Origin of the sequence: Pseudomonas sp. TE3-3-F2023 (assembly GCF_036784815.1) — a bacterium.
Lineage (GTDB): Bacteria > Pseudomonadota > Gammaproteobacteria > Pseudomonadales > Pseudomonadaceae > Aquipseudomonas > Aquipseudomonas pudica.
Map to the genome: position 1 here is coordinate 3,765,350 of NZ_CP145113.1, position 56,405 is coordinate 3,821,754.

The following is a 56,405-nucleotide window of genomic DNA, read 5'->3' on the forward strand; positions in this document are numbered from 1 at the left end:
GCCACAAGCCTTCTATGAACAGGTGTTGGCGGGGGCGCCGAACCCTGCCACCGGCAAACCAGACCCTGGCAGACTGCAGGCGTTCTTCGCCGCCCACCCGGAAAGCGCGGCGTTTCGCCAATGGGCGGCGGGCTACAAACCCAGCAACAGCTTTGCCAGCACCCAGTACCACAGCATCAACGCGTTCCGTCTGATCGACGCAAGCGGCGCAGCCCACCCCGTGCGTTGGCAACTGGAGCCGCAAACGGCGTTTGCCGCCCTGCCTGCCCAAGTCGATGACAAACAGTTCCTGCAGCATGACCTGCAGCAACGGCTGGCCCAAGGCCCGCTGCGCTGGACCCTGCGCCTGGTGCTGGCGGAACCTGGGGACGCGGTGGACGACCCAGCCAGCCCCTGGCCTGCCGAACGGCGCAGCGTAGACGCCGGCACGCTGGTACTGGAGCAGGTCGACGGCCCCGAGCAAGGTGCCTGCCGCGACCTCAACTTCGACCCGCTGATCCTGCCCCGGGGCATCCAGGCTTCCGCCGACCCGATCCTCGCCGCCCGTTCGGCCGCCTACTCGGAATCCTTCAATCGCCGCAGCCGCGAATCGCTCGGCACCGGAGCCCACCCATGAAAACCGACGCCTTCCACCCCTTCGCCCGCCTGTTGCACTGGCTGATGGCCGTACTGATCCTGGCCATGTTGTTCATCGGTGTGAGCATGGTCGCCGACCTTTCGCCGCGCCACCCCGTGCTGATCGGGTTGCACAAGGCCACCGGCCTGGCCCTGCTTGTGCTGGTACTGCTGCGCATCGGCGTACGCCTGGCCCTGCCCCACCCAGCCCTGCCACGCGACCTGCCTGCACTGCAACGCTGGGCCGCCGGGGCGTCGCACCTGCTGCTCTATGGTCTGATGCTGGCCATGCCACTACTGGGTTGGGCCATGCTGTCGGCCGGTGGCTACCCGCGCCCGCTGGCCTTGCCGGCAATTGCCCCGCATGACTTGCAGTTGTACGCCGTGCTGCGCCAGGCCCATGGCTGGGCTGGCTACCTGTTGTTCGCCACTGTGCTGGTGCATGTCGGTGCGGCCTTGATGCATGCATGGGTGCGTCGCGATGGCGTGTTGCGTAGCATGTGGCCTGGCCCACTGCGCCGCGGCGAATGACGCTCGGCAACCCAGGGGCGCTCGACAATCGATAATAATTCCCAACAAGATCGGCTTTTATTTGCCGTGCCGCCCTGGACTGCCCTATGAACGTCGCAAAGGATCCTGCCACACTCGCACCCGCCAGCACCCTGGACCTGCGCCCCCTGCTGCTGGCGAACATGGCCTGCACCATGTCGATGATGGCCTTCGTCGCCCTGATCGGCCCGATCGCCCGCCTGCTCGGCATGGCCACCTGGCAAGCCGGTGCCGCCGTGACCGTAGCGGGCGTGGTCTGGGTGCTGCTGGCACGGCCCTGGGGGCGCGCCGCAGACCGCCTGGGCCGTCGGCGCATCCTGCTGCTGGGTAGCGCCGGTTTCACCCTGGCCTACTGGCTGCTGTGCCTGTTCGTAGAAAGTGCACTACGCTGGCTGCCGGGGGCGACTTTGGCCTTCATCGGCCTGATGGTCGCGCGCGGCTGTATCGGCGCCTTCTATGCTGCCATCCCGGTGGGCTGCAATGCGCTGATCGCCGACCATGTCGAACCGCAACGCCGGGCCCGGGCCATGGCCTCGCTGGGGGCGGCCAACGCCGTCGGCCTGGTGGTGGGGCCGGCACTAGCGGCGCTGCTGGCGCGGCATAGCCTGAGCCTGCCGTTCCATATCATGTCGCTGCTGCCGGCCAGTGCCTTTCTGGTCCTGCTGTTCACACTCAAGCCGCAGGCGCTGCCGCACAGCCATGCCCCCAGCCCGGTGCGGCTGAACGACCCCCGCCTGCGCCGGCCTTTGCTGGTGGCGTTCAGCGCCATGCTCAGTGTCACGGTATCGCAGATCATCGTCGGTTTCTTCGCCCTCGACCGCCTGCACCTGGGCCCTGCCGAGGCTGCCCAGGCCGCTGGCATCGCCCTGACCACGGTGGGCGTGGCGCTGATCCTGGCGCAGGTGCTGCTGCGCCAGTTGGAATGGCCGCCGTTGAAGATGATCCGGGTCGGCGCCACGGTTTCGGCCCTGGGCTTTGCCTGCGGCTCGCTGGCCACCACGGCGCCCTGGCTGTGGGCTTGCTACTTTGTCGCGGCAGCGGGCATGGGCTTTGTCTTCCCGGCATTTTCAGCGCTGGCGGCCAATGCCATGCATGCGTCCGAGCAGGGTGCCACGGCCGGCTCCATCGGTGCTGCCCAGGGCATGGGCGCGGTGATCGGGCCGCTGGCCGGCACCCTGGTTTATGCGGTCGATCCACGCTTGCCATTCCTGGCGGTGGCGGCGCTGCTACTGCTGGTCGGGTTATGGCCGATGCCGCGCGATCAGCGGGCCTGACAAGCACAGCGCGCGAGCGCGCAGAGTGTGTTTTAATGCGCATCGCTCATTATTATTGACACCTCTGATTACAAGGCGGCTATGGACACGGGGACGCGACTCAAACTGGTGCGTGAACGCAACAACCTCTCCCAACGGGAATTGGCCCGCCGCAGCGGGCTGACCAATTCGACGATCTCGCAGATCGAGCAGAATCGCGTCAGCCCTTCGGTCAGTTCCCTTAAAAAACTGCTCGAAGGCATTCCGATGAGTCTGGCGGAGTTCTTCAGTTTCGACGAGCCGGTGCGCGAAGAGCGCTACGTGTTCCGTGGCAGCGAGCAGCCAGACCTGGGCCGCAACGGCCTGCGCATGCTGCTGGTCGGCGCCAGCGTCGAAGGCCGACAAATGCGCATGCTGCGTGAACTGTATGCACCGGGCGCCGATTCGGGCGAACCGATCGTGCATGCCGAGGGTGAAGAGTGCGGCCTGGTCACCCGCGGCACCGTCGAGTTGTGGGTCGATGGCCAGGTGAGTGTGCTCAACTCGGGCGACGGGTATTACATCCCCACTACCTTGCCCCACAGCTTCAAGAACATCGGCCCGGACGAGGCCGAGATCATCAGCGCCAACACCCCGGCGAACTTCTGACTGCTTTATGCAAGGGGATGGCACCGGCTTTGCCGGTGTTCGCGGCTGAAGCCGCTCCCACAGGGAACGCGCAAACCCTGTGGGAGGGGCGCCTTCAGGCAAGGCTGTCGACACCCTGACGCAGCGCCTCTTCGACAAAGTCCAGGCGGTCCTGCCCGAAGAACATCTCATCACCGACAAAACAGGTCGGCGCACCGAACACCCCGCGCTCCACTGCCTCTTCGGTCGCGAGCCTGAGCGCGGCCTTCACCTCGTCATCAGCCGCCAGCGCGCGAAACGTCTGCGGGTCGAAGCCGCCCTGCCTGAGCGTGTCGTCAAGGATGGCGCTATCGCCCAGGTTGCGGCGCTGCGCAAACAGCCCATTGAACAGCACCGCCAGCAACGCCTCGAACCGCTCCGGCGAACGCAACTGGGTGCCCACTGCCCCGCGCATCAGGGTCAAGGTATTGATCGGGAACCCCGGCGGCCACTCCAACGGTACCCCATAGCGCGCAGCGAAGCGCGCCAGGTCGGTGAACATGTAACGGCCCTTGGCCGGGATCATCACCGGCGAGGCGTTGCCGGTGGCCTGGAAAACCCCGCCCAGCAGCATCGGCCGGTAGCGCAGTGTGGCGCCCTGGCGGGCACACAGGTCGGGCAGTTGGGTCCAGGCCAGATAGCTGGCCGGGCTGCCCAGGTCAAAGAAGAAATCGACAGTGTTGCGCATGGTTACGGTCCTTGCTCTGTGAAAGGGGCTTACCAGCGTTCCATCCAGGGGCGCAGGTCCAACTCGAAGGTCCAGGCATCACGTGGTTGCGCATGCAGGAACCAGTAGCTGTCGGCGATATGGGCCGGGTCGAGGATGCCATCCTGGTCCTTGAGGGCATAGCGCTCGGGGAAAGTGTCACGGATGAAGGCGGTGTCGATGGCCCCGTCAACCACCACGTGGGCGACATGGATGTTCCGCGGCCCCAGTTCGCGCGCCATGCTCTGGGCCAGGGCGCGCAAGGCATGCTTGGCCCCGGCGAATGCCGCAAAGCCCGCCGCGCCACGGGTGCCAGCAGTGGCGCCGGTAAACAGGATGGTGCCACGCTCGCGTTGGACCATGCGCCGGGCTACCGCCTGGGCGGTGAGGAAACCGGCAAAACAGGCCATCTCCCAGACCTTGAAGTATTTGCGCGGGGTCTCCTCGAGAATGCTACAGGGCACATTGGCACCGATATTGAAAACAAACGCTTCGATCGGGCCGATATCACGCTCGATGGTTTCGACCAGCACCGCCACCTCCTCCTCCTTGCGCGCATCGGAGCCAAAGCCGTGGGCCTGGCCGCCCGCAGCGCGGATTTCGTCCAGCAGCGGCTGCAACTTGTCCGCCTGGCGCCGGGTAACACAGGCAATGTAGCCCTCGCGCGCAAAGCGCTTGGCGATCTCGCCGCCGGTAGCATCCCCCGCGCCAATCACGAGCACCACTTTTTGTTGTTCTGCCATGCCTGCCTCCATTGGTGAATGATCGTTTAGTAAACGAACGCTATGTTATGATCGCCGCCACCGTCAAGCCCGCCTGCAGAGGCAATTGAATGCGCTACACCAATGAACACAAGCAGCAAACCCGCGAGCGGCTGCTGGCCAGCAGCGGCGCGCTGGCCAAACGCGGGGGCTTTTCCAGCACCGGCGTGGCCGGGCTGATGAAGGCGATCGGCCTGACCGGCGGCGCCTTCTACAACCACTTCCCGTCCAAGGACGACCTGTTCACCGAGGTGGTGCGGCAGGAACTGTGCAACAGCCCGCTGGCGCGCCTGGCCAACCAGGAGGCCAGCCGCGAACGCCTGGGCCGTTGCCTGCAGCAGTACCTGAGCCTGGCTCACCTGCACAATGCCGAAGGTGGCTGCCCGCTGCCGCCATTGGGGGTGGAGATCGCCCGGGCCGAAACACCGGTGCGCGCCGTGGCCGAGCATTGGCTGGTGGAACTGCACCAGGCCTGGAGCGCGACCCTGGAGGACGACGAGTTGGCCTGGGTGCTGATCAGCCAATGCGTCGGCGCCTTGCTGGTCGGGCGCATGCTGGCCACGGAAAGCGTGCAATCGCAGGTACTGGACGCCAGCCGCCACTTTGTCGAGAAGGCCCTGCATGAAGCGGATTAGCCTACTGCTGGGGCTACTGTTGAGCCTGCCCGCACTTGCCGAACAGGCCTGCCCGCCAGGGCAGTACCAGGTGTGCCTGATGGGATGTTTCTGTGCCCCCATCGACCCTGGGCAGGCCGGGCAGATTTTCAAGGATGTGGAAGTGTTGGCTTCGTCCAGCCTGACCTACGCCCTGCAACAGGCTCGCGACGAAGCCACCGCCGCCGGCGTCGAGCCGATCCCGTTGCATATCCGTGCGCAACTCGAACCCTGGTACGACTTTGCCGTGCTCGACGCGGCGCGCTTCCGGGTAGGTGATGAACAGCAGATGAGCGCAGCCAATGCGCTGCTGCAGAACCCCGACGTGAACGCCGTGACGCTTATCGACACGATCATCTTCCGCCGCCCCGCCGATGCCGAGGACAACATCGCGTTGTGGGCGCACGAACTCAAGCATGTGCAGCAGTATCAGCAGCTGGGTGTGGAAGAGTTCGCCCGGCGCTATACGCGCAACTACGACGACCTGGAAGCGCCGGCTTACAAGATCGAGGGCGAGGTAAGAAAGGCGCTGCGCGAGCGCACTTCAGGACAGGCCAGATAAGCCAGGGGCTGCTGTGCAGCTCATCGCCGGCAAGCCAGCTCCCACAGGGATAGCACATGACTTGAGATCGATGCGGTCGAGGTGGGAGCCGGCGATAGGGCCCTGTCAGGATGCCGAAGCCTCCTCAGCCACCTGCCCACGGCTGGCATAACGCTGCGCCAGCACCGCACAGACCATCAGCTGGATCTGGTGGAACAGCATCAGCGGCAGGATCATCGCGCCTATGCCACTGCCGACGAACAGCACCTGCGCCATTGGCACGCCGGTAGCCAGGCTCTTCTTCGAACCGGCGAACAGGATGGTAATGCGGTCCTCCAGGTCAAAGCCCAACAGCTTGCCCAGCAACCGGGTACCGTACAGCACCACCGCCAGCAAAATCCCGCACACGGCAAACAAGCCGGCCAGGTGCTGCGGCGATACCGTGTGCCACAGCCCGGTCACCACCGCCTCGCTGAAAGCGGTGTAGACCACCAACAGGATCGAGCCCTGGTCCACCACCTTGAGCCAGCGCGCATTGCGCTTGACCCAGGCACCGATCCAACGCCTGGCAAACTGTCCGGCCACGAACGGCACCAGCAACTGTAGGGTGATCTTCAGCACCGCATCCAGGCCGGAACCGGTATCGCCGCTGGCCCCCAGCAACATCATCACCAGCAACGGCGTGAGGAAGATGCCCAACAGGCTGGATGCCGCCGCGCTGCAAATGGCCGCCGGCACGTTGCCACGCGCCAGCGAGGTGAAGGCGATGGCCGACTGCACGGTGGCCGGCAAGGCACACAGGTAGAGCACGCCTAGGTACAGCTCGTTGCCCACCAGTGGCACGAACAGTGGCTTGAACGCCAGGCCCAGCAGCGGAAACAGCACGAAGGTGCAGGAGAACACCAGCAAGTGCAGGCGCCAGTGCCCGGCACCGGCGATGATCGCCTCGCGCGACAGCTTGGCGCCGTGCAGGAAAAACAGCAGGCCGATGGCCAGGTTGGTCAGCCAGCCAAAGTACACCGCGCCGTCGCCCGAGCAAGGCAGTACGGTGGCAATCAGTACCACCCCGAGCAAGGCCAGGGTGAAATTGTCGAATAACATGCGCAAATACTTCATCACAGTTTCCGTCTTGTCATTGTGCAAGGGCAGACGATAAGGTCTTCGGTTTTTCGCCGCTAACGCCGGAACCCCCACCGGTGTCGCTCAACGGACACGCTCCAGCACAGGACCCGCTCATGCCCCTCTCCCGCCTGGCTGCACTTGCAGCCGCCATCACTCTCACCCTGGGCCACAGTGCCGCCCAGGCCGACGACCAGTTGCAGGCCAAGGTCGACCAGATCATCCGCCCGCTGATGCAGGAGCAAGGCATCACCGGCATGGCCGTGGCCATCTATGCTCGCGACCATGCGCACTACTTCAGCTATGGCGTGGCCAGCAAGGCCGACAATGTGCCGGTCAGCCGCGACACGCTGTTCGAGATCGGTTCGCTGAGCAAGACCTACACCGCCACGTTGGCCGCACTGGCCAGTGCTGAAGACAAGCTGAACCTTGATGCCCCGGCCAAGCGCTATCACCCGGCCCTTGCCGGTGCCCCCATCGGCGACGCAAGCGTGCTGGAGCTGGGCGCCTACAGTGCCGACTGCCTGCCATTGCAGTTCCCGGATGCGGTGCAGACGCCGCAGCAGGTGGTCGATTTCTTCCGTCACTGGCAACCCCGCGCCAAACCTGGCACCCAGCGCTGCTACTCGAACCCCAGCCTGGGTCTGTTCGGTGACTTGGCGGCCCGCGCGCAGCATCAGCCGTTTTCCACGTTGATGAGCGAAGGCCTGCTGAAACAGATGGGCCTGGAAAACACCTATCTGCAGGTACCGGCCAGCGCCCAGGGGCTGTATGCCCAAGGCTACGACAGTGCCGACAAGCCAGTGCGGGTCGGCCCCGGCCCTTACGCCGACGAAGCCTACGGCATAAAGACCAGCGCCAGCGACCTGCTGCGCTATGTGCGCCTGCACATGCAGCCGGAGGAATTGCCACCGGCGCTGGCGCAAGCCACTGCCATTACCCAGCGGGGCTACTTCCAGGTCGGCACCATGACCCAGGGCCTGGGCTGGGAGCGCTATCCCTACCCGGTCACGTTGGCCACACTGGTAGACGGCAATGGCCCGCAGCTTGTCCGTGAACCGCAGGCAACCAAGCGCTTGCAACCAGCGCTGCCGCCGCTGCCGGCAGCCTGGTACAACAAGACCGGCTCGACCAATGGTTTCGGCGCCTACGCCGCGTTCGTGCCCGCCGAACAGCTGGCCGTAGTGTTGCTGGCCAATCGAAATTACCCGAACGAAGCCCGGGTGCGCGCGGCCTTCGACATTCTGTCCGGGCTGTAGTACGGGCAGCGATTGTCGAACAAAACGACACGATGTAGTGAATAAAAATATTCACTACAAAATGGTTGACGCCGTTCATCGCCCTTGGGCATGATGAAGCCGTCTCCCCGATCGGGAGCGGTGGCAAGGGTGTTCCAGACGGCCTGCGCGGTAACGCAGGCCGTCCGTGGAGAGGGAAACTGTCCAAAAGGCAGCGTGAGAAAGCCCCTGTTGCGATGCTGCTGTAGCAGCCTTGGTAGTGCGCTACACCGTGGTAGCGCCAACTGTGAAAAATCACCTACGAATGGGTAATGGGGGCTTTATGATGAACTTGAACAACAATCCGACTATCGACCAATTGGCCCAGCTGTTCGCCGTACGCAAGGACAGCCTTGACGACCATCTGCTGTGGGTCAGCCAGACCGGTGAAGTGCGCCTCGATCGCCTGCCACCGAACACCGTCGAAGATGAATTCGAAGAGCACCTGCCCAGCATGCGTGCCCGCTTCAAGGTCTACCGCCGTGGCCAGGGCTACGTCGGCAAGAAGGCCGCCGCCGACACCGAGTTCGTTGGCCGCGTCCTGCAGACCCTGCAACAAGAATGGCCCGCTGCCCGTGAGCAGCAGGCAGTCAAGGTGATCGAACCGCTCAATTGAGGGTTCCCACCTTTACCTGAGCCCGGCCCGCATAGGCCGGGCTTTTTCATGCCTGGCGCCGCTGGCTGCGCGGCTCTGGCAGCGGCAAGGCGCCGGTTGCCATCGCCCGGGCGCGGTCGACACCCCATACCAGGGCGCGGGTCATGGTCTCGCCTGGCCGTGCGGGGTAATACTCCTCCAGCAATGCTCGCCCATCCCCGGCATACAGCCCCAGGAACAACTGAGTCGCCCCCAGGCGCGACAAGCGCACCTGCACGTCCAGCGTGGTGCCGTCACTGAGCGCTTCGTCGTGGCACCGGCTGTGCAGCTGGGCGTCAGCCCATTGCCAATAGGTCTCTTCCCTGACTCGCATGAGCATTCAATCCTCCGTTGCTGGAATGCCGCGCAAGAAAACCACAGCCTTGGCCATCCTGCGAGCGCTACCCGGCAATGCCATGAGGCGGATCAAGAAATGGCAATAAAAACCCCGCCATTCGGCGGGGTTGTCCTGGAGCGGGATCACTTCTTCAGCGGAACCCGCGGCATGAAGCGGCCTTTTTTGCTGCGCTGCAGGTGTGCAGGCTGGAGCTGTTCGGAATCATCCAGCGTCATGTGGGCGAAGCCCAGGCGGAATGCCGCCTGGCCGCAACGCACCTGGCTGTTGATCGGGAACGCGTCGTTCAGGTCTTCGAAAAAGGATTCGCTCATGCCCTGTCTCCCTCCAGTGGCGGACGCGCCGGCAACCAGAACAGTTGCTCAACCAAACGCGACCTGTGAAAGTGAGACTAGCTGGTCATTTGCGGACCGCCCGGGCCGAAGCCCTGGACCCGACCAGCGGCAGACGCTCTACTTCAGGCGCACCGCTGTACCAGTAGCAAATACCACGACCATGCCACCCTGTACCGACGGCATGCTGATCTCGAAATCCACCCCCACTACCGCATCGGCTTGCAACTGGCGTGCCCGCGCCTTCAATTCTTCGGTGGCTTGTTCCCGGGCTTCTCGCAGTGCGCTTTCCAGCGTTTGCGAACGGCCGCCGAAGAAGTCGCGAAAACGTGCAAAGAAATCGCGCACGAAGTTGATGCCCTGCACCGATTCGGAACTGACCACGCCCAGGTATTCGGCAATCGGGCGGCCTTCGAGTTGGCTGGTGGTGGAAATGATCATGGGGTGCACTCCATTGGCCTGGCAAAAGAGGCCGATTCTAACAGAGGGCAATTCCACTCGCAGATATGCCGCCCCCACAGCGGTAGGAGGATCGCTTGCAAATTCAGTTATCTGTGCGACTGCGCAGCCCAAAGGGCTGGGCAATCTCCCACAGGAATTGCGCTGGCTTGCGATTTTCAGTCGGGCAGTGGTTGAAGGGTCGACTACACGCTGACCGCGCGTAGCCGTTGGCCAATGCGGGCACCGAACACGTTCACCAACAACCCTGCCATCACCAGCAATGCGCCCCACCCCTGGGTCGCAGTCAAACGCTCACCCAGCAACAACGCCGACGAACTCAGGCCAATCACAGGCACCAGCAGCGAGAACGGCGCCACCTTGCCGGCCGGGTGGCGCGAGAGCAGCTTGCTCCACAGGCTGTAGCCGAGCATGGTGGCGACAAACGCCAGGTAAGCCAGGGCCAATACCGAACTCCATCCGATATTGGCAAGGGCATGGCCAATACGCTCCGGCCCCTCCAGCCACCAGGACAGCGCCAGAAACGGCAGTGGCGGAATCAACCCGCCCCAGATCACCAGCGCCACCAGGTCAACCGAGCCAAAGCGCCGGGTAATGATGTTGCCCATGCCCCACATGGCGCCGGCACACAGGGTCAGCACCAGCGCCAGCACTGGTACATGGCCGCCGTCTTCGCTGCCGATAAGCGCCAGGCCGCTGGCAGCCACCAGCAGCCCCAGCACGCTGGCCAGGCGCAGCCGCTCGCCGAGGAACAGCGCGGCAAAGCCGAGGGTGAAGAACGCCTGCGACTGCAGGATCAGCGAGGCCAGCCCTGGCGGCATGCCGCTGTACATGGCCTGGAACAGGAACGCGAACTGGCCCAACGAAATGGTTGCGCCGTAGGCGATCAGCCAGCGCCACGGCAGCTTGGGCCGCTTCACCAGCAGAATCGCAGGGAACGCCACCAACAAGAAGCGCAATGCCCCCAGCAACATCGGCGGCAAGCCATCGAGGCCAACCTTGATGACCACGAAGTTGACTCCCCAGGCGACAATCACCACCAGGGCGATGAGCAGGTCCTTGAGCGGCATTGCGACATCCTTCTTCAGGCTTTCTAGACATATTTCGTTACAGCATAAGGCTATTCCTTTGGCAGGGACCAGCACAGTTGCGGTCAAGAGCTGCGCAACAGTGACTGTTATCGTGGCAAGGTCGACACGACGTTGCAGGAACGCGTCAGTTCCGATAACCAGGCGCCACCCTTTCCAGCATCCGCAGCAGTGCCGCCCACGCCAGCTGCAATGCATCCGGATCCGCCAGCTCGCCCTGCTTCAACCCCCGCCCAGGTTCATTGAACTGCCGCTCGGTATGCGCGCACACTTGAGGCGACGGCAGAATCACCTGCCCGGCACTCTGTGCCGCCAACTGGATCTCGCAGGCCTTCTCCAGGTAGTACATGCGCAGGAATGCTTCGGCCACGCTGCGCCCGGTGGTCAGCAGGCCATGGTTACGCAGGATCATCACCGGCTTGTCGCCAAGGTCGGCTACCAGCCGCCGCTGCTCATCCATGTCCAGCGCAATCCCTTCATAGGCGTGGTACGCCACCTTGCCGTAAAACTCCATGGACATCTGGTTGAGCGGCAGCAGCCCGCATTCCAGCGCCGCCACCGCACAACCTGCCCGGGTGTGGGTATGCAGCACGCAACGGGCATCTTCGCGGGCAGCATGGATGGCGCTGTGGATGACGAAACCGGCCGGGTTGACCGGGTGCGGCGTCGGTTCGATCGGCCGGCCTTGCAGGTCGATCTTCACCAGGCTGGAGGCCGTGACCTCATCGAAGAGCAGGCCGTACGGGTTGATCAGGAAGTGGTGCTCCGGCCCCGGCAGGCGCAGGGAAATATGGGTGAAGATCAGGTCGCTCATGCGGAAATGGGCGATCAGCCGATAGCAGGCGGCCAGCTCGTGGCGCAGGCTTTGTTCCGTTGCGATCATCATCGTTATTCCTTTGCAGAACGCTATTTGCTGGCCCACGCATTGAAGCGCTGTTCCAGCTCTTCGCCATGGTCCACCCAGAATTCCACATTCATCGCCAACGCCCCCTGCAGGTTCTGCGGCGAAGTCGGTACCCAACTGGCCAGCGCCGGGTCGAGCTTAGCTGCCGCCTGGATGTTGGTAGGCCCGTAGGGAATCTGCTGCACATAACGCACCTGGGTATCCGGCTGGTTGGCGTAGGCGATCAGCCGCTTGGCCTGGTCGACATGCCGCGAGCCCTTGATGATCGCCCAGTAATCCATGCCATACAGGCTGCCAGGCCACACCACCGCCAGCGGGCTGCCCTGCTGGGCCGCAACGGCGATGCGCCCGCTGTAGGTCGAAGTCATCACCACGTCACCCGCCGCCAGCCACTGGGCGGGCTGGGCGCCGGCGTCCCACCACTGGATATGCGGCTTGAGTTCGCTGAGTTTGGCAAAGGCACGCTCGACCCCGGCCGGAGTGGCCAGCACCTGGTACACATCCTCGACCTTGACGCCGTCGGCCATCAGGGCGAACTCCAGGTTGTACACCGCACGCTTGCGCAGGCCGCGCTTGCCCGGGTACTTGCTCACATCCCAGAAGTCAGCCCACGATGCAGGCGCCTGGGCCAGTTTGCTGCGGTCATAGGCAATGGCCACGCTCCATACCAGCGCGGCCGAGCCGCAGGCTTGTGCGGCGTCGGCAATCAGTTCATCCGCATGGCCCATGCGCTGCCAGTCCAACTGCTCGTAGATGCCCTCGTCGCAGCCACGCATCAGGTCAGGCCCTTCGATCTGCACCACATCCCAGTCGACATTGCCGGTGTCGGCCATGACCTGGATCCGTGCCATTTCGCCGTTGTACTCACTCTGGATCAGCTTGCTGCCATCCTGGGCACTGAACGGTTTGAAGATCGCCTCGTCCTGGGCTTTCTGGCCGGCCCCACCATAGCCGACCACGACCATCTGTGGTGCCGCTTGGGCACTGCCCAAGCCCATGGCCAGCAACGCTGCGCAAAAGCTGCTTACACGTGGGAATACCTGCATCGTAGTTGCCTCCTGCCGGTGCCCGAGGGGCCCGTTTTCTTGTTGTTGTGAGGTCACGCCCTCGCCATGAGGGTGAGAAAAACCTAGTCGCCGACCAGTAAAAAAACAAGTTGATTTTTTACTGACGCTACACTTTCATAACAAAACAAGAACAACACCGCACCGGAGCCGCCTGTATGCAGACCGCCTTCCCTCACCTGTTCGAAGCCTTGCAGATACGCGGCAAACGCCTGAAGAACCGCATCATGTTCACCGGCCACGACACCTGCCTGCCGACCGACAACCTGGTCAACGACAAGCTCATCGCCTACCAGCGCGCCCGCGCCGCCGGTGGCGTCGGCCTGATCGTGCTGCAAGTGGCAGGGGTGCATGACAGCGCCCGCTATACCTCCCATGTGCTTATGGCCACCGACGACGCCTGCATCGACGGCTACCGCCAGCTTGCCGAGGCCTGCCATGAACATGGCACGGTGGTACTGTCGCAACTGTTCCACCCCGGGCGGGAGATCATGGAGTCGGCGGACGGCTTGCTGGCGGTGGCCTACTCGGCGTCCGCTGTGCCCAATGAACGCTTCCGTGTGATGCCGCGTGCGCTGGACCAGGCGATGATCGACGAGATCGTCCAGGGCTATGCCAGCGCTGCCCGCCGCCTGCACCAGGCCGGGCTGGATGGCGTTGAAGTGGTGGCCAGCCATGGCTACCTGCCTGCGCAGTTCCTCAACCCCCGGGTGAACCAGCGCACGGATGGCTACAACGGTGAGCTCGAACAGCGCCTGCGGTTCCTGCGCGAAGTGCTGGCCGCCGTACGCGCGGCCACCGACGAGCAGTTCATCATCGGCCTGCGCATCAGTGCCGACGAGCGCGACAGCCAGGGGTTGAGCGAGGACGAATCGCTGGCTGCAGCGGTTGCCTTGCAGGGCCAGCTCGATTACCTGCACATCGTTGCCGGCACGTCGGCATCGCTGGGCGGTGCCGTGCATATCGTGCCGCCCATGGCCATTCAACCGGCCTACCTGGCCCGGGAGGCCGGCACCTTCAAGCAGCACCTGGGCATCCCGCTGTTCGTCACCGGGCGTATCAACCAGCCCCAGGAAGCTGAACTGATCCTGGCCCGTGGCCAGGCCGATGTCTGCGGCATGACCCGCGCGCTGATCTGCGACCCACAAATGCCGAACAAGACCGAGCATGGCCAGGTCGAGGAGGTAAGAGCCTGTATCGCCTGCAACCAGGCATGCATCGGCCATTTCCACCGAGGCCTGCCCATTTCCTGCATCCAGCGGCCGGAAACCGGCCGCGAGTTGCAGTACGGGCAGTTGACCCCCGCCGCCCGCCCCAAGCGCATACTCGTGGCCGGTGGCGGGCCCGCCGGCATGAAAGCCGCCGCAGTAGCCGCTGCGCGCGGGCATCAGGTCACGCTGTACGAGGCTGGCCCGCAGCTCGGCGGCCAGGTGCTGCTGGCCCAGTTGCTGCCACGGCGCAGCGAGTTCGGTGGCGCCAGCACCAACCTGCAGCGGGAAATGGCCCTGGCGGGCGTGGAAGTGGTACGCAACACCCGGGTCGACCGCGCACTGGTCGAACGAGAACGCCCCGACCTGGTGATAGCGGCCACCGGTGCCACCCCCTACTGGCCCGCCTTCGAGCGTACCGGTGAGCTTCAGGTGGTGGATGCCTGGCAAGTACTGCGCAATGAAGCAAAACCGGGGCGCTCGGTGCTGGTGATCGACTGGCGCTGCGACTGGATCGGCCCAGGCATCGCCGAACGCCTGGTACGCGAAGGCCATCAGGTTCAGCTGGCCGTCAATGGCACCCATTGCGGCGAAAGCCTGCCGCTGTACGTGCGCGACCAGCTGGCCGGCGAGCTGCATCGCCTGGGTATTCCCGTCACACCTTATGCCCGCCTGTATGGCAGCGACGACAACACGGTGTACCTGCAGCACACCGCCAGCGGCGAACCAATGATCTTCGAAGGCATCGATACCCTGGTACTGTGCCTGGGCCATCAACCGGAAGACCGCCTGGCCACGGAGCTGGCCGGCCTGGTGGAGGTTCACCGCATTGGCGACTGCCTGGCGCCGCGTACCGCCGAAGAAGCGATTCACGATGGCCTGACGGTTGCCTGGGCGCTCTGAGGCTGTACATACTGCGGCTTTTCACGATGGACCGACATGCATGAGCCAACTCCCCCAGCCCCCCGCCAGCGCAGCCGGGGGCGCCGCGCCGCAGTTTCTCGGCAGCCGCATTCGCGGCCTGCGCAAGCGCCGCGGCATGACCCTGGCGGAGCTTGCCACGCACAGTGAACTGACCGCTGGCTACATCAGCCAGCTGGAGCGCAACCTCTCCTATCCATCGATTCCGGCGCTGTTCAACATCGCCCGCAGCCTGGGGGTGACCATCCAGTGGTTCTTCGCCAGCGAAGCCACCACTGCGCCCGAGGACCAGGGCTATGTGGTAAGGCGCAACAGCCGCCTGAGCGTGCATTACGAAGATGGTATCGTCGATCAACTGCTCACGCCCCAGCCCAACCGCCAGCTCGAGATCCTGCATTCGCGCTTTCCTCCGGGCAGCTACAGCCAGCAGAGCTACAGCCACGACGGTGAAGAGGCCGGCTACATCCTCAGCGGCAGCTTCGAGCTATGGGTAGGCGAGCGGCATTTCCAGCTGGGTGAAGGGGACAGCTTCAGCTTCTCGAGCCAGGAACCGCACCGCTATGGCAACCCCGGTGAGGTGGATGCCGTGGTGATCTGGGTGATCACCCCGCCAACATTCTGAAGCCTGCTCGCTCCCCAGCATCCTCCAACAGGGCCTACCTTGTTAACCGAACTTCAGAGGAGCACAACCATGAAGCAGATCCTTATCATTGGCGCGGGCTTTGCCGGCCTGTGGAGCGCGCTCAGCGCCGCCCGCCAGCTTGACCTCCATGGCCGCAAGGATGTCGAGATCACCTTGCTAGCCCCCCAGGCCGAGCTGCATGTGCGCCCACGCTTCTACGAACCCGACGTTCATGCCATGGCCGCGCCATTGCAAGAGCTGTTCGATGCCGTCAACGTCCGCTTCGTGCAGGGCACGGCCTTCCACATCGATGAAGCGGCCCACCGCGTCAGCTACCGCACCCGCAGCGGCACCCAGTGCGCCCTGCCCTACGACCGCCTGATCATGGCCTGCGGCAGCGTGCTCAACCGGCCCGACATGGTCGGCATCGAGCATGTGTTCGATGTCGACAAGCTCGACAGCGCCGCGCGCCTGGAAACCCACCTGAAGTCACTGGCCAACCTGCCCGACACGCCGGCGCGCAATACCGTGGTGGTGGCCGGTGGGGGCTTTACCGGCATCGAGACCGCCACCGAGCTGCCGGCCCGTCTGCGAGAAATCCTCGGCGAGGACGCGGCGTTGCGCGTGGTGGTGGTCGACCGTGGGGTGAGAATTGGCGCGGCCCTGGGTGAAGGCATCCGCCCCGCCATCGAGGAGGCCTCCAAGGCCTTGGGCGTGGAATGGATCTGTGGCGCCACGGTAGCCTCGGTCGACCCTGCCGGCGTGCTGCTGGACAACGGCCAGCGCATCGACGCCAGCACAGTGATCTGGACCGTGGGCTTCAAGGCCAACCCGCTCACCGAACAGATCAGTGGCGAGCGCGACCGCCAGGGCCGTTTGCATGTCGATGGCAATCTCAAGGTGACAGGCAATGATGCCGTGTACGCAGCGGGTGATGTGGCCTATGCGGCCTGCGACGAGGTTGGCAATTACGCGGTGATGTCCTGCCAGCATGCGATTCCGCTGGGGCGTCATGCGGGCAACAATGCGGCAGCCGAGCTGATTGGTGTGGCACCAAAGACCTACAGCCAGCCCAAGTACGTGACCTGTCTGGACCTTGGGGCCTGGGGGGCAGTGTATACCGAAGGGTGGGAGCGCACGGTGTCGCCGCCGGAAGACAAGGCCGAGGCCAAGGCGTTGAAGGCGCAGATCAATACGGTGTGGATCTATCCGCCGGCGGCCGAACGTGCTGCGGCGCTGGCAGCGGCTGACCCGGCTATTCCAGTGGCCTGACACCAGGCCGATGCGATCATTGCAGGGGCGGCCCATCGCGACACAAGGCCGCCCCTGCATTCGATCGAGTACCTTCGATCAGGCAGCAGCAAACAGCTCGTTGGCAATCTGCGCCTGGGCAGCATCGATCGCCTGGCTGCGCTGCTCGGGGCCATAGGCCAGGCCATGGGCACGGACGATTTCCAGGTCGGTGACACCGATGAAGCCCAGGAACACCTTGAGGAAGTCTTCATGCCCGGCGCCAGTCGGCTGGCCAGCGTGCAGGCCACCGGCGGTGGACACCAGCACTACCTTCTTGTTGCCGCACAGGCCTTCCGGGCCGGCTTCGGTGTAGCGGAACGTCTTGCCGGCGACGGCAACGCGGTCGATCCAGGCCTTGAGCTGGGTCGGCACGGTGAAGTTGTACATCGGCGCACCAATCACCACGGCATCGGCAGCCAGGAACTCTTCCAGGGTTTCCGCGCTCAGCTTGGCTTCGAAGGCCTGGGCTGCGTCGCGCATGTCTTCCGGGGTGCCAGCTGCTACCAGGGTCGCCGCGGAGAAGTGGGCGATGGCGTCAGCGGCCAGGTCGCGGTACACCACTTCCACGCTCGGGTCTGCGGCTTTCCAGGCTTCGACCACTTCGCGGCTCAGTTGGCGGGAGGCGGAATTGTCGCCCAGGATGCTCGAATCGATATGCAACAGTTTCATGGGACTCTCCTGTGAATGAAGACCGCGGCGTTGGGCGATCACGATGGGGAGAATCCTACCGACATCAACAATGGCTGATAAGGCAGCAAAAATGCGTTAGTTTGTCCTACAGGTGGAACAATGAGACATTCCCATGCAAGACCTCAACGACCTTTTCTACTTCGCCCGCGTGGTCGAAGCCGGGGGTTTCGCCGCAGCCGGCCGCCAGTTGGGCATTCCCAAGTCGCGCCTGTCGCGGCGTATCGCCGAGCTTGAAGAACGCCTGGGCACGCGCCTGCTGCAACGTACTACACGGCAACTGAAGCTCACCGCAGTGGGCGAGCGCTACCTGCACCACTGCCAGGCCATGCTGCTTGAAGCCGAAGCCGCCGACGAGGCCGTGGCCAGCATGAGCAGCGAACCACGCGGGCGCTTGCGGGTTTCCTGCCCGGTGGCATTGGCCCATGCGTTCCTGCCGGATGTGATCAGCCGCTTTCTCGCGCAGTACCCCCAGGTGCAACTGGACATGGTACTGCTCAACCGCCGGGTCGACCTGATTTCCGAAGGTATCGACGTAGCCCTGCGCGTACGTGACCTGGGCGACGAAGACCCGGCGCTGGTCACCCGCCGCCTGCGCCAGGCGCAGATGCAGCTGGTTGCAGCGCCAGGCTTCGCCGATCACATCCGCGAACCAGGCCAACTGGCGTCATTGCCGGTGCTGGGCGCTGCCGAGGCGGACCGGTTGGTACACTTCCGCCTGTTCGGCCCCCACGGCAAACAGCAGGAAATCGCCCTGGAACCGCGCCTTGCCATCGATGATTTCGTAGTACGTAATGCCGCTGTACGGGCAGGCCTTGGCTTTACCGCGCTGCCCAGCATGTTCTGTGAAGAAGAACTGGCGCGCGGCGAACTGGTGCGCCTGCTGCCGGACTGGTCGCTGCCGGGTGGATACCTGCAGGCGGTATACCCGCACCGCCGCGGCTTGCTGCCTGCGGTACGGGTATGGATCGACCACCTGGCGGCGTCGTTCGAGGCCTGTGGAGAAAAATATGTCTGAGCGGAACATGAGCGAAGCCCAGGTGGCAGCGTTCTGCCTGAGCCTGCCGGGCGCACGGGAAGACTACAAATGGGGCGGCATCCGGGTGTTCTCGGTGGCGGGCAACAAGATGTTCGCGGTGCTCGACCTGGCGGGGGCGGGGTTGTCGTTCAAGGTGGCCGACGAGCTGTTTCTCGGCTACTGCGACCGCCCGGGGGTGCGGCCTGCGCCGTACCTGGCGCGGGCGCGGTGGATCAGCATGGCTTCGCCCTACCCCATGGGGCGTGAGGAGCTGTGTGACCTGTTGCAGCGCTCGCACCAGCTGGTGGTGCGGCGGTTGCCAAAGCGGTTGCAGGTGGGGTTGGTAACCTAGCTAGCCTGTGCCGGCCTCTTCGCGGGCCCGCCCGCTCCCACAGGGTTTTCACTGCCCTCAAGACCAGTGGAATACCTGTGGGAGCGGGCAAGCCCGCGAAGAGGCCGGCACAGTCACATATCAACTGAAGGGCAGATACCGCCCGCCAAGAAACAGCCAGTCCGCCCAGAACACCTGATGCACCAACACAATCCCCCAGAACACCAGCTGGTACGACAGCTTGCGCGTCTTGTGCCGATACAGCTGCTGCGCCAACAGCGCCCCCGGCCAGCCGCCGAGCAGCTCACTGGCATGCAGCACCTTCTCGGGCGTACGCCAGGCCTGGGTACGCGCCTGCTGTTTGTCCTGCCAGTACAGCAACAGGCTGATCAGGCTCATTGCCGGGTACAGTGCCAGCGGCCACCAGGCCTGGTCGACCCAGGCCATGCGCGCCGCGCCCAGGCCCGGCAGCAGGCACAGCAGGCCCAACAGCACCAGTTTCAGGCGCACATTGCGTACGCCCTCCCCCCTTTGCCTACGTGCCACCTCAGCCATGAGCCGTCGCCCAGTCAACCCAGCCGAACTGCCAGGTCGCCAGAATCAGCAGACCAAAGGCAATGCGATACCAGGCGAACACCGCGTAGCTGTGGTTGGCAATGAACTTGAGCAGCCCGCGCACGGCAATCATGGCAAAGATGAACGAGGTCACGAAGCCGATGGCAAATACCGGCAGGTCGCCGGGCTGGAACAGGTCGCGGTACTTGTAGCCCGAATACACCGCCGCGCCGACCATGGTCGGCATCGCCAGGAAGAACGAGAACTCGGTCGCCGCCTTGCGCGACAGGCCGAACAGCAGGCCACCGATAATGGTCGAGCCGGAGCGCGAAGTGCCCGGGATCATCGCCAGGCACTGGATGAAGCCGATCTTCAGCGCGTGGCTCCAGCGCATGTCGTCCACATGGTCCACCTCCACACGGTGCTCGCGGTGCTCGGCCCAGAGCATGATCACCCCGCCCACCACCAGCGCAGCCGCCACGGTGACCGGGTTGAACAGGTATTCGTGAATCAGGTCGGCGAACAGCACGCCCAGCACCACTGCCGGCAGGAAGGCCAGCAACAGGTTACCGGTGAATCGCCGCGCCGTGGGCTGGCTGGTCAGGCCGAAGACCACGTCGAAGATCTTGCCGCGAAACTCCCACACCACCGCCAGGATCGCCGCCAGCTGAATGATGATGTTGAAAGCCATGGCCCGTTCGCCACCAAACCCGATCAGGTCGGCGACGATGATCTGGTGGCCGGTGCTGGAGATCGGCAGAAACTCCGTCAGCCCTTCGACCACACCTAAGATGATTGCCTGGAAGGCAGTCCAAAAATCCATCGTTCCCCCGATGAAGCGCTGCTCTTTGCAGGCCCCTTGTTCTTGATTTGCTTGAAGTTGCCGCACGCGGCCCGGCTGTTTTACAGCGACTGTTGGGCGCAATGCCAGTAGAAAAGTTCACGCCGCCTAAAGGTTTCATCTTGCGCGGCCGAAATCCTGACAGAGCGCCTTTGCAATCGCCTAGTACAACCTGCTGCAGACTATTGAATGAATAGCACTTAGCCATTAGTCGAGTGGGGACCTGGCGCAAAGCATGCTTGGATGGGCCTGAATAAAAAGAACAATACGGGAGCTGTGGTATGAAAACCCTGAGATCGATGTCTATCAGCCGCCGCCTGTGGCTGATCCTTCTGGTGGCGGTGGCCATGCTGGTGGTATTGGGCCTGCTGATGCTGCGTCAGATCCACGGTGACCTGTACCAGGCCAAAGCGGAAAAGACCCGCCACGTGGTGCAGACCGCAGCCGGTGTACTGGCCTATTACCAAGGCCTGGAGGCAGCCGGCACGCTCAGCCGAGAAGCGGCCCAGCAACAGGCACTGCAAGTGGTACGCGCGCTGCGCTACGACCAGAACGACTACTTCTGGATCAACGACCTGGGGCCGAAGATGATCATGCATCCGGCCAACCCCAAGCTCGACGGCCAGGACTTGTCAGCCATCCGCGACCCCGACGGCTTTGCCGTGTTCAACGAGATGGTCGCCCTGGCCCGGCAGCAGGAGGCCGGGCCGGTCAATTACCGCTGGCCCAAGCCTGGTGCCAGCGAGCCGGTGGCCAAGACCTCCTACATTCAACTGTTCAAGCCCTGGGGCTGGATCATTGGTTCAGGCGTGTATGTCGACGATGTGCAGGCCGAATTCACCCGCCAGTTGCGCGACGCCTCGCTGGTAGGCGTGGCCATTGCCCTGCTGATGGCGCTGGTGGTCATGCTGATTGCCCGCAGCATCGCCCGCCCGTTGCAGGAAGCGGTGCAGGCCATGGGCAACATCGCCAGCGGCGAAAGCGACCTGACCCGCCGCCTGGACACTCACGGCCGTGACGAAATCACCCACCTGGGCGAACACTTCAACCGCTTCAACGGCAAGCTGCAAGGCGTGGTCGGCCAGTTGCAAGGGGCGGCCCATGCCCTGGCTCGGTCCGCCGGGCATGTCGGCGACAATGCCGGTGCCGCGCAACAGCACAGCGCCCAGCAATCGCTGCAGATGGACCAGGTGGCCACCGCGGTCAACGAAGTGACCTACGCCGTGCAGGACGTGGCCAAGACTGCCGAACAGGCCGCTGGTGAAATGCGCACTGCGCAACAACAGGTGGCCCAAGGCCAGGAGGCCATTCACGGCAGCCTGGCACAGATCGACCGGCTGTCGCTGACCATCGACCAGGCCGTGCAGGTGATACGCGACCTGGCCGGGCACAGCACGCGCATCGGTGGTGTGCTGGACGTGATCCGCTCCATCGCCGAACAGACCAACCTGCTGGCGCTGAACGCAGCCATCGAGGCAGCGAGGGCCGGCGAGCAAGGCCGTGGCTTTGCCGTGGTCGCCGACGAGGTGCGCCTGCTGGCCCAGCGCACGGCGCAGTCGACGGCCGAGATCCATACCATGATCGAGCACCTGCAAAGTCAGTCGGACGCTGCGGTCAGGGCCATCGACACCAGCAGCGAGGCCTCGCGCCAGACTGTCGAGCAGGCCCGCGAGGCCGGTGCAAGCCTGGATGCCATCAACCAATCGCTGAACAACCTCACGGCGTTGAATGCCTCCATCGCCAGCGCCACCTTGCAGCAGTCGCACGTGGTAGAGGAGATCAACCGCAACGTGCTGGATACTGCCGGGTTGTCGCAGCAGACTGCCGATGCGGCGCGGCAGTCCAGCGATGCCGGGATGGCGCTGGGGCAGCTGAGCGAAGAGCTGGAGCAGTTGTTGCGGCAGTTCCGGGTATAAGTTTGAGAATACCGGGGGCGCTTCGCGCCCCTTTCGCGACACAAGGCCGCTCCTACAGACGATCGCGTCCCCCTGTAGGAGCGGCCTTGTGTCGCGATGGGCTGCAAAGCAGCCCCAAAGGCCCCACAGTCCTACACCTTCCCCGGCCGACCCGCTACAATCGCGCCCCTCCCCGTAGCCTCCAAGGATCGCCGATGTCCGGCCTTGAACTTATCGCCGCCGTACTCGGCGTCACCGCTGTCTGGCTCACGGTCAAGCAGAATGCCTGGTGCTGGCCCATCGGCCTGGTCATGGTGCTGATCTATGGCTGGCTGTTCTACGAGGTGAAGCTGTACTCGGGCATGCTGCTGCAACTGGCCTACGCCATCTTGCAGGTCTACGGCTGGTGGCAATGGAAGCGCCCGGGCCATGCTGAAGACGCCCGCCAGGTCTCTCGTCTGCAGCCCCCGGCATTGCTCGTCGGCCTGGCCGGTGGGGTACTGCTGAGCGCCACCCTTGGCGCAGCCATGGCCACCTGGACCGACGCCGCCCTGCCCTGGCTGGACGCGACCCTGACCGGCTTCAGCCTGGTGGCACAACTGTGGATGGCGCAGAAGCGCCTGCAGTGCTGGCCGCTGTGGGTAGTGGTCGATATCGTCTACGTGGGCCAGTACCTGCACCAGCAGCTGTACTTCACCGCAGGGTTCTTCGCCGTGCTTACCCTGATTGCCGTGCGCGGCTGGCTGGAATGGCGCCGTGACCCAGCGTTGGTGCAGCCATGAGCGCGGCGCAATCCATGAAAGTACTGGTGCTGTGCGGCCCGGAGTCCAGCGGCAAGAGCTGGCTCAGCGGCGTGATCCAGGCATATTTTGGCGGCGTGGTGGTTGGCGAATACGTGCGCCACTTCATCGACCAGGAATGCCGCGACACTTGCTATGCCGATATCCCCACCATCGCCCGCGGCCAGTTGGCGTGGGAGGACCGCGCACGCGAGCAGGCACCGTCGCTGCTGATTCTCGACACCAACCTGCTCAGCAACATGCTCTGGAGCCACGCTCTGTTCGGCGACTGCCCGGCCTGGCTGGAACAGGCGCTGCTGGCACGGCATTACCACTTGCACCTGCTGCTGAGCCCGCAAGGCGTGGATTGGGTCGCCGATGGCCAGCGCAGCCAGCCCGAACTGCGCGACCGCCAGCGCTTTTTCGACGACAGCCTGCACTGGCTGCAACGGCATGATCAGGCGTACAAGATAATTGAAGGCAATTGGCCGCAACGCCAGTTGCTGGCACTACAAACAGTGGCTAAGCTCGTTGGTGGCGATACGCCATCCTGCCCCACCGAGTGTTAACCCACTGACACACCCCCAAGGGGCGAAGCCCCTGAAAACATGGGCCCTCGCGGGGCCTTGAAAGTAGTGTCAAGGCGCTGAAACACTCCTGCAAAAACCCTTCCAATCAAGGCCGACACTGGCTTTGCCCGCACCGCCAGCGGCTGCCTGTTTCAACCCTGAGACAGAATACGCCGCAGCTTGTCATGGTACTCACCTTAACCTTTTGATCTGCAAACGCTTCTCAAAAGCGGCACACCTTCTGCTCCCTCGTTCACATCGCTGATCAAGGCCAGCGCTCATTGAAGGAGTTGCCGTCGTGAGGAAAACTGACAAACGCCTCTATTACCTGTTGCTGATGGGCTCTGTGCTGGGCTCGTTGAGCCTTACGGCCCAGGCCGACAACGGCATCATCGTGATAACCCGTGACGTGCAGACACGCAACGCCGTTGTCCCGCCGTTACGACCCGACCCCAACCCCACCACCGTCAATGCCAACCCTTCCGCGCACATCCTCAAGCAAACCAACGAACTGAGTGATGGCGACTTCGCCAACATCAGCAGCGGTGCTGGTATCAGCACCTTGATTACCCAGCAGACCAACAACCTGGGCGGCAACCTCAACAACCAGTCCCAACTGCCCAACCTGGCCGGTGGCCGCGGCACGGGCTCGGGCAATGGCATCTCGAACATGGTCAATTCGAGCGTACAGCGCGGCCTGGCACCGCTGCAGATCCTGACCGGAGGCAAGTGAGATGAAGCACACGCTGCTGATCCTGGTCACGCTGTGCAGTACATCGACCTTCGCGCAATCCCCGGTCCCCGTGATCAACAACGCCGACATCGACAGCTCGGGCAGCCGTTACCAGGGCAACCTGTCGGTCAACCAGGCGGCCGGTGACCAACAGCAACAGGCCAACGCGCGCGCCTTCGCGGTCGGGCCCGAGGCCAGCGCCACCACGCAGATTCGCCAGCGCCTGAACACCCCTGCAGCCCCCACAATGAACGCACGCTCGACCATACAGGGCGACGCCTTCAGCAACGGTAGCGGCGCACTGGGGGTCAACCAGAGCGCCGGCGCCAACACCCAGCAAGCCAACGCACTGAGCATCAGTATCGGTGCCCAGCCGCAAACCATCGACGACAGCGTCCTCATGCAACAGAACGTGGCGCTGCACAACAACTCCGGTCCGATTGACACTTCAACTGGCCATCGCCAAGTCACCACCAGTGACCAGGCCTTCACCGGTAGCCGTGGAGTGATTCAGTTGAACCAGAGTGCCGGGGTGGGAAACCGCATGGCCAACACCCTGAGCATCCGGGTCGCGGATTGACCCTTCCAGTCAAGAACGACACTTAACCTAATCGTACGGAGAATCACCATGAAACCCTCGATGGCAATCAAGCCTCTGGTTTTCGCAATTGCTGCGGTCATGGCTGTTGCTGTACAAGCTGATCAGAACGACCGGCGTGGCGGGCACCACAATGGTCACCACAATAATGGGCATCACACCCCTCCTCCCACCAAGATCCCTGTGTATGCCACAGCCAACGCCATGGACAGCCAACGCAGCACGGGTAATACCATCACCAACCAAGGCACCATCAACGAAGCCGAAATGAGCAGCTCGGCCACGGGCGCAAGTGGCAACGTGGGTGTCAACGTGGCAGCCGGTAACGGCAACCAGCAGGACAATGCTGCGGCCATTGCCAATGCATCGTCCGAGTCCAGCCTGGACAACAGCTTCGTGTTCGGCACCGCCGAAGCCACAGCTGACGTACGCCAGTTCAGCAACAACAACCGTGTCGACAACTGGTCCACCCAGAACTCAGCGGTCATGACCGGCTCGGCCGATGGTGCGGAGGGTAACGTCGGCATCAACATCGCTGGCGGCGACCTGAACCAGCAGAAGAACACCATGGCCATCGCCAACACCGGCGCCCCGCTGGGCAATGCCACTGCCACCGCCACTGCCGACCAGAACGGCCCAGGCCTGACGGTGAACAACGGCGCCGACCGCACCTACCGGGTGGATACGCTGACCATCACCACTACCAAGAGCGGCTCCAGCTCGCGTGAGGGCACGTTCAATTCGACTGACGACCGCAGCTCGTCCTCGAGCTTCAGCGTGGCCGGCTCGCAAAGCGCCAGTTCCAGTGGCTCCAGTGGCTGGAACTCCAGCGGTTCGAGCAGCATGAACGCCAGCGGTTCGCACAGTTCCAGTGCCAGCGGCTCCAACAGCTGGAATGCCAGTGGCTCGATGGCTGGCAACGCCAGTTCGTCCAGCAGTGCCAGCCTGAGCGCCTCCTTGGCCGCGGCAGCCGATGCGACCCGCACCAGGACCACCGATTACGGCCGTCACGAGCGCACTCGCACCGACAGCTTCGATGCCTCGCTCAATGCATCGCTCAATGTGGATGTCGACCACTCGCGGGAAAGCTCTTACGACAAGTCGTTCGAGAAGGCATTCGACTCGTCGTACGACAAGTCTCGCCAATCGAGCTACGAGAAGTCTCGCGACTCCTCGTATGAGAAGGCTCACGAGTCGTCCTATGCCAACGCATCGGAATCGGCGTTTGAAAAGTCTGGCGAGAAATCGTCTCAATCGTCGAACGACGTGTCGAAGAGCTACAGCGAAAGCAGTGCCTACGACTTGAGCAATACCGTGTCCTTCCAAGTGCTGACCCCGACCGGCTGGGCCAACCCTGTTACCAACACTGCAACCCTTAGCGGTTCGGTGAACGGTGGCAGCGGCAACCTGGGCGTGAACGTGGCGGCCGGTGTGGGCAACCAGCAGAGCAACTCGCTGGCCATCTCCAACACCTCGTTCTGATCGCTGTGCTTGAGGCCCCCTTCGGGGGGCCTTTCTTCAACAGACCCGGAAGGCATCCGATCATGCGCATCATTGCCCTGGCGTTTTTGCTGTGCCTGGCCAGCGTGAGCGAAGCGGCACAAATGCCGCTGTCCGTCCTGCCGGGCGGCGCCGTGGTGTTCAAGCCCATCCAGAGCATACGCGAGCGCAAGTTCGCCGACCTGGTGCAACAGAAGACCGACTTCAGCTGCGGCGCAGCCGCGCTGGCCACCATCCTGCGCCAGGCCTACTGGCTGGACGTGGACGAACAACAGATCATCGAAGGCATGCTGGCCCACGCCGACCAGGACCTGGTGCGCACGCAAGGCTTCTCGATGCTCGACATGAAACGCTACGTGGAAAGCCTGGGGATGCGTGCCCGTGGCTACCGGGTAGCACCCGAGACCCTGCACAGCGTGCGGATTCCGGTCGTGGTGCTGATGGAGGTGCGCGGATACAAGCACTTCGTGGTCATGCAGAAGGTCGACAAGGGCTGGGTGTACATCGGTGACCCGGTACTGGGCCACAAACGCTACAAGGTCGACGATTTTCTCAAGGGCTGGAACGGCATCATCTTCGCCGTCATCGGCCAGGGCTACGACAAGAACAATGTCCTGCTCGACCCGCCGCTACCCCTGACTGCCAAGGGCCGGGTGAGCACCTTCACTCCGGTACGTGATGCAGAACTGCTGGATTTCGGGTTCATCAAAAGCGACTTCTTCTAACTTCTTGCAACGACAAGGAGCACGAGGCTCCGGGGAGTACCCCAATGAAGAATGCATTCTGGCTTGCAATTGCATGCCTGACCGTCAGCCTTCCTACCCATGCCGAAACGTTCAAGCCCATCGAGTTGAAGGACCACGAGCTGGCGAGCCTGCGTGGCCGCTACGTGATGCCCGGGCGGATCGTGAGTTTCGGTATCGTCATGTCCAGCACCTGGCAGAATGCCAAAGGGGACATGATCGGTGCGACGAGCACGATGCAGATTCAGCAGTCGACCATCAAACCGCAATTCTATGTGTCGTTGGTTGACGAAAGCGGCACTGGCACGGCATCTGCTGGAGCCACGGCACCGGGTACCGGTACCGTTACAGGCGGTGCCGGCCTCAACACCACAGAGGGTGTGACCCAGGTGGTACGCGCAGCTGGCGACAACAATACCGCCTACAACAATGTTGCGATCAATGTCTCCAAGGCCGACCAGGCGCCCACCGGGCAGCCACAGGGCCAGGCGCTGGCCAACGGCCAGACGCTGACGGGGGCAAACGGCGCAGGTGCGCTGAGCGTGTCCGCCAGCGGCGCAGGGGTGCAGTTCAATATCAGTGCCAGCAACAACCAGGGCAACAGCATGCAGCGCCTGGCGCAGGGTGGCCTGATGCAGAACTCGACGCTGCTGGGCAATGGCAACCGGGTCAATAACGTCACCACCCTCAATGTGGTGATGCGCGAAAGCGTGCCAACCGCCGCGTCGCTGAACGGTAGCCTCGATCAGCTCAAAGGTCTTCGCACATTTGGATACTGATCTACGCTCAGTCTCATCAAAAGTAGTCGGCAGGGACGGCAATTCCATGCACCGATCTTTATCGCTCAAAGCTTTTGTGTGTTTGACCACCTTGGCCCCGGCCACATTGCTCTACGCCGCAGCCGACCCTCAGGTCGAGGCTCTCAAGCAGGAACTGATGGAGCTGAAACGCCGCTACGAAGCCCAGCAGCAAGCGCTGATGGTGCTGGAGCAGCGCGTGCGCCAGGTAGAGGAAACCCCGACTGCACCACCGCCCAAACGCCTGGTCAGGTCCCCGGCTGAAGGAGTCAAGGGCGCACAGACGGTGGCTTCGGGCGCACCGGGTACCACCGGCAGCTCCTATGGCCAGGCGCTCACCGCTGACGCTGAACCGGCTCAGAGCGTGTCCAACCTGTACGACGAGGCCAGCGGCTTTTTCGGCGGTGGCAAGTTCAGCTTCGAGACCGGTGTCACCTATACCCATTACGATACCCGGGCGCTGGTGCTCAACGGCTTCCTGGCACTGGACTCGATCTTCCTCGGCAGTATCAACCTTGACCGGGTGAAGGCAGATAACTGGACCCTGGACATGACTGCCCGCTACAACCTAGCCCAGCGCTGGCAGTTCGATATCAACGTCCCGGTGGTGTACCGCGAATCCACCTACTCTTCCGGCGGTGCAGGGGGCGCCGGGGCGAGCACCTCGGACGAAACCGTAACCCGCGACCCGGAGATCGGCGACGTCAACGTCGGCATCGCCTACAAGTTCCTCGACGAAGACGAGACCTGGCCTGACGCCGTCGCTACCTTGCGCATCAAGGCGCCGACCGGCAAAGACCCCTATGGCATCAAACTGCGCCAGGTGGAGGGCAACGACAACCTGTCGGTACCGGAAAGCCTGCCGACCGGCAACGGCGTCTGGTCGATCACGCCGGGCATCTCGCTGGTCAAGACGTTCGACCCGGCCGTGTTGTTCGGCAGCCTGTCCTACACCTACAACATGGAGGACTCGTTCAGTGACATCAGCCCACAGGTCAACAGCAAGGTGCCCGGCGACGTTAAGCTGGGCGACTCGTGGCAGATCGGCGGCGGTATCGCCTTTGCCCTGAACGAGAAGATGAGCATGTCGTTCTCGGTGTCCGACCAGTTCGCCCGCAAGAGCAAGATAAAACCGGATGGCGGCGACTGGCAGTCGATCTCCAACAGCGACTACAACGCAGCCAACTTCAACATCGGCATGACCTTCGCCGCCACCGACAACCTGACCATCGTGCCCAACCTGGCCATTGGTCTGACCGATGACGCACCGGACTTTTCCTTCAGCCTGAAATTCCCCTACTACTTCTGATACTTGCCATCGGCCGGGCCTGCGCGAACGGGCCCCGCGCCTGGTTACCACCCCTGCCCGGCCCGCCTTCCCTGCCGCGGCCTGTTATCATCAAGCACAGTTGCATGACGATTTAATGGCAAAAGGGATGTTTTTGTGAAGAACCTGTCAGACCACCCACGTACCCGGCTTGTCGCCCTGGCGGCCCTGGTACTGGTGATCCCACTGGGTACGCGCGCCATGCTGGGTTGGTCCAACCCGCTCGGTTACCTGTCCGACCTCGCCCTTGGCAGCTTGCTGGTCTTGCTGCTGCACCGTCGGCCGTGGTGGCTGGCGCTCCCCGTATTGCTGGCCTGGTCGGCCCTTTGGGTGGCTTCGGCCGAACTGGTGAGCGCGGTGGGTCGTTTGCCTACCAGCGCCGACCTGACCTACCTGGTCGACCCGCAGTTCATGGAAAACTCGACCGGTGGCGGCCTGGCCCATGCCTGGCTGCCCTGGGCCATGGGCGCCGGCCTGTTGGCCTGGCTGGCCAGCGCCTGGCGCAGCCGTACCCACCCCAGCCAGCCGCTGCCACGCACGGCCTGGGCCATTCCGCTGCTGCTGTTCGGCGCCCATTGGGGCAGCCAGCAACTGGTACCTTCCGACGCCGACCAATGGCGGCAATACAACCTCACCCACCAGCTGCTGTCGGCCGGAGCCGGCAACCTGCAGCGCCAGGTCCAAGGCTGGATGGGCCGGACACAAACTTTCACCCCTATGGCCAGCACTGGTCTGACCCAGTCCGACCTGCATGGCCAGCGCCTGCTCGCCGGGCCAGGCAACGCCCGCAACCTGCTGGTCATCACCGTGGAAGGCATCCCCGGGGCCTATTTGCGGCCCAACCGCCAGGCCTTGCACAGCCGCTTCGACGAAGAGCTGATGCCCAAGCTCAGCCAGTGGGCCGAGCGCGGCATGAACACCCCGGACTACGTACTGCACACCCACCAGACCATCCGTGGCCTGTACGCGATGCTGTGCGGTGATTACGACAAGTTGGCCAACGGCACGCCCAAAGGCATGGAACTGCTGACCCAGAACGAACGCAACCAGGCCTGCCTGCCGGCGCAGTTGCGCCAGGCCGGCTTCACTACCCACTACCTGCAAGGCGCCGGCCTGCGCTTCATGGCCAAGGACCGCATCATGCCGCACATCGGCTTTGACGCGGTGCATGGCCAGGAGTGGTTCCGTAACAAGAACTACCTGGACTTCCCCTGGGGCAAGGATGACCGCGCCTTCTTCGAAGGTGCGCTGGATTACGTCGGCCAGCTGCAAAGGCAGGACAAGCCATGGATGCTGACCCTGCTCACCGTGGGCACCCACCAACCGTACTCGGCACCGACCGAGTACCTGGAGCGCTACGACACGCCGAAACAGGCGGCAGTCGCCTACCTGGACGACGCACTCGGTACATTCCTCGACAACCTCGAACGCCAGGGCGTACTCAAGGACACCCTGGTGGTGGTGACTTCCGACGAGTCCCACGGCATCGACGGTGTGCGCCTGGCCTCGTCCTGGGGCTTCAACCTCACCCTGGCACCCGAGCAGGCGCAGTTGCCACGGATCAAGCGCGGTACCTATGGCCATATCGACCTGGCCACCTCCCTGCTCGACTACTTTGCCCTGCCCATCCCCATGGCGCTCGGCGGTCGCTCGCTGTACCGCGACTACGACAGCGGTCGCGAGATGATCTCCTACACCAATGGCATGCTGCGCTATCACGACGGCCAGGGTGTTTTCACCGAATGCGACTTCCAGCAGCGCTGCCGGCGCTACGCCAGCGAGGGCTTCATCGCCGACCAGGCACGTTACCTGGGCCCGGGCGATAGCCTGCTCGGCCAGCAGATCGGCGCCCTTGCCGGGGTGCTAGACCAGTCCCTGCTGCAAACACCGCTCAACCTGCGTTACCAGTTCGGTGGCCCATCGCCGATCCAGCTGCGCAAGCGCATCAAAGATGACTGGGCCGACAACCTGATCGGCGCCCAGTACCTGGAAATGCCCGAGGGTTCGCATACCCGCGTACGGGTAAAGGTACGTTCGCTGGACCCCAGGCGCGCAGCCTATATCCAGCTCAAGGCAAAGCAGCTGGAGCAGGACGTACCGCTGGGCTTGCCTGACGAAGTAAAAGTCACTACCGACGAGCCGCTGGAGATGGAGTTCAGCTTCGACAACCCGACCGCGCGCAAGGCGTTTTCCTTCCATCTGCTGGGCTATGGCGGTGGCCAGGTGGAAATCAGCGACTTCAGCGTGATCACCGCGCTGCCTGGGGAAGATGAAGCAGCGGATGAACTGAGCGAAGGGCATATCGCCCATTCGGGCTGAGCAATACCACTCATCGCCTGGCCGCCGCGGCCTGTCGATCCGACCTGCCCGTGCTCGACTAGTGTGTGAATCCCAAATGTGGAGACAGCACCATGAGCACGAGCGAAAGCAGGCACCCGGTGGTTTCCCGCAGCCAGTGGCTGGCGGCCAGGCGGCAGCTGTGGCTGCACGAAAAGGCCTTCACCCACCACCGCGATGCGCTGGCAGCAGCCCGTCGCGCCCTGCCTTGGGTAAAGGTGGAGCAGGACTATCGCTTCCAGGGGCCGGACGGCGAACTGAGCCTGGCCGACCTGTTCGCGGGCCGCAGCCAATTGCTGGTTTACCACTTCATGTTCGCCGAGGGCTGGAGCGAAGGTTGCCCCGGCTGCTCGTTCCTGGCCGACCACTTTGACGGCGCCAACTTGCACCTGGCGCATCACGACGTGTCGTTGGTGGCGGTGTCGCGGGCACCGTATGCCGAGTTCCAGGCCTTCCGCCGGCGCATGGGCTGGCAGTTCCCCTGGTATTCGTCACATGGCAGCGGGTTCAACGAGGACTTTGGCGTCAGCGTCGGCAGCGAGGGCCAGCGGCAGTACAACTATGAGCCATATGAGGGCGATGAAAGCGAGCTTCCCGGGCTGAGTGCGTTCTACCGCGAGCCCGATGGCAGCGTGTACCACACCTACTCAACCTATGCCCGCGGGCTGGACATCCTGGTCAATACCTACAACTTTCTCGATATTGCGCCACTGGGGCGCAACGAGGGGGCGACCATGGATTGGGTGCGGCACCATGACCGTTATGAAGGGCAGCCGGATAAACCTCACTGCTGCCACAAATAACGGGAGGCAACACATATCCCTTGTGGGAGCGGGCATGCCCGCGAACACCGGCAAAGCCGGTGCCAGGCACCGCGTCGCCTGTTTCGCGGGCGCGCCCGCTCCCACTGGGGCCGCGATATGTCAGCCACGCACACCCAGCATCCCGCGCTCGACGATGAAGTCGATCACCGTCTGCAGCCCCTCGCCCTTCTTCAGGTTGCTGAAGGTCCAGGGCCGCTGCGGGCGCATGCGCTGGGTATCGCGCTCCATCACTTCCAGCGAAGCCCCCACGTAGGGCGCCAGGTCGGTCTTGTTGATCACCAGGAAGTCCGACTTGGTAATCCCCGGCCCACCCTTGCGCGGGATCTTCTCGCCTTCGGCCACGTCGATCACGTAGATGGTCAGGTCGGCCAGCTCCGGGCTGAAAGTCGCACTCAGGTTATCACCGCCGCTTTCGACGAAGATCACCTCGAGGTTGCCAAACTTGCGCGCCAGGGCTTCGACCGCCGCCAAATTCATCGAGGCGTCTTCACGTATCGCCGTGTGCGGACAGCCGCCGGTCTCCACGCCGACGATGCGCTCCGGCTCGAGGGCCCCGGCTTCGGTGAGGATGCGCTGGTCCTCCTTGGTGTAGATATCGTTGGTGACCACTGCGATCTGGTAGTGGTCGCGCATGGCCTTGCACAAGGCCTCGAGCAGCGCCGTCTTGCCGGAGCCGACCGGGCCGCCGACACCGACGCGCAGGGGTTGTTGATAGCTTTGCATGCAGGCAGTCCTCAGGAACGGAACAAACGGGTGTATTGGGTTTCGTGACGCGATGAGGCAATGGCCAGCAACGGCAGGCCGCCACCAAGCTGGTCATCGCCCAGGGCCAGTGCCCGGTCGAGCGCCGCGGGCAGCTCTGCTCCCAGGTCGCGCAGCAAGGTCTGGGCAGCCTGCTGGCCGAACGGCACCAGCTTGACCCCAGCCATTACCGCGCCCTCCAGCCAGGCAAAGCCATGGCCCAGGGCCAACTGGCGCAGTGGGATAGCCCAGTGCGCAGCCAGCCAGGCCATACCGCCCAGCTGGGTGAGTTCGAGGCTGGCTCGCCAGGCCGGCGCCTGGCCCAGTTGCCAGCCGTCCAGCAGCCGTGCCAACGCCGCGCCGCGCTGCTGTTCTTCCAGGCGCAGCTCGGCCGTTTCGCGGTTGGCCAGCAGAAAGCGGCTCCAATGGCCGAAGGCCTCGGTGTCCTCGGCCTGGCAGGCTTGGTACAGGCGTGCCAGCACCGGCCAGTCGAGGCAGGCCAGGGTGTCGTCGATCTGTTCGCGCTGCCAGGCAGCGAAACCATCCACGTCCCGTACCCAACCCGCCTCGACCGCCCACTCCAGGCCTTGCGAGTAGGTAAAACCACCCACCGGCAAGCCAGGGCTGGCCAGTTGCAGCAGGCGCAACAGCGCCAGGTCGCTGTCCATCAACCGGCCAGGACCAGCGCGGCGCCGGCCAGCAGGCCACCGCCAAAGGCCTTCTGCAGGCCGCTGTGCCTGCGCAACAGGCAACCGACCGCGAAACCGGCCGCCAGCAACAGGCCGCTCACCGTGACGAAGCCGGCGCTGAACTGCCAGAACGCGCTTGGCGTGGCTTCCACGCCATGGGCCCAGCCATGGAACAGGGCGAACACCGGCATGGCCATGGCCAGCAGCAGTTGGCGGCTGGGCAACAGCACTGCACCGGCAGCCACCAGCAGCGACACGGCAATCAGGGTTTCCATGCCCAGTACATCGCCGAACAGGTGGCCGCACACCGCGCCGCCGAACATCGCCGCCAAGGTTGCCAGGGGTAGCGTCAGGCTGCGCCGGGTCAAAGCGGCGAGTACACCGGTGCCCAGCAGCATCAGCAGGTGGTCAAGACCAGTCAGCGGGTGCAGCAGGCCGTCGTGCAGCGGGTTGGCGTCGTGCCCAGGGTGGGCGAAGGCAGGCAGAGCCAGCATCAGCAGAAACAGGGCGAAAGTCTTTTTCATCGGTTGCTCCAGGCAGTTCAGGAATGGGCAGGCAGGCGCACGAACGGGTGATCGTGGCCGTGGGCGTGGCTATGGCTATGGCTGTGGCTGTGGCTGTGGCTGTGGCTGTGGCTGTGGCTGTGGCTGTGCGGTGCACTTTGGTAGGCGCCCGCTTCAGGCTCGAACGGCGCCTGTTCGGCCTCTACCGTCAGGCCCAGGCCACGCAACATGTCGTCCAGCACGTGGTCGTGCTGGAAACGCAACAGGCCGGGTTCGATCTGCAGCGGCACATGGCGGTTGCCCAGGTGATAGGCCGCGCGGGCCAGCAGGAGCGGGTCGGCGCAGCGCACCGTGGACACCGCCTCGGGCGCCGCCAGCACACGGATCAGCTGAGTACCCTCGGCATCGGCCAGCAGTTCGCCCCCGCGCAGCAGGTGGCCGCGCTCGAGCATCAGCCCGGCTTCGCGACCATCATCCAGGGTCACCCGCAGGCGGCTCTTGATGCGGCTGTCCACGTCCAGGGTAACGCTGCCGGTTTCGCCCAGCTTGCCGGGTTCGGTGATACGGCGGGTCAAGACAATCATCGGGGCTCCTTCAGAACAGGAAGTAACGCTGGGCCAGCGGCAGTTCGCGGGCCGGTTCGCAGACCAGCAGTTCGCCGTCGGCACGCACCTGGTAGGTCTGCGCATCGACCTCGATCAGCGGCTGCAAGGTGTTGTGGACCATGTCGGGCTTGCGCACCCTGCGGCAGCCGTGGGCCACGCCGATCAGGCTGCGCAGGTTCAACTCCTCGGCCAGGCCACGGTCCATCGCTGCCTGGGGCAGGAAGGTCATGCGCGTGGCATGCCGCGCCGCGCCCAGGGCGCCGAACATCGGGCGGTAGTGCACCGGTTGCGGCGTGGGGATGGAACCGTTGATGTCGCCCATCGGCGCGGTGACAATCATTCCGCCCTTGATCACCAGGGCCGGCTTGACCGCAAAGAACGCCGGTGCCCACAGCACCAGGTCGGCCAGCTTGCCGACCTCCACCGAGCCCACTTCGTGGCCGATGCCGTGGGTCAGTGCCGGGTTGATGGTGTACTTGGCGATGTAGCGCTTGACCCGGAAGTTGTCGCTGTAGCTGGTGTCCGGCGCCAGTGGCCCGCGGCGCAGCTTCATCTGGTGGGCCACCTGCCAGGTGCGCAGCACCACCTCGCCAACCCGGCCCATGGCCTGGGAGTCGGACGAGGTCATGGCAAAGGCGCCCATGTCGTGGAGGATGTCCTCGGCGGCGATGGTTTCGCGGCGGATGCGCGACTCGGCAAAGGCCACGTCTTCGGCGATGCTCGGGTCCAGGTGGTGGCAGACCATGAGCATGTCCAGGTGCTCGTCCACGGTGTTGATCGTGTACGGCAGGGTCGGGTTGGTCGAGGACGGCAACACGTTGGCCTGCCCCGCCGCGCGGATGATGTCCGGGGCGTGGCCGCCACCAGCACCTTCGGTGTGGAAGGTGTGGATGGTGCGGTCGCCGATGGCCGCCAGGGTGTCTTCGATGCAGCCGGACTCATTGAGGGTGTCGGTGTGGATCGCCACCTGGATGTCCATTTCCTCGGCCACGCCCAGGCAGCAGTCGATGGCTGCTGGCGTCGAACCCCAGTCTTCGTGCAATTTGAGCCCCACGGCGCCGGCCGCGATCTGCTCGCGCAGCGCTTCCGGCCGCGAGGCGTTGCCCTTGCCCAGCAAGCCGATGTTGATCGGCAGGCTGTCGGCGGCCTGGAGCATGCGCGCCAGGTACCAGGGGCCGGGTGTGCAGGTGGTGGCGTTGGTGCCGGTGGCCGGCCCGGTGCCGCCGCCGATGAAGGTGGTGACACCGCTGGTCAGCGCCTCGTCCACCTGCTGCGGGCAGATGAAGTGGATGTGCGAGTCGACGCCGCCGGCGGTGACGATCTTGCCCTCGGCCGCGATCACCTCGGTGCCGGGGCCCACGGGCACGTTCACGCCCGGTTGCACATCGGGGTTGCCAGCCTTGCCGATCACCGCGATACGCCCGTGCTTGATGCCGATATCGGCCTTGACGATGCCCCAGTGGTCGATGATCAGGGCATTGGTGAGTACCAGGTCCATGGCATCGGCGGCCAGCATCTGGCCCTGCCCCATGCCATCGCGGATGACCTTGCCGCCACCGAACTTTACCTCTTCGCCATAGATGGTGAAGTCGCGCTCCACCTCGACCCATAGCGCGGTGTCGGCCAGGCGTACGCGGTCACCTACCGTGGGGCCGAACATGTCGGCATAGGCCTGGCGGGAAATGCGGCTCATGCCCTGCCCTCCAGCGCGCCCATCACCTTGCCCTGGAAGCCATGGACCTCGCGCTTGCCGGCGTAGGCCACCAGCTGCACGGTGCGCGCCTGGCCGGGCTCGAAACGCACGGCGGTACCGGCGGGGATGTCCAGGCGAAAGCCCAGGGTCGGCGCGCGCTCGAACACCAGCGCCTCGTTGACTTCGTAGAAGTGGTAGTGCGAGCCGACCTGCACCGGGCGGTCGCCATGGTTGGCCACGCTGACGCTGACCGTCGCACGGCCGCTGTTCAGCTCGATGTCGCCGGCGGCGACCTGGATTTCACCTGGGATCATGCGGGGCTCCTGGGCAGTTTCAGACGATGGGGTCATGCACGGTCACCAGCTTGGTCCCATCCGGGAAGGTTGCTTCGACCTGCACGTCGTGGAGCATTTCGGCAATGCCAGGCATCACCTGCTCGCGGCTCAATACTTCGCGCCCCAGGCTCATCAGCTCGGCGACGGTGCGGCCATCACGGGCGCCTTCGAGCACGGCGGCACTGATCAGCGCTACCGCTTCCGGGTAGTTGAGCTTCAGTCCTCGGGCCAGGCGCCGCTCCGCCAGCAACGCGGCGGTGAACAGCAGCAGTTTGTCTTTCTCTCTCGGGGTCAGCTCCATGGCGCTCTCTCAGGTGGCCCAGATACGCGGCGGGCAGGCCGGCAGGCCGAGGACGGCCGGGCGCAGCACATGCCACAGGCGTTGCAGGGTGCGTTGCAGGTGTTGGTTGTCATGGTCAAGCACGCGGATCACCAGTAACGACCCAACCAGGGTCGCGCCGGCCGGGTTGACCATCTCGTCGAGCAGCGGGCGCACCAGATCCAGCACGGCCTGGTCGGCGGGTGCGGCGCAAAAGGTGGCCAGCAGCGGATGCCCGCCAAGCTTGTCCAGGCGCCCGCCTTCGACGCGCAGGCGCTCGTGCAGGCCCACTTCGTCGGGCAGTTCTATATGCAGGCGGCTGTCGAGGGCACCGTGGTCGAAACGCTCGTTCATCACCGGGCGCCCCAGGCACAGGGTTTCCCACGCCAGCAGGCGTGCCCCCGGCTCGAGGGTGAAACGGCTGTCGAGGCTGGCGCGGGCGCCGGAAAAGAAGATGCTGTCCTGCGGCAGCCACTCCAGGGTGCTGCCGGCGGCCAGGTGAAAGCGCTGGGCCAGACGCGCGGTCGGGCCGATGCTGCGGTAGAACTTGCTGGCGCCGGGCATGGTCAGCAGAGCGTGGCTGCCCGGCTCCAGCTGGATATCCAGTTCCAGGCGGTCGCCGGCCACAATCCCACCGGGCGGGTGCAGCACGTAGACATGGCACGGTGCACCTTCCGGATAGAACGGCCGCTGCACCAAAAGAGGTCCAAAATGCCGCCATGCACCAAGGCGGGTCACTTCGTCGCGCCTGACGAAGCGCAACTGCAGGTGAGCGCTCCAGCCCGCATCATCTTGTTGTTGTTCGATCTGCTCCGCGAGCGACATCCTGCGGCCCCTGAAATCCGTGGCCTGCTGGCCGTTTAGAGAGGCAGGCACGCATGACTACGGCATGCGTGGCCTGACCACTCGATCAAATTCGCAGGCTGGATATAGCAGGTTGCGGGCCAACTCCGCAGGTGAACGAAGATGAAACTTTTGCCACAGCCGCTCTGGCATCGGGCATACGGGCAGATGGCGCACAAAGTGGGGGCGCACTCAGGCCCTGTTTAGGTGCTGGACTGAGAGAATGCTGGGGCCGCTACGCGGCCCATCGCCGGCAAGCCAGCTCCCACAGGGATCGCGCATGACTTGAGGTCAGCGCGGTCGGGGTGGGAGCTGGCTTGCCGGCGATGGGCTGCACAGCAGCCCAAAGTGTGACGAAACTCAGTAATCGAAGCGGTCCACCGCACGCCGGCGTTCATTGTCGTCACGCCGGTCATAGATGGCCGTGGTCTGGATATTGGCGTGATGCGCCAGCTTCTGCGCAATGGACAGGTCGTGCTCTTCGATCACCCGGGTGATGAACGCCCGGCGGAAGTCGTGCGGCATGATTTTCACACCCACCTGCGCACCACGCTGGCGGGCAATGTAGTAAATGGCATGCTTGGTGATACGCGCCCGGGTGATATGACTGCCACGGCGGATGCGGTTGAACAGGAACGGGTCGTCTTCGGCCCCTGCCGGCAAGTCCTGGCGGCGCAGGTCCAGCCACGCCTGCAACTTCTCGAACGCCCATGGCGGGGCGTACTTGATCAGTTGGCGGTTGCCCTTGCCCAGCACCTGCAGGCTGCGCGCCTCGAAGTCGACCTGGTCCAGGTCGATGTCCACCGATTCAGACTTGCGCATACCGGTGCCGTACAGCAAGGCGATGATCGCCGCGTCACGCACACCCTGCGGCCGTGGGTCGGCCGCGCACACATCCATCAGCTCGCGAATCAGACTGCGGCGCAGGTTGCGCCCCGGCGGCAGGCGGCTGCCGGTGGCCGGCTTGACCTCGCGAATGTGCAGCAACTGCTCGTGATCGATCAGGCCCTGGCGCCATGCTTCGTTCATCACACCGCGGATGGCGTTGACGTACAGAGAGGAGCTGTTGGGTGCGTAACCGTCGGCACGCAGCGCCGCCACCAGACCGATCACATGGCCGGGCTCGAGCCGATGCCAGGGCACATCGACGATATTGCAGTCGACAAAACCCAGCCGGTCGGCAGCGTCCTGAAGGATGTAGCACATGGTTTGCTGGCTGGATGGGGCCAGGCGGGCCATGTACTGCAGCAGCGGGTTTTTCGAGAGATCGGACAAAACGTGAATCCTGTAGCGAAGCGTGGCCAGCAGCGAACCGGGCCAACCATGAAGCAAGTCAATACGACATACCAGCAGGTCCAATAACAGCAGAAAACGCATGTCATTCGGACCCGGAGAGGTGCCATCACCTTGATATACAAAGGGTTCGGAGCTGGCACGGATCGTGATCTTACCCCAATTGAGCCTTCTGAACGAACGAAGGCTAGCCTTGATGCCTGGATTGGGGCCGCTTTGCGGCTCATCGCCGGGGCCGCGTTAACCTCCCGGCGCCGGCCACCACCCCGGGAACATCTGCTGCACCCGGGGCTCGGCGAAGCGCTCGTCGATCAAGACCAGAACGCCACGGTCCTGGTCGCCCCGGATGACCCGCCCTGCTGCCTGAATGACCTTGCGCACGCCCGGGTAGAGATAGGCGTAATCGAACCCCGCACCAAACTGCCGCCCCAGACGCTGCTTGAACTGCTCATTGACCGGGTTGACCTGGGGTAGCCCGAGGGTGGCGACAAACGCGCCGATCAGCCGCGTGCCCGGCAAGTCCACCCCCTCCCCGAATGCACCACCCAGCACCGCAAAGCCCACCCCGCGGCCATCCGCCACAAAACGGTCGAGAAAGCCCTGGCGAGCTGCTTCGTCCATGGCCGGTTGCTGGGACCACATGGGAATCTGCGGATGCCGTTCGGCCAGCAGCCCGGCCACCTGTTGCAGGTACTCGAAACTGCTGAAGAACGCCAGGTAGTTGCCCGGCATACGCTCATACTGCCTGGCAATCAGCTCGACGATTGGCGCCAGCGAAGCCTGGCGTTGCAGGTAACGGGTGGATACCTGGCTGGCGATGCGCACTTCCAGCTGTTCGGCGCGAAACGGCGCGGCCACTTCCAGCCAGGCGGTATCGGCCGGCATGCCCAGCAGGTCGCTGTAGAAATGCCGTGGGCTCAGGGTGGCGGAAAACAGCGTCACGCTGCGCGCGGCCTGCATGCGTGGGCCCAACAGGCGCGCCGGGGTGATATTGCGCAGGCACAGGGTGGCCAGCCGCCGCTTGCGTGGCCCCTGGCGCTGGCTGATGTCGAACAGGAAGTGCTCGTCGAACAGCTCGGCAACCCGGCTGAACTGCAACGCCTGGTAGAAGAACTGCAGCACGTGCGGGTCCATTTGCGCAGGCGCCTGGTTCATCTGTTCCTGGATCAGCCCGATGCATTGCTGCAGGGCACGCAGCAATGCGTCTGGGAGCGAATCGCTGGCCTGGTACGGCGCACGCTGCTCCTTGTAGAGAGCGTTCCACTGCCGGTTCAAACGGTCCAGCGCACTGACCAGCCCGTGCGGTTTGCTCTGGCGCAGGGCCAGCAACTGGCCCTGGTCCAGGCTGGCGCTGTACATGCCGCGCCCGCGCTCGACCAGGTTGTGTGCCTCGTCCACCAGCACCGCGACCCGCCACTGGTTGGCCTGGGTCAGGCCGTACAACAAGGCGTGGGCATCGAAGTAGTAGTTGTAGTCCGCCACCAGCACGTCTACCCAACGCGCCATCTCCTGGCCCAGGTAATACGGGCACACCTGGTGCGCCAGGGCCACTTCGCGCAGCTGGGCGCGGTCGAGCATAGGCAACGCTGCCGCCGCCGCGCGTGCGGCCGGCAGGCGGTCGTAGAAGCCCGCAGCCAACGGGCAGGATTCACCATGGCAGGCCTTGTCGGGGTGCTCGCAGGCTTTGTCGCGGGCGATAAGCTCCAGCGTGCGCAAGGCCGGCTGCGGCGTGGCGTCGGTGATCTGGCGCATGGCATCCAGGGCCAGGGCCCGGCCCGGAGTCTTGGCGGTGAGAAAGAACAGCTTGTCCAGCTGCTGCGGCACCATGGCCTTGAGCAGGGGGAACAAGGTACCGAGGGTCTTGCCAATTCCGGTGCTGGCCTGGGCCATCAGGCAACGGCCGGTGCTCACCGCCTTGTACAGGGTTTCTGCCAGTTGTCGCTGGCCCTGGCGGAACACCGGATAGGGGAAGCCCAGTGCTTGCAGGCCCTGGTTACGCTCGGCCAGGCGCTGCTCCTGCGCTTGTGCCCAAGCCAGAAAGCGTTGGCACTGGGTTTCGAAGAACACCTGCAGTTCGGCAGCCGTGCAATGTTCACTGATCAGCGTCTGGCCATCGCTGTCCACGTCCAGGTAAACCAGCGCCACCTCGATGGCCGGCAGTTGCCGTGCCTGGCACATCAACCAGCCGTAGACCTTGGCCTGCGCCCAGTGCAACTGGCGGTGGTTGGCCGGCTGGCGCGACAGGTCGCCACGGTGGGTCTTGATTTCTTCCAGGCGGTTGCAGGCGGGGTCGTAACCGTCGGCGCGGCCACGCACTTTCAGCGTTTCGAACTGGCCTTCGAGGGCAATTTCCGACTCGTAGCCCGCAGCACGTCGCGCCACCACTCGCCGATGCCCCTCGATCCCCTCCTGGGCGGTAGGTGATGGCGTGAAGCGCAGGTCCAGGTCGCCGACCTTGGCGCTGAATTCGCACAAGGCGCGTACCGCCACGCTGTAGCTCAAGGCGTTTCGCTCCAGCGCACATGACACACTGCGACAGGCAGGCCGTGGGCCCGGCAGAACTCCAGCCAGCGCAGCTGGTTGTCTTGCAGGCGGTCACCGGGCCCCTTGACCTCGACCATGCGGTAGCGACCCTGTTCGGGCCAGAACTGGATCAGGTCGGGCATGCCGGCGCGGTTGTTGCGGATGTCCTGCAGCAGGCGCAGGAAGCACTGTTTCAAATGGGCCGCCGGCAGGCAGGCCAGGGCTTGCTCAAGCAATGCTTCACTGAGCACAGACCAGAACACGAATGGCGACTGCAGGCCTTGCTTGGCGGTGTAGCAGTCGAGAATCGCCCGGTGATGGCTGCCATCGTCGAGCCGCCCCAGGCACCGTTCGAACAGAGCACTGCGGCGTTGCTGGAAGTCGCCGTCGTGCAGGTCCTGCGGGGCGGCCTGGAACGGGTTGAAGAACGCGCCAGGCACCGGGGCGAAGATCGCCTCCCAGCACAGCAGGCCGAACAGGCTGTTGAACAGGGTGTTCTCCACGTAATGCACCGGCCCGTCGGCTTCGGCCAAGTGCTGGCGTACCGCCTCCTCTACACCCAGCGCTGCCCGTTCCCGAGGCAGTTCCAGCTCGATCAGCTCCAGGGGAGCGACACGCTGACGCCGCTGTGGCGGGCCACCGAGCTTGCGTGCCAGGCGTGGCAACATGCGTTCCAGCGCCTGCACTTCCAGGGCGTTGGCCGGTGCCGCAGCCAGTTGCAGCGCCAGCGCATGGGCCTGGGGCCACTGCTCGCTGCGCTCCAGCACCCGGACCTGGCGGATACGCGCCTGGGCATGACTGCATTGCGTGTACACAGCCATGGCCTGCGCCCAGTCGCCCAGGCGCTCGCAATGCTGGCCCAGGGCGAATTGCAGGCGCGCATGGCGCCGGGCCAACCATGGGTTGTCGCTGTGCAGGCCCTGCATGGCTGCCAGGATCGACAGCGGGTCGTCGCCCTGCTCCAGGCGCTCGGCACACTGGTGCAAGGCCATGGCCAGGTCGACTTCGGCGCGTTGTTGCAGGGCACGCGAATCGGTGCTGAACGGCACCTGCTCGTAGCGCAACAAGCCGAGGTCGGCGAGGACGAAGTCCGACCAGTCCTGGTACAGGTTGCCGAAGAACAGCAGGCGCATGCGGTCGCACAAGGGTTGCAGGCACCACTGGAGGATGCGCACGCCGCTGTCCGGAAACCACTCGGCCAATGACCGGGCTTGCAGGCCCAAGGGTTGCAGCTGTGCAAGCAGATCATGCTTGGCGGCGCGGGGGCGGCTCAGCTGTGGGGCAAAACAACGGGCGAATTCGTCCTTGCGCAGCAGGGCGAACAGCTGCTCCAGTTCCAGTTGCGCGGGCTCCCGTACCCAGCCGAGGGCCAGCAACGGGTGCAGGGCCTGCCCGGTATCGCCGATTTCGGCATAGTCGAGGCGGTCGCTGCGAAACAGCTCGCCTTTGCGCATGACCATGCGCACCATCAGGGCCTGCGCCGGGGCGTCCAGTTGGCCGAAGGTGCGGATGAAAGCCAGCTCCTGATCGTCGAGCAGGTCTTCGTAGCGCTGTTCGACCCACAGCAGCACCTGGCGGAAATTGTGCAGGTAGTAGAACGGGTCGTCGACGGAATGGGCGATCACGGGCTGGGGTCAGGCGGCTGAAATGGGTACTGGTTATACATACAGACCAATATGCCTGGCAAGTGCCGTGGGTCGCTCAACAATCGGCTATCGGCTTGGGGGCTGCTTTGCAGCCCAATCGCGACGCAAGGCCGCTCCCACAGGTATTGCAGTGCTGTTGAAACCAGCGCGATACCTGTGGGAGCGGCCTTGCGTCGCGATTGGGGCGCAAAGCGCCCCCCCGGAATTCACACCTGTTCCGTCGCCCCGACCATCTCCGCCGCCTTGACCTTGGCACTGCCAATCGGCGCCTGCAGCAGGAGGAAGTAGGCCAACGCCGAACACAGCGCCACCACCGCACTGATCATGAACGCCGTGGTGAACGAGCCCGAGTACTGGATGCTGAAGCCGGTGACGATCGGCGCCACCGAGCCGGCAATGTAGCCGCCAAAGTTCTGGATCGAGCCAAACGAGGCCACGCGCTGGCTGTCGACGATGGTGTTGACGATCATCCAGGCAGTGGCACTGGCCATGTTGATGCTGAACAGCGCCAGGCACAGCAAAATGATGCAACCGGTCAGGCCGGTGACGAACGACAGCGGCAGAGTGAACAGCGCCGCCAGCACCAGCCCGGTGATCACGCTGAACTTGCGGCTGGCCAGCACGCTCATGCCCCGTTTCACCAGCAAGTCACAGAAACGACCGGCAACGATCGTGCCCGCTGCGCCAAAGCCATAGGCCAGCGACACTACCCAGGCGGTCTTGTACAGGTCCAGGCCATGCTCGCGCTCGAAGTAGCCAGGCAGCCAGGTCAGGTGCAGCCAGAGCATGTAGATCACGCCCATGAAGCCCAGTACCGCACCCCAGGTACTACGGTGCTTGAACAGGTCCAGCCAGCCGGCGAAGTACGAGGCCTTCGGCGCTTGTGCAGTGGCTGCCGGCACCTGCTGCCCGCTTGGCAACGGCTTGCCCTCGGCAGCAAGCTCCGCCAGGTAGCGTGCCTTGCTTTTGTAGAAGGTCAGCCAGCACAGCGCCAGCACCACGCCGATCACACCGGTGATGATGAACATGCCGCGCCAGCCGAAGTTGACCATGAACAGCGTCAGCAAAGGTGGCGCCAGGCAAGGGCCGAGGCAGGTAGAGGACCAGACCACGCCGGTGGGAGTACCACGCTCGTTGGCATCGAACCACTCCGACAGGGCCTTGGCCGCGGATGGGAACATCGGCGCCTCGCCAATCCCCAGCAACACCCGCAAGCCCATGAAGCCGGCAAAACTGTTGACCATGCCGAACGCTGCCTGGGCCACCGACCAGCCCAGCAGCGAGGCACCGAGGGCGATCTTGCTGCCCAGGCGGTCGATGATCATGCCCATCGGCAGCTGGGCAAAGGCATAGGCAATGGAAAACGCCGACAACAGAATGCCCATCTGCGACGGGCTGATCATCATGTCTTTCTGGATCGAGGTGTTGGCGATCGACAGCGCACTACGGTCCAGGTAGTTGACGATGCCGATCAGCAGCAGGAACACGACGGTGATGCGTTGGTACTTCTTCATAGGGTTCATGTGATGACCTTTATTATTATTGTTGCCGCGCTGTCAGCGCCTTGGCGGTCCTTCGTTCAAGCTGCGCCCTCCCTGACGCAGCGCGCCGCTCAAGGCTGGCGCGCGGTGGTTGCTACGTCCAGCAGCCCGCGCCGGCCGAGGCTGTCGATCAGCGCACGCAGGCCAAAATGCCACTGCGGCGCCAGGTCGCTGGTAGTCACGCGGTTGCACAGGGTACCGAGTTGCGGGTTGCTGATGCTCACCACATCGCCCGGCTTGTGGGTGAAGCCGTTGCCCGGTTGGTCGCGGTCCTGCTTGGGGGCGAACAAGGTACCGAGGAACAGCACCAGGCCGTCGGGGTATTGATGGTTCTCGTTGAGGGTTTGCTGCACAAGGTCCTGCGGGTCGCGGCTTATCTGACGCATGGAGCTGCGGCCGGCGAGGATGAAACCGTCTTCGCCCACCACCTGCAAGTCCACTTCGGCGGCGCGCACGTCGTCCAGGCCGAAGCTTTCGTCGAACAAACGCAGCAGCGGGCCAAGCGCGGTGGAGGCATTGTTGTCCTTGGCTTTTGACAACAGCAAGGCGCTACGGCCTTCGAAGTCACGCAGGTTGACGTCGTTGCCGAGCGTCGCACCCTTGATGCGACCATCGCTCGACACCGCCAGCACCACCTCCGGCTCCGGATTGTTCCAGCTCGACTTGGGGTGGATGCCGATGTCGGCGCCGTGGCCGACCGCCGACAGTGGCTGGGCCTTGGTGAACACCTCGGCGTCCGGGCCAATACCCACTTCCAGGTATTGCGACCACAGGCCCTGCTCCACCAGCACCTTGCGCAGCGCTTCGGCCTGGGCCGAGCCTGGTACGATCTGCGACAGGTCGGCGCCGATGCGGCTGGCCAGGGTGTCGCGGATGGCATCGGCCTTGGCCGGATCGCCCTTGGCCTGCTCTTCGACCACGCGCTCCAGCAGGCTGGTGGCGAAGGTTACCCCAGCGGCCTTCACCGCCTGCAGGTCGACAGGTGCCAGCAGCCATGGCTGGCGCGGGTCGCGCAGGGCCGGGTCGCTGTTGCCGAGCAAGGCTGGCAGCCCGATCAGCGGCTCGGCCAGCGGCAGGCTGCGCAGGTAGGCCACGGGGTCGGCCACTTCCAGCAGGGCCGAGACGGTGGCTACATGGGCGCTGATGTCGTGCACGGCGCCGGCCTTTATCAGTACCACCGCAGGGCCCTGGTCCGGCAGCCAGACCCGCCCTACCCAACTGCCGCTGTCGAACGCGCTGGCATCGTGAGTCAGAGGCAGTCGCTTGCCGTTCGCTCGTTCAGTCATCTGTGTACCCTTACTGTCATTCATTGGGAAAGTGCCGGCAATTGCAGCTGCCCGGCCAGCCGGTCAAGGTCGGCCACCAGCTGTGAAGAAAGGCTTGCGCCCTGCTCCAGGGCCAGGCGGCGCAAGGCAAGGCCAGCCTGCCCAGGCAGGCGCACCGGGCGCTCGGGGTCGAGTGGCCGGCTGGCCAGGACCAGCCGGCCGAGGAAGCTGGTTTCGTCGGTGAACGCTTGCAGGCCGCCGAAGAAACTCGGATCGATGACCACGGCGGTGGCCGATGCACCCCACTGGTCTGGTGCATCCTTGCGACCATGGCCGGCCAGCCCCGAGGTCAGGGCTTCGACCAGCAGCGCCAGGGCGAAACCTTTGTGGCCAAAGGCCTGGCCCCCCAAGGGCAGGATGCTGCCTTGCGGGCTGGTGAAGAAGTCGCGCGGGTCGTCGCTCAGTTGCCCGTCATTGCTCACCAGCACCGGGTGGGGCAGGCGGCTGCCGGCGTCGCGACACTGGCCGACCAGGCCGAGGGTGACGGTGGACATGCTGACGTCCAGCAGAATCGGCTCGCCCCGGGTCGGGATGCCCGCGGCAATCGGGTTGGGGGTGTAGATCGGGTCAACGCCACCATGGGCGCAGACCAGCCCTACCGACGGGTCCGAGGAATACAGCATCGCCACCAGGCCCTGATCGGTATAGGGCTTGAGGTAAGCTGCCAGGCAACCGATATGCGCAGCGCGGCGTACCACGGCGATGCCGATACCCTGCGAAGTGGCGCCCTTTGCCGCGCAGTCCAGGGCACGGCTGACGCAGTACGGCCCCAACAGGTAGTGGCCATCGAACAGGCTGGAGATGCCACTGTCCGACACCTGCTCCAGTACCTGGGCGCGGGCCTTGACCTGCCCGCCGAGCATGCCGTCGATGTAGCGGCTGACCAGGTTCAGGCCATGGGTGCGATGGCCCAGCAATTCGCCTTCGAGAAGTACCCGGGTCACTGCCTGGGCGACTTCGGCATCGGCGCCGGCCTTTTCGAACAGCCGCTCGACGAAGGTGGTGAGTGCTTGCACATTGTGAAGTGTGGCTTGAGTCATTGCAGTTGCCTTGGAAAAGGGATGGGGCTGGCGATCAGGTCACGGCACCGATCTGCCAGGGCACGAATTCGTTCTGACCGTAGCCGTGCAGTTCACTCTTGCTGCGTTCACCGGAAGCGATGCGCAGCATCTGCTCGAAGATGAACGCGCCGCACTCCTCGATGCTGGTGGAGCCGTCGGCGATGCCGCCGCAATTGACGTCCATGTCTTCTTCCTGGTGCTCGAACACCCGGTTGTTGGTCGCCAGCTTGATCGACGGCGCCGGGGCACAGCCGTAGGCCGAGCCACGGCCGGTGGTGAAGGCGATCAGGTTGGCCCCGCCAGCCACCTGGCCGGTGGCCGAAACCGGGTCGTAGCCGGGGGTATCCATGAACACCAGGCCCTGGGCCCGCACCGCTTCGGCGTACTGGTACACATCGACCAGGTTGCTGGAGCCGGCCTTGGCCACCGCACCGAGGGACTTCTCGAGGATGGTGGTCAGGCCCCCGGCCTTGTTGCCAGCCGAAGGGTTGTTGTTCAGCTCGGCGTTCATGCGCTGGCAGTAGTCTTCCCACCAGCGGATGCGGGCCAGCAGCTTTTCGCCGACCTCGCGGCTGACCGCACGGCGGGTCAGCAGGTGCTCGGCACCGTAGATCTCCGGGGTCTCGGAGAGGATCGCGGTGCCACCGGCCGCCACCAGGCGGTCGACGGCATTGCCCAATGCCGGGTTGGCGGTAATGCCGGAATAGCCATCGGAACCGCCACATTGCAGGCCGACCACCAGGTGCCGCGCACTGACCGGCTGGCGTTGCACCTGGTTGGCCTCGGCCAACAGAGCCTTGACCTGCTCTATACCGGCGGCGATGGCTTTGGAGGTGCCGCCGATACTCTGGATGGTGAAGGCGCGCAGCTGGGCGCTGGCCTGCAGGCCCTGGGTTTCCAGCAGGCTCTCGATCTGGTTGGTCTCGCAGCCCAGGCCGATGATGAGCACGGCAGCGAAATTGGGATGTACGGCGTACCCGGCCAGGGTACGACGCAACAGGCCCAGGGCTTCACCGCCGGGGTCCACCGCACAGCCGGCGCCGTGGGTCAGTGCCACCACGCCGTCGATGTTCGGGTAATCGGCCAGCACTTCAGGGTGGATGTCGCGGCGGAAATGGTCGGCCACGGCCCGGGCCACGGTCGCCGAGCAGTTCACCGAGGTGAGGACGCCAATGTAGTTGCGGGTGGCGACCCGGCCATCGGCACGCACAATGCCCTGGAACTGCGCCTCGCGGCCGGGCTGGCTGCGGGTATCGACACCGAACGCGTAGTCACGGGCGAAATCGCCCATCTGCACGTTGTGCACATGCACGTGTTCGCCGGCGTCGATGGCCTGCGAGGCAAAACCGATGATCTGCCCGTAACGGCGCAGGGGCTGGCCCTGCTCCACACGCTCGGTAGCGAGCTTGTGGCCCGAGGGGATGGGCTGGCGAACGGTAATCGCTTCGGCGTCAAGGCGCAGGCCTTGCGGCAGGGCCTGGCGGGCGATTAGCACGTTGTCCAGCGGGTTGAGGCGGATGACGGCAAGGTCGCCGGACTTGGCAATCAGTTGCATGGGACCTCTCAGGGTGCGGCTGGCTTCTTGTTATGGCTGCGACCACTGTAAGAAGCCTTGAGCAACATTCCCAATGAGATGATCCGATCGTGCGATAACCCTGGGTTATCAAAAACCGGTATCAGGGCGTGTTTATCAATCACATTTGAGGGCCATTGGAGCCGCTGCGCAGCCCCAGGGGCTTCATTCCTGTTCCTGCTGACGGCGCCGAGCCCCCTCCAGCAAAATCTCGACAAACGCCTGGGCCGAAGCGCTCAGCGGCTCGTCCTTTCGGGTAACCACGCCGTACTCCAGCGCCGCCAGGTGCAACGGGCTGCGCAATTCTTTCAGTTGGCCGCTGGCCAACTGCGCTGCAACCATCGAGCGCGGCAACATGGCGATCATCGGCGCCGCCTGCAGCAATTGCAGGAACATGGGCATGGAGATGGTTTCGACGCTGTCGGCAGGCGTGGCGATGCCGGCAACACGAAATGCCTGTTCCAGGCGGTTGCGGATCGGCGTGCCCACCGGGTACAGCACCCACGGCCAGTCGCCCAGCGCTGCCAGCGGCGTGCTTTCCAGCTGATTGAGCGGGTGCTCGCTGTTGACCACCAGGCTGAACGGTTCCGGCTCCAGGGGCTGGAAGTCGAACAGCTGGCCGAAGCGTTCTTCAGTGAAACGGCCAATCATGATGTCGAGCTTGTTCTGCTCCAGCATGGTCAACAAGTGATCGCTGGAATGCTCCACCACTTCGATCGACAGCAACGGGCTGCGCGCCTTTATCGCGGCGATGGCCTGCGGCAGCACCAGCGCGGTGGCGGCAAAGATCCCGCCGACGCGGATGAAGCCGTGCCCACCGTTGCGCAGGCGGTTGACCTGGTCGACGAACTGTTGCGACTCGGCCAGCGCGCCTTGGGCATAGCGCACCACATATTGGCCCAGTTCGGTGGGTGGCATGCTCCGCGGCAGGCGCTCGAACAGGGCGAAGCCGAACTGCTCCTCAAGGTCACGCAACATCTTGCTCAGTGCCGGCTGGCTCAGGTTCATGCGCGTGGCGGTGGCGTGCATGTTGCGGGTGCGCGCCAAGGTGTCGATCAGCACCAGGTGCTTGTAGCGGATCCAGTTGCAAAAGCTGGAATGGGTCATGTCCGGCGGCATTGACGCAGGGCCTCAGGCAAGTGAAAAGGCAGGGCTATTGCGCCCGCAGGTAGTGCAGCAAGGTGTCCAGGGCAACCGAGTTGGGCCGCGAGCGCAGGGTCAACACGCCCAGGTTGGCCATTGCCAGCGGCAGTTCTACCGGCAGGATAGCGACCATTCCATAGCGGGCATAATGCTTGGCCACGTCATCGGGCACCACCGCAATCATCTCGGAGGCTTCGAGCATGGCGGTGGTAGCCAGGATCGAGGCAGTTTCGACGATATCCAGCGACTGCACCATGCCGCCGGCCTGCAACGCGCTTTCGACGCGGCGGCGCATCGGGCTGCCGATGGGGTGCAGGATCCAGGTCAAGGCCACCAGGTCGGTCAGTTGCAGCCCGGCGGCATTGGCCAGCGGGTGGCCTGCGCGGGCGATAACACGCATCTGCTCACCGCCTTCGAACAGTTCGATGTTCAGGTCCTGGCTGTCGCTCTGGTCCGGCAGGCGCCCCACCACCATGTCGAAGTCGCCACGCAGCAAGGCCGGCAGCAAGGTGTCGCTGGTGCCGACCTCCAGAGAAATGCGCACCTTGGGGTGATCGCGCTTGTAGGCCAGTACTGCCCTGGTCAGCACACCCGGCACCGGGCCCATTACGCTGCCCACCCGCACCAGGCCCTGGGCCCCGCGCGCCAGCTCGGCAATCTGCGCCTGGGCGTGCTCGAACTCATGCAGCGCGTTCTGCGCATAGCGGATCATCACTTCGCCATACAGCGTCGCTTGCATGCCTCGTGGCAAACGCTCGAACAAGCGTACGCCAAGGCGCTCCTCAAGCTGTTGCAGCAACAGGCTCGCAGCCGGTTGCGTGGTGTGCATCGCCGCGGCAGCACGGCGCAGGTTGGCGAACTCGCCCAAGGCGTTGAGCAGCGTGACCTGCCGGCTGGAGATCTTCAATGCGCCGAGACTGGCAGGCGCCTGGGCGCTGTCGGGTGGCAAGCGAGACATATCGAATCCGGTATCACTGATTAAGATTTGGCGATTATGCCTGTATCGCTCGACAACCTACAGTCAGGTCTCCCAGTGCTTGAACAGAACAAGAGCCGACCATGAGCATACGTATTACCCACCTGAGCGTTCGCGACATTCGCTTCCCCACTTCGCTGTCGCTGGACGGCTCCGACGCCATGAACAGCGCCCCCGATTATTCGGCGGCCTACGTGGTGCTGCACACCGACGCCGAGGCTCTGGAAGGCCACGGCCTCACCTTCACCATCGGCCGTGGCAACGAGATTTGCGCTGCTGCGGTGCAGTCGCTGGCGCCGCTGATCGTCGGCCTCACCCTGGAGGAAATCACGGCCGACATGGGCGGTTTCTGGCACCGCTTCACCGTCAGCGACAGCCAGTTGCGCTGGCTGGGCCCGGAAAAGGGCGTGATCCACCTGGCCACCGCCGCGATCATCAATGCCGTGTGGGACCTGTGGGCCAAGCACGAGGGCAAGCCGGTGTGGAAGCTGCTGGCCGACATGACGCCCGAGCAGCTGGTGCGCTGCCTGGACTTCAGCTACGTCACCGATGTGCTCACCCCCGAAGAAGCCATCGCCCTGCTGCGCCGCCAGGCGCCGGGCAAGGCTCAGCGCGAAGCGCAGATGCTGCGCGAAGGCTACCCTGGCTACACCACCGCGCCGGGCTGGCTGGGCTACAGCGAAGAAAAGATGCGCAAGCTGGCCCGCGAGGCGGTGGAAGATGGCTGGACCCACATCAAGCAGAAGATCGGTGCGGACCTGGAGGAAGACATTCGCCGCGCCAGCATCCTGCGCGACGAGATTGGCTGGGAGCGCACCCTGATGATGGATGCCAACCAGGTATGGGGCGTCGAGGAATCCGTCGCCAACATGCGCCGCCTGGCCGCGTTCGAGCCACTGTGGATCGAAGAGCCGACCAGCCCGGACGACATCCTCGGGCACGCCACCATCCGCCAGCGCATTGCGCCGATTGGCGTGGCCACCGGTGAACATTGCCACAACCGGGTAATGTTCAAGCAGATGTTCCAGGCCGGCGCGCTGGACTTCTGCCAACTGGACGCGGCCCGCCTGGGTGGCCTGAACGAAGTGCTGATTGTGCTGCTGATGGCGGCCAAGTACGACGTACCCGTGTGCCCGCACGGCGGCGGTGTCGGCCTGTGCGAATACGTGCAGAACATTGCCCTGTTCGACTACATCGCTGTGTCGGCCTCGCTGCACAACCGAGTGCTGGAGTACGTCGACCACCTGCACGAGCATTTCATCGACCCGGTGGTGATCCGCCGCGGGCGCTACATGCCACCACAACGCCCGGGCTACAGCATCGAAATGCATGCCGAGACCCTCGCGCGCTACCAGTACCCCAACGGCGCGGTGTGGCTCGACATCAACCGCTCCTGACCCACCTACCTGGGTGTGCCGCCTCTGCGCGGCACGCCACCAGCTCTTTTCACGGGGAAAAAACAATGACAATCCTCACCGGTACTGCGGCGGCGCCCGCCCCTGCCGCCAACACCGAACAGCGCCTGAACGGCCTGCTGCTGCGCAAACTGATGCCACTGCTCATCGTTGTCTACGTGATGAGCTTCCTTGACCGGACCAACATTGCCCTGGCCAAGGCCAGCATGGGTATAGACCTCGGCCTGTCGGCAGCGGCCTACGGCCTGGGCGCCGGGCTGTTCTTCCTCACCTACGCCTTGGCTGAAGTACCCAGCAACCTGATCATGCATCGGGTCGGCGCACGCTTCTGGATCACCCGCATCATGATCACCTGGGGCCTGCTCTCGGCGGGCATGGCCTTCGTCCAGGGCGAAACCTCGTTCTACGTCATGCGCCTGTTGCTCGGGGTTGCCGAAGCGGGCCTGTTCCCCGGCGTGATGCTGTACCTGACCTACTGGTTCGATCGTGAACAGCGTGCCCGCGCCACGGGTTACTTCCTGTTGGGCGTGTGCCTGGCCAACATCCTCAGCGGCCCGCTGGGGGGTGCCCTGCTGGAAATGGACGGTGTGCTGGGCTGGCACGGCTGGCAATGGCTGTTCGTGCTCGAAGGCCTGCCGGCAGTGGCCCTGGCTTATGTGGTATGGAAGAAACTGCCCGATGGCCCGGCCTCGGCGCCCTGGCTGTCGGCCGTCGAAGCCGAGGACATCGAGCGCCGCCTGGCTGCGGAGCGCGCCACCGCACCGCAGCAGAGCAAGTTGGGGCAGATGTTCCGCGACCGGCAGATCTGGCTGGCGATCGTGGTGTACTTCGTGCACCAGATCACCATCTACACGGTGATTTTCTTCCTGCCGGGTATCATCGGCACCTACAGCGCACTGTCGCCCTTCCAGGTCGGCCTGCTGACCGCCGTACCGTGGATTGCTGCCGCCATCGGCGCCGCCACCCTCCCGCGCCTGGCCACCTCGCCGAGCCGTTGCCGCACGCTGCTGTTCTGCGGCCTGCTGACCATGGCGGCCGGGTTGCTGCTGGCGTCGCTGGCCAACTCGTTCATCGGCCTGATCGGGTTTTCGCTGACTGCCCTGATGCTGTTCGTGGTGCAGTCGATCATCTTCGTCTTCCCCTCCAGCCGCCTGAGTGGCAGTGCCCTGGCGGCAGGTCTGGCCTTTGTCACCACCTGCGGCCTGCTTGGCGGTTTCGTCGGCCCATCGGTGATGGGCCTGATCGAGCAGGCCACCGGCAGTACCCGCAATGGCTTGTGGATCATCGCCGCGTTGCTGGTGGTGGCAGCGCTGGTCAGTACCCGCTTGCGGCAAGGGCAGGAGCAAGCGAATCGCTGACTAGCGAGCGCTCCACGAATCACTGGTTCGGCGAGGTTCGGTAGGAGCAGCCCAAGCGACCCCGGCGGCTCAAGGTGTAACCCCGGCAGGCCGGCCACAGCGCAGTTCCAGCGCATGGGCCAGGCGCTCTACCGCCTGTTGCAGCTCCCCCGGGTGATCCCCCAGCCACGCCATCGCCAGGCACTGCTGGTAGCGGCCCTGCAGGCTGAACTGCTCGCCCGGCAGTGCTTGCAGTGATGAACCAGCCAGCGCTGCGGCAATACCCTCCCACGGCAGCGGCTGGCGAAAGCGCACCCACAGTGTCCGGCCACCGTCCGGCGTTTCCAGCATCACCCGCTGGCCGAAATGCTGTTGCAACTCACGCGCCAGATATTGCATGCGCTTTTGCAGGTCCGTGCGCAGCCGCACCAGTTGCGCCTCGATTTCTCCTTTGCCCAGCATGTGCGCAAGCGCTTGCAGGCGAAGCGGTGCAAGCCGAAATGCACGCTCGGCGAAAGCCCTGGCCAGCCCGGCATCAAGGCTCAGCAGGTAGGCATAGGGCGCCTCGTTCCCCACTGCGGCATCGAACGCCCCCATCACCAACAACCAGCGGGAGTCGACCCAATCGCGCAGGCGTGTATTCGGCGGCCCGCTGTAACAGTGCTCGCTGTCCAGGTCGTTTTCCAGCAACCATACAGGGTGCTGGTCAAGCAACTGGCCAAGCTGCTGCTGATAGTGAGGTGAAACCAGCCGCCCCTGCGGCATGCCAAGGCACGACGGCATGACCAGCATGCACACCGGCTCGCTGGCCAGCAGTCGGGCCAAGGCGCGCAGGTCCGGGTTGCCACGGGTATCCAGTGGTACCTCCAACACTCGCATGTCGGCACGTGCCAACGCGCGCAGCACCTGCCAGCAACAGGGCGAGTGCACCACCACGGTACCGCCTTTCAGGGCCAGCGCCGCCAGCATTGTCTCCAGCAACGCCTGCACATCCGGAGCCAGTTGAACGTCCTCGGCACGCCAGTACTGGTTTGAGGAGCGGGTATAGCGCTCGGCGAGGGCATTGCGCAGACGGGCGCTGCCGGGCGCTTCCCATGGGGCAACACTGTGCGTGCGCTGACGGGCCAGGCGCCGCTCGTGGGTGAACAGGGTGCGCTCGAGCATCGGCTGTGCTGGCAGGGGTGCCTGCCGGGGCATGGCTGCAGCCTCCCCCTTGGCAGCGCCCTGTACGTAATAGCCCGACCTGGGCAGGCACTGCACGCGGCCCTCTTCTTCCAACAGGCTGTAGGCGCTCTGCACGGTGGCCAATGACACCCGCAACCGCCGGGCCAGCACGCGCAACGACGGCAAACGGCACGGGCCGCTGCGTGGAGCCTGGTCGATCAGGGCTTCCAGATAACGATAGACCTTGCGATAGGCGAATTCGCCGGAGCCCGATTGCTCCATCAAGGTGGCCCCGCATGACCACGCCGCCGCCCCGCCAACCGCCGCGGCAGCAACCTCAGCTGTACATCGCGACGTGCCAGATGGCTCATCAGCCGCCAGCAGGCCAGCGGCAGGCCCCCGCCATAGATCAACCTGAGTTGCCCCAGCGGCAGGCCGCTGGTGTTCACGAGCCAGTTTTTCACCGCGTCAGGGCAGGGTTTACCCTGCAAGGCTCGATGCAGGTATGGCAGCGCCACCAGCATGTCGGCATGCCAGCACTGCAGAAAACGCTCCAGATTCTTCCCCTGCCTGGCAAACGGGCTGAACAGCAGGCACACCTGTTGGATCTGATTGATGCCATATGCCTTGCCGAACTGCAGCTGATGCACATCGCGCCGCTTTTTGGCGCCCGGCTGGCCAGCCAGCCGCAATGCCGGGCGACTGGCTTGCGGCTCGAGACTGCGTGCATGCAGCTCCCGCAGCTGCACCGGGGCCAACGGCTCGACGAACGCGGCCAATTGCCAGGCGTCCTGCCCCCCTTCGACGCGACAACCGAGCATCAGGTCCAGCTGCTGCTCTTCGAGCAACGGCGGCATCAGGTCGTCAATGGCAATCAACCGCACCGGCGTGCTCTGCGGCACGCCCACCGAGGTCGGCTCCGCCAAAGCGCCGGGTGGCAGCCCGATGCTGCCGTGCAGTCGACTCAGCCCCTGTGCCAGCGTCGCCAGGCACTGGTGTAACACATGCGGACCATGTTCCCCTGCCAGGCGCAGGCTGCGCCGTGCCCAGGCCAGGTACCGGCGGCGCTGGCACGCAGGAATGGCGGTGACGAATACATCCGCAGGTGAATGTGCTTGCAGCGCAA

General features: G+C 64.4%; 57 protein-coding genes (2 of these 57 running past the window's edge). 26 read left to right on the forward strand and 31 right to left on the reverse strand.

Annotation, left to right across the window (positions count from 1 at the left end; translation table 11 throughout):
- The 4 genes from V3314_RS16950 to V3314_RS16965 form a co-directional block, all read left to right on the forward strand.
- Positions 1–616 carry the 3' portion of a catalase family peroxidase gene (locus tag V3314_RS16950; protein WP_196174249.1) on the forward strand. The gene continues 437 nt to the left of window position 1, outside the view, so the window shows 616 of its 1,053 coding nt (coding positions 438–1,053); the start codon falls outside the window, past its left edge; its stop codon occupies positions 614–616.
- Positions 613–1,146 (forward strand): cytochrome b, encoded by a 534-nt coding sequence (locus V3314_RS16955; RefSeq protein ID WP_338459336.1) that lies wholly within the window; start codon positions 613–615, stop codon positions 1,144–1,146. The genes V3314_RS16950 and V3314_RS16955 overlap by 4 nt, the downstream gene beginning before the upstream one ends.
- Before the next feature lie 86 nt (positions 1,147–1,232).
- Entirely contained in the window at positions 1,233–2,438 is a 1,206-nt protein-coding gene (locus V3314_RS16960; protein WP_338459337.1) for an MFS transporter, read from the forward strand.
- An 81-nt stretch (positions 2,439–2,519) separates the two neighbouring features.
- Positions 2,520–3,065: a cupin domain-containing protein gene (locus tag V3314_RS16965; protein ID WP_046616603.1), complete on the forward strand. Its 546-nt coding sequence runs from the start codon at positions 2,520–2,522 to the stop codon at positions 3,063–3,065.
- A 94-nt stretch (positions 3,066–3,159) separates the two neighbouring features.
- On the opposite strand, the gene V3314_RS16970 is transcribed toward V3314_RS16965, so the two are convergent.
- A complete protein-coding gene (locus V3314_RS16970) occupies positions 3,160–3,771 on the reverse strand; it encodes a 2-hydroxychromene-2-carboxylate isomerase (protein WP_046616604.1) in 612 nt (203 codons plus the stop codon).
- A gap of 29 nt (positions 3,772–3,800) precedes the next feature.
- Positions 3,801–4,532 (reverse strand): SDR family oxidoreductase, encoded by a 732-nt coding sequence (locus V3314_RS16975; protein WP_338459338.1) that lies wholly within the window; start codon positions 4,530–4,532, stop codon positions 3,801–3,803.
- A gap of 89 nt (positions 4,533–4,621) precedes the next feature.
- Here V3314_RS16975 and V3314_RS16980 point away from each other — a divergent pair, with 89 nt between their 5' ends.
- Both V3314_RS16980 and V3314_RS16985 read left to right on the forward strand, forming a co-directional pair.
- The gene (locus V3314_RS16980; protein ID WP_046616606.1) at positions 4,622–5,185 is read left to right on the forward strand and encodes a TetR/AcrR family transcriptional regulator; all 564 of its coding nucleotides are present in this window, start codon (positions 4,622–4,624) and stop codon (positions 5,183–5,185) included.
- Entirely contained in the window at positions 5,172–5,765 is a 594-nt protein-coding gene (locus V3314_RS16985; RefSeq protein WP_046616607.1) for a DUF4157 domain-containing protein, read from the forward strand. Before V3314_RS16980 ends, V3314_RS16985 begins: the two co-directional genes overlap by 14 nt.
- A gap of 105 nt (positions 5,766–5,870) precedes the next feature.
- On the opposite strand, the gene V3314_RS16990 is transcribed toward V3314_RS16985, so the two are convergent.
- Positions 5,871–6,860: a bile acid:sodium symporter family protein gene (locus tag V3314_RS16990; protein WP_046616608.1), complete on the reverse strand. Its 990-nt coding sequence runs from the start codon at positions 6,858–6,860 to the stop codon at positions 5,871–5,873.
- Positions 6,861–6,979: 119 nt separating this feature from the next.
- Here V3314_RS16990 and ampC point away from each other — a divergent pair, with 119 nt between their 5' ends.
- Positions 6,980–8,122, forward strand: a complete 1,143-nt coding sequence (ampC, locus tag V3314_RS16995; protein ID WP_338459339.1) for a class C beta-lactamase — start codon at positions 6,980–6,982, stop codon at positions 8,120–8,122.
- A gap of 301 nt (positions 8,123–8,423) precedes the next feature.
- Positions 8,424–8,756 carry a hypothetical protein gene (locus V3314_RS17000; protein WP_003253895.1) on the forward strand — a complete coding sequence of 111 codons (333 nt, stop codon included), beginning with the start codon at positions 8,424–8,426 and terminating at the stop codon, positions 8,754–8,756.
- A 46-nt stretch (positions 8,757–8,802) separates the two neighbouring features.
- Here V3314_RS17000 and V3314_RS17005 read toward each other — a convergent pair whose 3' ends face one another.
- The 6 genes from V3314_RS17005 to V3314_RS17030 all read right to left on the reverse strand — a co-directional run bounded on the left by V3314_RS17005 (position 8,803) and on the right by V3314_RS17030 (position 12,958).
- Entirely contained in the window at positions 8,803–9,114 is a 312-nt protein-coding gene (locus tag V3314_RS17005; RefSeq protein ID WP_023663278.1) for a hypothetical protein, read from the reverse strand.
- A gap of 140 nt (positions 9,115–9,254) precedes the next feature.
- Positions 9,255–9,443 carry a hypothetical protein gene (locus V3314_RS17010; protein ID WP_003253897.1) on the reverse strand — a complete coding sequence of 63 codons (189 nt, stop codon included), beginning with the start codon at positions 9,441–9,443 and terminating at the stop codon, positions 9,255–9,257.
- Positions 9,444–9,581: 138 nt separating this feature from the next.
- Complete coding sequence (locus V3314_RS17015; protein WP_003258990.1) at positions 9,582–9,902, reverse strand: YbjQ family protein; 321 nt, start codon at positions 9,900–9,902, stop codon at positions 9,582–9,584.
- Between the two features lie 203 nt (positions 9,903–10,105).
- Complete coding sequence (locus V3314_RS17020) at positions 10,106–10,990, reverse strand: EamA family transporter (RefSeq protein ID WP_046616610.1); 885 nt, start codon at positions 10,988–10,990, stop codon at positions 10,106–10,108.
- A 145-nt stretch (positions 10,991–11,135) separates the two neighbouring features.
- Complete coding sequence (locus V3314_RS17025; RefSeq protein WP_046616621.1) at positions 11,136–11,891, reverse strand: class II aldolase/adducin family protein; 756 nt, start codon at positions 11,889–11,891, stop codon at positions 11,136–11,138.
- 23 nt (positions 11,892–11,914) lie between these two features.
- Positions 11,915–12,958 carry an ABC transporter substrate-binding protein gene (locus V3314_RS17030; protein WP_322492932.1) on the reverse strand — a complete coding sequence of 348 codons (1,044 nt, stop codon included), beginning with the start codon at positions 12,956–12,958 and terminating at the stop codon, positions 11,915–11,917.
- A 176-nt stretch (positions 12,959–13,134) separates the two neighbouring features.
- On the opposite strand from V3314_RS17030, the gene V3314_RS17035 reads away from it, so the two are divergent.
- The 3 genes from V3314_RS17035 (at position 13,135) to V3314_RS17045 (ending at position 16,999) form a co-directional block, all read left to right on the forward strand.
- On the forward strand, positions 13,135–15,087 hold the full coding sequence (locus V3314_RS17035; protein WP_338459341.1) for an FAD-dependent oxidoreductase: 1,953 nt from the start codon (positions 13,135–13,137) through the stop codon (positions 15,085–15,087).
- A 40-nt stretch (positions 15,088–15,127) separates the two neighbouring features.
- Complete coding sequence (locus tag V3314_RS17040; RefSeq protein ID WP_085598573.1) at positions 15,128–15,727, forward strand: cupin domain-containing protein; 600 nt, start codon at positions 15,128–15,130, stop codon at positions 15,725–15,727.
- 69 nt (positions 15,728–15,796) lie between these two features.
- Positions 15,797–16,999, forward strand: coding sequence for an FAD-dependent oxidoreductase (locus V3314_RS17045; protein WP_322492934.1), 1,203 nt, complete (start codon positions 15,797–15,799; stop codon positions 16,997–16,999).
- Positions 17,000–17,077: 78 nt separating this feature from the next.
- Here the strand turns inward: V3314_RS17045 and V3314_RS17050 are convergent, their stop codons facing one another.
- A complete protein-coding gene (locus tag V3314_RS17050) occupies positions 17,078–17,689 on the reverse strand; it encodes an FMN-dependent NADH-azoreductase (protein WP_046616615.1) in 612 nt (203 codons plus the stop codon).
- Positions 17,690–17,822: 133 nt separating this feature from the next.
- On the opposite strand from V3314_RS17050, the gene V3314_RS17055 reads away from it, so the two are divergent.
- The gene (locus tag V3314_RS17055; RefSeq protein ID WP_046616616.1) at positions 17,823–18,725 is read left to right on the forward strand and encodes a LysR substrate-binding domain-containing protein; all 903 of its coding nucleotides are present in this window, start codon (positions 17,823–17,825) and stop codon (positions 18,723–18,725) included.
- The gene (locus tag V3314_RS17060; protein ID WP_046616617.1) at positions 18,718–19,077 is read left to right on the forward strand and encodes an MmcQ/YjbR family DNA-binding protein; all 360 of its coding nucleotides are present in this window, start codon (positions 18,718–18,720) and stop codon (positions 19,075–19,077) included. Before V3314_RS17055 ends, V3314_RS17060 begins: the two co-directional genes overlap by 8 nt.
- A 120-nt stretch (positions 19,078–19,197) precedes the next feature.
- On the opposite strand, the gene V3314_RS17065 is transcribed toward V3314_RS17060, so the two are convergent.
- A complete protein-coding gene (locus V3314_RS17065) occupies positions 19,198–19,611 on the reverse strand; it encodes a DUF1294 domain-containing protein (protein ID WP_046616618.1) in 414 nt (137 codons plus the stop codon).
- Positions 19,604–20,434, reverse strand: coding sequence for an undecaprenyl-diphosphate phosphatase (locus tag V3314_RS17070; protein WP_338459342.1), 831 nt, complete (start codon positions 20,432–20,434; stop codon positions 19,604–19,606). Before V3314_RS17070 ends, V3314_RS17065 begins: the two co-directional genes overlap by 8 nt.
- Before the next feature lie 299 nt (positions 20,435–20,733).
- Between V3314_RS17070 and mcpP the strand changes: the two genes are divergently transcribed.
- The 11 genes from mcpP to V3314_RS17125 all read left to right on the forward strand — a co-directional run bounded on the left by mcpP (position 20,734) and on the right by V3314_RS17125 (position 32,533).
- Positions 20,734–22,368: a methyl-accepting chemotaxis protein McpP gene (gene mcpP, locus V3314_RS17075; protein ID WP_338459343.1), complete on the forward strand. Its 1,635-nt coding sequence runs from the start codon at positions 20,734–20,736 to the stop codon at positions 22,366–22,368.
- A 194-nt stretch (positions 22,369–22,562) separates the two neighbouring features.
- Positions 22,563–23,129, forward strand: coding sequence for a nicotinamide riboside transporter PnuC (pnuC, locus tag V3314_RS17080; RefSeq protein ID WP_046616873.1), 567 nt, complete (start codon positions 22,563–22,565; stop codon positions 23,127–23,129).
- Entirely contained in the window at positions 23,126–23,695 is a 570-nt protein-coding gene (locus tag V3314_RS17085; protein WP_046616874.1) for an AAA family ATPase, read from the forward strand. The genes pnuC and V3314_RS17085 overlap by 4 nt, the downstream gene beginning before the upstream one ends.
- 298 nt (positions 23,696–23,993) lie before the next feature.
- Complete coding sequence (locus V3314_RS17090; protein WP_046616875.1) at positions 23,994–24,428, forward strand: hypothetical protein; 435 nt, start codon at positions 23,994–23,996, stop codon at positions 24,426–24,428.
- Position 24,429: 1 nt separating this feature from the next.
- Positions 24,430–25,008, forward strand: a complete 579-nt coding sequence (locus V3314_RS17095; protein ID WP_338459345.1) for an adhesin — start codon at positions 24,430–24,432, stop codon at positions 25,006–25,008.
- Positions 25,009–25,056: 48 nt separating this feature from the next.
- Positions 25,057–26,508, forward strand: coding sequence for a hypothetical protein (locus V3314_RS17100; protein ID WP_046616877.1), 1,452 nt, complete (start codon positions 25,057–25,059; stop codon positions 26,506–26,508).
- 62 nt (positions 26,509–26,570) lie between these two features.
- Positions 26,571–27,251, forward strand: a complete 681-nt coding sequence (locus V3314_RS17105; RefSeq protein ID WP_046616878.1) for a C39 family peptidase — start codon at positions 26,571–26,573, stop codon at positions 27,249–27,251.
- A 44-nt stretch (positions 27,252–27,295) separates the two neighbouring features.
- Entirely contained in the window at positions 27,296–28,048 is a 753-nt protein-coding gene (locus V3314_RS17110) for a hypothetical protein (protein WP_338459347.1), read from the forward strand.
- A 46-nt stretch (positions 28,049–28,094) separates the two neighbouring features.
- Complete coding sequence (locus tag V3314_RS17115; RefSeq protein ID WP_046616880.1) at positions 28,095–29,375, forward strand: hypothetical protein; 1,281 nt, start codon at positions 28,095–28,097, stop codon at positions 29,373–29,375.
- Between the two features lie 135 nt (positions 29,376–29,510).
- Positions 29,511–31,712, forward strand: coding sequence for an LTA synthase family protein (locus V3314_RS17120; RefSeq protein ID WP_046616881.1), 2,202 nt, complete (start codon positions 29,511–29,513; stop codon positions 31,710–31,712).
- 92 nt (positions 31,713–31,804) lie between these two features.
- Entirely contained in the window at positions 31,805–32,533 is a 729-nt protein-coding gene (locus V3314_RS17125; protein WP_338459348.1) for a thioredoxin family protein, read from the forward strand.
- Between the two features lie 120 nt (positions 32,534–32,653).
- Here V3314_RS17125 and ureG read toward each other — a convergent pair whose 3' ends face one another.
- From ureG to V3314_RS17210, 17 genes are all read right to left on the reverse strand, one after another.
- Positions 32,654–33,277 (reverse strand): urease accessory protein UreG, encoded by a 624-nt coding sequence (gene ureG, locus V3314_RS17130; RefSeq protein ID WP_046616883.1) that lies wholly within the window; start codon positions 33,275–33,277, stop codon positions 32,654–32,656.
- 11 nt (positions 33,278–33,288) lie between these two features.
- Entirely contained in the window at positions 33,289–33,963 is a 675-nt protein-coding gene (locus V3314_RS17135; protein ID WP_338459350.1) for an urease accessory protein UreF, read from the reverse strand.
- Positions 33,963–34,508, reverse strand: a complete 546-nt coding sequence (locus V3314_RS17140; protein ID WP_046616885.1) for a HupE/UreJ family protein — start codon at positions 34,506–34,508, stop codon at positions 33,963–33,965. Before V3314_RS17140 ends, V3314_RS17135 begins: the two co-directional genes overlap by 1 nt.
- Before the next feature lie 17 nt (positions 34,509–34,525).
- On the reverse strand, positions 34,526–35,071 hold the full coding sequence (gene ureE / locus V3314_RS17145; protein WP_338459351.1) for an urease accessory protein UreE: 546 nt from the start codon (positions 35,069–35,071) through the stop codon (positions 34,526–34,528).
- 10 nt (positions 35,072–35,081) lie between these two features.
- Positions 35,082–36,785, reverse strand: coding sequence for an urease subunit alpha (ureC, locus tag V3314_RS17150; protein WP_046616887.1), 1,704 nt, complete (start codon positions 36,783–36,785; stop codon positions 35,082–35,084).
- Positions 36,782–37,099 carry an urease subunit beta gene (locus tag V3314_RS17155; RefSeq protein WP_025339426.1) on the reverse strand — a complete coding sequence of 106 codons (318 nt, stop codon included), beginning with the start codon at positions 37,097–37,099 and terminating at the stop codon, positions 36,782–36,784. The genes ureC and V3314_RS17155 overlap by 4 nt, the downstream gene beginning before the upstream one ends.
- A gap of 19 nt (positions 37,100–37,118) precedes the next feature.
- Positions 37,119–37,421, reverse strand: coding sequence for an urease subunit gamma (locus tag V3314_RS17160; protein ID WP_003256923.1), 303 nt, complete (start codon positions 37,419–37,421; stop codon positions 37,119–37,121).
- A 9-nt stretch (positions 37,422–37,430) separates the two neighbouring features.
- The gene (locus V3314_RS17165; RefSeq protein WP_046616888.1) at positions 37,431–38,264 is read right to left on the reverse strand and encodes an urease accessory protein UreD; all 834 of its coding nucleotides are present in this window, start codon (positions 38,262–38,264) and stop codon (positions 37,431–37,433) included.
- A gap of 378 nt (positions 38,265–38,642) precedes the next feature.
- Positions 38,643–39,557, reverse strand: coding sequence for a tyrosine-type recombinase/integrase (locus V3314_RS17170; protein ID WP_338459354.1), 915 nt, complete (start codon positions 39,555–39,557; stop codon positions 38,643–38,645).
- A 258-nt stretch (positions 39,558–39,815) separates the two neighbouring features.
- Complete coding sequence (locus V3314_RS17175) at positions 39,816–42,077, reverse strand: ATP-dependent DNA helicase (RefSeq protein ID WP_338459355.1); 2,262 nt, start codon at positions 42,075–42,077, stop codon at positions 39,816–39,818.
- The gene (locus V3314_RS17180; RefSeq protein ID WP_338459356.1) at positions 42,074–43,723 is read right to left on the reverse strand and encodes a VRR-NUC domain-containing protein; all 1,650 of its coding nucleotides are present in this window, start codon (positions 43,721–43,723) and stop codon (positions 42,074–42,076) included. The genes V3314_RS17175 and V3314_RS17180 overlap by 4 nt, the downstream gene beginning before the upstream one ends.
- Positions 43,724–43,950: 227 nt before the next feature.
- Positions 43,951–45,258 (reverse strand): MFS transporter, encoded by a 1,308-nt coding sequence (locus tag V3314_RS17185; RefSeq protein ID WP_052970538.1) that lies wholly within the window; start codon positions 45,256–45,258, stop codon positions 43,951–43,953.
- Positions 45,259–45,356: 98 nt separating this feature from the next.
- Positions 45,357–46,571 carry a fumarylacetoacetate hydrolase family protein gene (locus tag V3314_RS17190; RefSeq protein ID WP_338459357.1) on the reverse strand — a complete coding sequence of 405 codons (1,215 nt, stop codon included), beginning with the start codon at positions 46,569–46,571 and terminating at the stop codon, positions 45,357–45,359.
- Between the two features lie 20 nt (positions 46,572–46,591).
- On the reverse strand, positions 46,592–47,650 hold the full coding sequence (locus tag V3314_RS17195) for an Ldh family oxidoreductase (protein WP_153671078.1): 1,059 nt from the start codon (positions 47,648–47,650) through the stop codon (positions 46,592–46,594).
- 34 nt (positions 47,651–47,684) lie between these two features.
- Positions 47,685–49,226, reverse strand: a complete 1,542-nt coding sequence (locus V3314_RS17200) for an altronate dehydratase family protein (protein WP_338459359.1) — start codon at positions 49,224–49,226, stop codon at positions 47,685–47,687.
- 183 nt (positions 49,227–49,409) lie between these two features.
- On the reverse strand, positions 49,410–50,363 hold the full coding sequence (locus tag V3314_RS17205; protein ID WP_046616896.1) for a LysR family transcriptional regulator: 954 nt from the start codon (positions 50,361–50,363) through the stop codon (positions 49,410–49,412).
- Between the two features lie 34 nt (positions 50,364–50,397).
- The gene (locus V3314_RS17210; protein WP_046616897.1) at positions 50,398–51,345 is read right to left on the reverse strand and encodes a LysR family transcriptional regulator; all 948 of its coding nucleotides are present in this window, start codon (positions 51,343–51,345) and stop codon (positions 50,398–50,400) included.
- A gap of 101 nt (positions 51,346–51,446) precedes the next feature.
- Between V3314_RS17210 and V3314_RS17215 the strand changes: the two genes are divergently transcribed.
- Together V3314_RS17215 and V3314_RS17220 are read left to right on the forward strand one after the other, a co-directional pair.
- Positions 51,447–52,760 carry an L-fuconate dehydratase gene (locus tag V3314_RS17215; RefSeq protein ID WP_046616898.1) on the forward strand — a complete coding sequence of 438 codons (1,314 nt, stop codon included), beginning with the start codon at positions 51,447–51,449 and terminating at the stop codon, positions 52,758–52,760.
- Positions 52,761–52,825: 65 nt separating this feature from the next.
- Positions 52,826–54,136: an MFS transporter gene (locus tag V3314_RS17220; protein ID WP_338459361.1), complete on the forward strand. Its 1,311-nt coding sequence runs from the start codon at positions 52,826–52,828 to the stop codon at positions 54,134–54,136.
- 69 nt (positions 54,137–54,205) lie between these two features.
- Here the strand turns inward: V3314_RS17220 and V3314_RS17225 are convergent, their stop codons facing one another.
- Positions 54,206–55,561, reverse strand: coding sequence for a GntR family transcriptional regulator (locus V3314_RS17225; RefSeq protein ID WP_108480006.1), 1,356 nt, complete (start codon positions 55,559–55,561; stop codon positions 54,206–54,208).
- Positions 55,561–56,405 carry the 3' portion of a hypothetical protein gene (locus V3314_RS17230; RefSeq protein WP_046613735.1) on the reverse strand. Its footprint extends 541 nt past the window's final position, so the window shows 845 of its 1,386 coding nt (coding positions 542–1,386); its start codon lies off the right edge, out of view — the gene reads right to left on this strand; its stop codon occupies positions 55,561–55,563. Before V3314_RS17230 ends, V3314_RS17225 begins: the two co-directional genes overlap by 1 nt.

Bases quoted from the DNA above. Each gene is read 5' to 3' on its own strand.
- V3314_RS17005 (WP_023663278.1), bottom strand. From the start codon at position 9,114: ATGCTCATGCGAGTCAGGGAAGAGACCTATTGGCAATGGGCTGACGCC.
- ureE (WP_338459351.1), bottom strand. From the start codon at position 35,071: ATGATTGTCTTGACCCGCCGTATCACCGAACCCGGCAAGCTGGGCGAA.
- V3314_RS17140 (WP_046616885.1), bottom strand. From the start codon at position 34,508: ATGAAAAAGACTTTCGCCCTGTTTCTGCTGATGCTGGCTCTGCCTGCC.
- V3314_RS17095 (WP_338459345.1), top strand. From the start codon at position 24,430: ATGAAGCACACGCTGCTGATCCTGGTCACGCTGTGCAGTACATCGACC.
- V3314_RS17070 (WP_338459342.1), bottom strand. From the start codon at position 20,434: ATGGATTTTTGGACTGCCTTCCAGGCAATCATCTTAGGTGTGGTCGAA.
- V3314_RS17045 (WP_322492934.1), top strand. From the start codon at position 15,797: ATGAAGCAGATCCTTATCATTGGCGCGGGCTTTGCCGGCCTGTGGAGC.
- V3314_RS16970 (WP_046616604.1), bottom strand. From the start codon at position 3,771: ATGCGCAACACTGTCGATTTCTTCTTTGACCTGGGCAGCCCGGCCAGC.
- V3314_RS17065 (WP_046616618.1), bottom strand. From the start codon at position 19,611: ATGGCTGAGGTGGCACGTAGGCAAAGGGGGGAGGGCGTACGCAATGTG.
- V3314_RS17205 (WP_046616896.1), bottom strand. From the start codon at position 50,363: ATGCCGCCGGACATGACCCATTCCAGCTTTTGCAACTGGATCCGCTAC.
- V3314_RS17115 (WP_046616880.1), top strand. From the start codon at position 28,095: ATGCACCGATCTTTATCGCTCAAAGCTTTTGTGTGTTTGACCACCTTG.
- V3314_RS17225 (WP_108480006.1), bottom strand. From the start codon at position 55,561: ATGGAGCAATCGGGCTCCGGCGAATTCGCCTATCGCAAGGTCTATCGT.
- V3314_RS17210 (WP_046616897.1), bottom strand. From the start codon at position 51,345: ATGTCTCGCTTGCCACCCGACAGCGCCCAGGCGCCTGCCAGTCTCGGC.
- V3314_RS17135 (WP_338459350.1), bottom strand. From the start codon at position 33,963: ATGGACAGCGACCTGGCGCTGTTGCGCCTGCTGCAACTGGCCAGCCCT.
- V3314_RS17020 (WP_046616610.1), bottom strand. From the start codon at position 10,990: ATGCCGCTCAAGGACCTGCTCATCGCCCTGGTGGTGATTGTCGCCTGG.
- V3314_RS17050 (WP_046616615.1), bottom strand. From the start codon at position 17,689: ATGAAACTGTTGCATATCGATTCGAGCATCCTGGGCGACAATTCCGCC.
- V3314_RS16975 (WP_338459338.1), bottom strand. From the start codon at position 4,532: ATGGCAGAACAACAAAAAGTGGTGCTCGTGATTGGCGCGGGGGATGCT.
- V3314_RS16990 (WP_046616608.1), bottom strand. From the start codon at position 6,860: ATGAAGTATTTGCGCATGTTATTCGACAATTTCACCCTGGCCTTGCTC.
- V3314_RS17015 (WP_003258990.1), bottom strand. From the start codon at position 9,902: ATGATCATTTCCACCACCAGCCAACTCGAAGGCCGCCCGATTGCCGAA.
- V3314_RS17220 (WP_338459361.1), top strand. From the start codon at position 52,826: ATGACAATCCTCACCGGTACTGCGGCGGCGCCCGCCCCTGCCGCCAAC.
- V3314_RS17125 (WP_338459348.1), top strand. From the start codon at position 31,805: ATGAGCACGAGCGAAAGCAGGCACCCGGTGGTTTCCCGCAGCCAGTGG.
- V3314_RS17040 (WP_085598573.1), top strand. From the start codon at position 15,128: ATGAGCCAACTCCCCCAGCCCCCCGCCAGCGCAGCCGGGGGCGCCGCG.
- V3314_RS17105 (WP_046616878.1), top strand. From the start codon at position 26,571: ATGCGCATCATTGCCCTGGCGTTTTTGCTGTGCCTGGCCAGCGTGAGC.
- V3314_RS17165 (WP_046616888.1), bottom strand. From the start codon at position 38,264: ATGTCGCTCGCGGAGCAGATCGAACAACAACAAGATGATGCGGGCTGG.
- V3314_RS17155 (WP_025339426.1), bottom strand. From the start codon at position 37,099: ATGATCCCAGGTGAAATCCAGGTCGCCGCCGGCGACATCGAGCTGAAC.
- V3314_RS17190 (WP_338459357.1), bottom strand. From the start codon at position 46,571: ATGACTGAACGAGCGAACGGCAAGCGACTGCCTCTGACTCACGATGCC.
- V3314_RS17110 (WP_338459347.1), top strand. From the start codon at position 27,296: ATGAAGAATGCATTCTGGCTTGCAATTGCATGCCTGACCGTCAGCCTT.
- V3314_RS17185 (WP_052970538.1), bottom strand. From the start codon at position 45,258: ATGAAGAAGTACCAACGCATCACCGTCGTGTTCCTGCTGCTGATCGGC.
- V3314_RS17200 (WP_338459359.1), bottom strand. From the start codon at position 49,226: ATGCAACTGATTGCCAAGTCCGGCGACCTTGCCGTCATCCGCCTCAAC.
- V3314_RS16955 (WP_338459336.1), top strand. From the start codon at position 613: ATGAAAACCGACGCCTTCCACCCCTTCGCCCGCCTGTTGCACTGGCTG.
- V3314_RS17195 (WP_153671078.1), bottom strand. From the start codon at position 47,650: ATGACTCAAGCCACACTTCACAATGTGCAAGCACTCACCACCTTCGTC.
- V3314_RS17025 (WP_046616621.1), bottom strand. From the start codon at position 11,891: ATGATCGCAACGGAACAAAGCCTGCGCCACGAGCTGGCCGCCTGCTAT.
- V3314_RS16960 (WP_338459337.1), top strand. From the start codon at position 1,233: ATGAACGTCGCAAAGGATCCTGCCACACTCGCACCCGCCAGCACCCTG.
- V3314_RS16980 (WP_046616606.1), top strand. From the start codon at position 4,622: ATGCGCTACACCAATGAACACAAGCAGCAAACCCGCGAGCGGCTGCTG.
- V3314_RS17035 (WP_338459341.1), top strand. From the start codon at position 13,135: ATGCAGACCGCCTTCCCTCACCTGTTCGAAGCCTTGCAGATACGCGGC.
- V3314_RS17030 (WP_322492932.1), bottom strand. From the start codon at position 12,958: ATGCAGGTATTCCCACGTGTAAGCAGCTTTTGCGCAGCGTTGCTGGCC.
- V3314_RS17085 (WP_046616874.1), top strand. From the start codon at position 23,126: ATGAGCGCGGCGCAATCCATGAAAGTACTGGTGCTGTGCGGCCCGGAG.
- V3314_RS16965 (WP_046616603.1), top strand. From the start codon at position 2,520: ATGGACACGGGGACGCGACTCAAACTGGTGCGTGAACGCAACAACCTC.
- ampC (WP_338459339.1), top strand. From the start codon at position 6,980: ATGCCCCTCTCCCGCCTGGCTGCACTTGCAGCCGCCATCACTCTCACC.
- ureG (WP_046616883.1), bottom strand. From the start codon at position 33,277: ATGCAAAGCTATCAACAACCCCTGCGCGTCGGTGTCGGCGGCCCGGTC.
- V3314_RS17055 (WP_046616616.1), top strand. From the start codon at position 17,823: ATGCAAGACCTCAACGACCTTTTCTACTTCGCCCGCGTGGTCGAAGCC.
- pnuC (WP_046616873.1), top strand. From the start codon at position 22,563: ATGTCCGGCCTTGAACTTATCGCCGCCGTACTCGGCGTCACCGCTGTC.
- ureC (WP_046616887.1), bottom strand. From the start codon at position 36,785: ATGAGCCGCATTTCCCGCCAGGCCTATGCCGACATGTTCGGCCCCACG.
- V3314_RS17215 (WP_046616898.1), top strand. From the start codon at position 51,447: ATGAGCATACGTATTACCCACCTGAGCGTTCGCGACATTCGCTTCCCC.
- V3314_RS17100 (WP_046616877.1), top strand. From the start codon at position 25,057: ATGAAACCCTCGATGGCAATCAAGCCTCTGGTTTTCGCAATTGCTGCG.
- V3314_RS17060 (WP_046616617.1), top strand. From the start codon at position 18,718: ATGTCTGAGCGGAACATGAGCGAAGCCCAGGTGGCAGCGTTCTGCCTG.
- mcpP (WP_338459343.1), top strand. From the start codon at position 20,734: ATGAAAACCCTGAGATCGATGTCTATCAGCCGCCGCCTGTGGCTGATC.
- V3314_RS16985 (WP_046616607.1), top strand. From the start codon at position 5,172: ATGAAGCGGATTAGCCTACTGCTGGGGCTACTGTTGAGCCTGCCCGCA.
- V3314_RS17010 (WP_003253897.1), bottom strand. From the start codon at position 9,443: ATGAGCGAATCCTTTTTCGAAGACCTGAACGACGCGTTCCCGATCAAC.
- V3314_RS17000 (WP_003253895.1), top strand. From the start codon at position 8,424: ATGATGAACTTGAACAACAATCCGACTATCGACCAATTGGCCCAGCTG.
- V3314_RS17160 (WP_003256923.1), bottom strand. From the start codon at position 37,421: ATGGAGCTGACCCCGAGAGAGAAAGACAAACTGCTGCTGTTCACCGCC.